We start from the raw sequence: 57,299 nt of genomic DNA on the forward strand, positions 1-57,299 counted from the left end.
ATAAACCGGCACCTTGGACAATTGCAGCAGCCGGGCCGCCGTTCGCCCCAAAGGTGTTTCCGCCCCGACCCCGTGGCTATGACTTCCTACGATCAGCAAATCGACAGAGAGTTTCTGCACCTGATCGAGAATCACCTGTGACGGATCGCCCTGCAGCACCCGTACCGCGCGTATCCGCTGCAGGTCCTGCTCGCCCTCGTCCCCCAGTTCTTCGCGAAAACTGTCGAGCACCCGCTGCTCGATATTGGCAATGACCGTTTTCAGACCCTGACTGTGAAATTCGTTCAATGCCTGTTCGTCGAGATAGCTCTGCAACACCGATTCGGCAAACAGCCCCATGGGCTCCACCGCGTGCACCACGTACAGATCGGCATTGAACGTTCGCGCCATCGCCAGGGCATGCTGCATCACTAACGGTGCGTACAGACCGAGGTCAGTGGCATACAGCATCGAACGAATCATATGACCTCCTCGCGTGCCAACATGGCGGAGATTTGATTCAGCTTAGCAGTGCCTTGGCGAGTACGACGTGCGACGCAACGTCTTGAACCACGAGGGCTTTAGACCGCCGGTTCGTTGCTGATGCCGTGGGGCACGTGACCGGTCGCCACCACTTCCCGGGCCAGCTCGCAGTGGCCGGCCTGATCGTCGAAAAACACGTCGGCGGCGAAGGCTTCGAGGAACGCCGATTTGGTCAGACCGCCGAGGAACAGCGACTCGTCCAGACGAATGTCCCACTCGCGCAAGGTACGGATCACCCGCTCGTGGGCCGGAGCCGAGCGCGCGGTGACCAGTGCGGTGCGGATCGGGCACTCCTCATCGGAGAACTCGCGCTGCAACAGATTGAGCGCCGCGAGAAAGCCCTTGAACGGCCCGCCGCGCAACGGTTCGCGAGCGGATTCACGCTCCTTGGCCTGGAAGGCTTCGAGGCCACCGGATTGATAGACGCGCTCCGACTCGTCGGAAAACAGCACCGCATCACCGTCGAAGGCGATGCGCAATTCGTCGCTGGCCGCACGGCTGGCGCCCCCGGACAGAATGGTCGCCGCCGCGAAACCGGCATCCAGCGCGGCGCGTACGTCTTCGGCATGGGTGGAGAGAAACAGGTCGCAACCGAAGGCCTTCAGGTACGGATAAGGACTGCGGCCGCCAACGAACGCTGCACGGGAGATCGCCAGGCCGTAGTGACCAATGGAGTTGAAAACGCGCAGGCCGGTGTCGGCGCTGTTGCGCGACACCAGAATCACCTCGACCCGGGCGCGACCGAGGCGACTGTTGAGATTGAGCAGTTTTTCCACCAGCGGAAAGGCATCACCCGGCGCGAGGATTTCGTCTTCGTGTTCGATCTGATATTGCCGATAGGCTTCGACGCCGCTCGACAGGTAGACCTTGTGACTCTCACTGAGGTCGAACAGGGCACGGGACGAGATCGCCAGCACCAGTTTGTCATCGATGTTCTTGGCCATGCCTTTCCCCCAATGCGACCGGTTTAAACGTTGCGCCGGTCGATAAAGCTCAATGTGCGATACAACGATTCGATACGCGGCAACTCGCAGCCTGCCGCTTTTGCCGCCGCCAAAGGACGAGCGTAGATCGCCTCGAGCTCCAGCGGTCGTTTGTGCAGGAAGTCGTGATACATGCTCGGCCAATAGTCGGGCATTTTCTCGGTCATCATGAACAGGTATTCAGCGTAACCGGGCGGCATGTCGTGGCCGCAGACCTTGGCGCCCTGCACTACTTCAGCCATCAGTGCCTGAATCAACGCGCGGCTGTCTGTGTCGGCCATCAACGGCGTGGTGCCGGCGCCGAGCAATACCGAAAGCCCGTTATAGGGAATGTTCCACACCAGTTTCTGCCAGCGCGCCTGATGCAGATTCGGCATCGCCTGGGAATCGAGACCGGCGGCCCTAAACAGACCGGCGCCCTCCTCGACAATTGCCATGCGCGCCGCGTCATCCGCTGCCGGGCCGCTGTGATAGCCAACGTTCACCGCCCCCAGCGCCTGGTGGGTGACCTGGCCCGGCCCTTCGCGGTGGACGCAGATCAGGCACAAGCCGCCCAGCAAGTGCAGTGAATCGGGCAGCAACGCCCGCAAGCTGTCTTCGACGTCGAGGCCGTTTTGCAATACCAGCACTTTCGCGTCGGATTTCGCCGCCTGAATGATCGACGGCGCCAACCCGGCATTGCTGGTGGTCTTGGCGCCGACCAGCAGCCAGTCGCAGGGCGGCATGTCTTCAGCCGACGAATAGGCCTGCACCGGGTTCAGCGTCAACACACCATGCACGGCACTGTCTACCTGCAAGCCGCGCTCGGCGACTGCGGAAAATTCACTGCGCAACAGAAAGTGCACATCGAACCCGGCCCGGGCCAGCATCACCCCATAAAACCCGCCGATGGCACCGGTGCCAATGATCCCCACCACCGGTTTGTTCACTGCTCCCATCACGGCAACTCCTCTGCAATTCGACCCAGCGCCTGCGCCACGGCTGCGTTCAGCTCATCGGCATTCAGGCGCGTGTGCACCGCCCCAAAGAACTCGCCGTCGCGCACCACAAACAGCGCCGGCAAATGAAAGACCTGATAACGCTCGACCAGTCCGCCGTTGTCACCGGCATCGATCCAGCACACGCGATCAGCTGCAAGATCGAGACCCGGCAACACTTCGCGGGCATAGCGGCAACTGGCGCAGCCGACGCTGGTGAAAATCACCAGCGAAACGCCGTTCATCGCCAGCAGCCGCTGGTCGGCGTCGAAATCGGTCAGCTGCGATTCGACCACTATACTGGGGGAAACAATGTCAAATGGCCGACACAGGGAGTCTGTGCTCATGGGACGGTTTATTCCTCATCCGGATGATGTGCCCGTTGAATTGACCTTGCTCACACCGGAGTGTATTTCGCGTCAACGGCTGCACACTATCAGCCTCGGCGGCATCGCTTGCAATTACCATCGTGCCTGGCGCCATGGCACCGCATTGCAGGTGCGCATGCCGACCCTCAACGCCGACATCTGTTATCCGGGCTACGTGGCCTGGTGCCTGCGACGCAAAAAAGGCTATCTGGTGGGCATTGCCTTCACCGACGAACAGACCCTGTTCAGCGCGCGAATGGGTGAGCAGGTGTGTCAGATCGAACGCTATTGCCGACTCAACGACGCCCACGACGACCTCCAGGATATTCAGGCCCTGGCCCTGCAATGGGTCGAACAACACGCCGACGAGTTCTCCCACGACACCGTTCGCAAGGCTTTCGCGCAGCCCGTGCTGGACTGAACAGTGACTTGCCCATTGTCTAGCAGGCGCCTAACGCGATAAGGTTCGGCTCCCCGACGCGCTTAAATCTGCTGTGCTCCGCCGCGCGGGGATCGCTGGCGGCCGGCACCCGTGACCTGACGAGTAAACGATGGCTGATTTACCGATCAACGACCTGAACGTCGCTTCCAACGAGACCCTGATCACTCCCGATCAGCTCAAGCGTGATATCCCTCTGAGCGACGCTGCCTTGCGCACTGTCACCAAGGGTCGCGAAGTCATCCGCAACATTCTCGATGGCATCGACCATCGTCTGTTCGTGGTGATCGGCCCCTGCTCGATCCACGACATCAAGGCTGCCCATGAATATGCCGATCGCCTGAAGGTGCTGGCGGCAGAAGTCTCGGACACCCTGTATCTGGTCATGCGCGTGTATTTCGAAAAGCCACGGACCACCGTCGGCTGGAAAGGCCTGATCAACGACCCGTACCTGGATGACTCGTTCAAGATCCAGGACGGTCTGCACATCGGTCGCCAGCTGCTGCTGGACCTGGCCGAGAAAGGCCTGCCGACCGCGACCGAAGCCCTCGACCCGATCTCCCCGCAGTATCTGCAGGACCTGATCAGCTGGTCGGCCATCGGCGCACGGACCACCGAATCCCAGACCCACCGCGAGATGGCTTCCGGCCTGTCCTCGGCGGTCGGCTTCAAGAACGGCACCGACGGCGGCCTGACCGTGGCGATCAACGCCTTGCAGTCGGTCTCCAGCCCGCACCGTTTCCTGGGCATCAACCAGGAGGGTGGCGTGTCGATCGTCACCACCAAGGGCAACGCCTACGGCCACGTGGTGCTGCGCGGCGGCAACGGCAAGCCGAACTACGATTCGGTCAGCGTCGCCCTGTGCGAGCAGGCGCTGAACAAGGCGAAGATCAAACCGAACATCATGGTCGACTGCAGCCACGCCAACTCCAACAAGGATCCGGCCCTGCAACCGCTGGTGATGGAGAACGTCGCCAACCAGATCCTCGAAGGCAACCAGTCGATCATCGGCCTGATGGTCGAAAGTCACTTGAACTGGGGCTGCCAGGCGATCCCGAAAGACCTCGCCGACCTGCAATATGGCGTGTCGATCACCGACGCCTGCATCGACTGGTCCGCTACCGAAAACACCTTGCGCAGCATGCACGCCAAGCTCAAGGATGTGCTGCCGAAACGTCAGCGCAGCTGACAGCCGTTTCGCAGGCATAAAAAAACGCCGGGCATTGCCCGGCGTTTTTGTGTATGCGGTGAGGTCAGTCAGATCTTGGCGGTGCGCCGCTGATGACGCTCCATGTAGCGCTCCACGTAGGAGCACGAAGGAATGACCGTGTAGCCCATTTCATCGGCGTATTGCAGCGCCCGCTCGGTCAGGGCTGCCGCAATGCCTCGGCCACGCAAAGCGTTGGGCACGAAGGTGCGGTAGATATCCAGGGTCTGTTTCCCCAGATCCATGTAGGTCAGGTAGGCACGATGACCGTCCACATTGGTCTCGAACTGATGACCAGCCTGGTCATGGTGGATGGACAACGCCTCGCTCATCACTACTCCTCGCGGGTCTCGAATTCTGACCCCTACCTTACCGATGTTTTCCCGGCGAAGGAACATCTACGCCACCCCGTGCCTGATGGGCATCGAGAAGAACTGCACCGATCTCGCGCAACCCGAGCACGTATCAAATAGTAGGCACCATTGGCGAAAATGCTCAAGGTACGCTCGTCATCGTGCGGATTGACGGGGCAGTTCCGGTGGACTCAGGGCCGGTTCGGGAGACGATCTTCCCGAGCCGAAAGGCTGAACATCGCCGGATGTTGAGACTTAAGACGAGCCGCCTGTTTTAAAGTCACCTCAACATGGACAAAGATATGCGAGGCGCTGCGCAAATTCGCAACAAAAGTGTGGACGAATCCATATAGACAGACTTTGGCCACTACCTGCAAAACAGCGCACGGCACCGGGAACTTTTTCTCATTAACTCGCTCATCTCGCGGCTTACAGCTGGATATTTTTTATACAGCGCAGTTAAAAGTTGCTCGAAAAAGAATCAACGCCTACAATTTTTTTTGCTTCTTGCCTTACGTCAGTTTACTTACTACAAGTAATGGGTAGTATGTACGCCGGCTATTTCCTCAATCGGAGGAGACAGCCACTTAATTGAAAGTCCTTGAAGGGGAACACGATGAACAACGTTCTGAAATTCTCTGCTCTGGCTCTGGCCGCAGTTCTGGCTACCGGTTGCAGCAGCGCATCGAAAGAAACCGAAGCACGTCTGACCGCTACTGAAGACGCAGCTGCTCGCGCCCAGGCTCGTGCAGACGAAGCTTACCGTAAAGCTGATGAAGCTCTGGCTGCTGCTCAAAAAGCACAACAGACTGCTGACGAAGCTAACGAGCGTGCTCTGCGCATGCTGGAAAAAGCTAGCCGCAAGTAATAGTCCTTCGGGATTGTTATCAAGCCGACCCATTTTTTGGGTCGGCTTTTTTGTGCCCGCCGTTTCTTGGGGCAACAAAAAACCCGCCGCTGCAATAGCCTCGGCGGGTTCTGTCTTGCAGCTTATTGCTGCAGGTCGATCGGTGCGCTGGAGACCATCGGCGCCGAAGTGTTCGGCGTGCCGATTTCGGTTGGCAGGCCATCTTCGGCCGCCACCACGTCACGCACCACATCCCAGTTCATGCGCAGGTTGTTGGTGATGTCTTCACGCTTGAGCATCGCGTTGATCACGGCGGTGTGTTTGTCGACCACCGACGGGTTGCCCTTGTCATCGATCGGCGTGTGCGCCTCCAGGTAGATCTTGCCGCCACTGCGACCGAACTTGTACGCATCATTGAGGATACGTACCGAGGTACCGACCGGCACCATGCTGGCCATTTCCAGCACGTTGTTGTTGAACATGCGGAAGCAGCCGTGACTGGTGCGCATGCCGATGCCGAACTTCTTGTTCGAACCGTGGATCAGGTAACCCGGCGTACCCAGGGTGAACTTGAACGGACCCAGCGGGTTGTCCGGACCGGCCGGCACCACGTTCGGCAGCGGATCACCGTCGGCGGCGTGCTCGGCCTTGATCGAGGCAGGTGGCGTCCAGGTTGGATTCGGTGTCTTGGCGGTGATTGTGGTATGCGCGATCGGCGAGCCCCAGCCTTCACGACCGATACCCAGCGGGAAGGTGTACACCACGTTCCGGCCTTTCGGGTAGTAGTAGAGACGGTATTCGGCGAGGTTGATCACGATGCCTTCACGCGGCCCCGGCGGCAGGATGAAACGCGTCGGCAGGACCACTTCGGTGCCGGCGCCCGGCAGCCACGCATCGACGCCCGGATTGGCCGCGACCATCTCCGAATAACCCAGATCGTAGGTGGTGCCCAGATCGGCAAAAGTGTCTTCGTACTTGGCCTTGATCACCTGCACCTGGCCGATGATGTCCTCACCGGGTGGTGGCAGGGGAAACTCCAGTGCGGCAACGGGACCGGCCACACACAGGGCGGCAAGAGACAGGCAGCGGGTGACGGCAGGAAAACGCGGCAACATCCGGAGAATCCTTCGCAAGATCGACAAGGGTATAAGAGCGCGATTGTACACCGCGCCCAGGGAATTCGGGGAGATGCGCCGATAGACCGCGATATCGACGAAAAAGGACTCAGAGCTCGAAACGCAGCTCAGGCCAGATCGGCGAGGTGCCGCGCTTCTGCGATTCGAGGATTGCCCGGCACAGCGAGCACAGGCGCTGATCCTGGAACACCCGGCGATCCACGCTCGACCAGCGCGGTTGCGCCGGCAGCAGACTGCCGCACAGGGTGCGGTCCGCCGAACCACCGAGCTCCAGTTGACGGGTCACCAGATGCACCCGCACTTCCTGGCAGGCGAACAGATCCATCTGTTCGTCAGGCTCGATCAGTTGGTAGGCGAACAGGGACCAGGCAGGACGCGGCATCGGGGGCTCCAAATAAGGGGGCGCCACATTAGCCGAAAGCCTGCCGCTAGAAAAGCCTCATAGCAGCGGTTTTAGCGTCGGCCAGACATTTTCCAGCAACTTGCCCTGAGCCCCGGCCGCCGGGTGCAGACCGTCGGCCTGCATCAGGTCCGGATGCCCGCCCACGCCGTCGAGGAAAAACGGCACCAGCGGGATTTTCTTCTCCTCGGCGAGTTTGCCGTAGACCTCGGCAAAGGCATCGGTATAGCGCTTGCCGTAGTTGGGTGGCAATTGCATGCCGAGCAATAGCACCTTGGCACCGCTTTGACGGGAGCTGTCGATCATCGACGCAAGATTTTGTTGCAATTGCGTCGGCGGCATTCCGCGCAAGCCATCGTTGCCGCCCAACTCGAGGATCACCAGTTCCGGTTTGTGCTCTGCAAGCAGCGCCGGCAGCCGTGCCTGGCCTCCGGCACTGGTGTCGCCACTGATGGACGCATTGACCACTTTATCGTCAAAACCTTCGGTCTTGAGCCGCTGTTCGAGCAACGACACCCACCCAAGCCGGGTATCCAGTCCGAAACCGGCGCTGATACTATCGCCAACGATCAGGACTGTACCCGCCGCTGCGTTCTGGGCCATGCACATCAAGGCCAGGCCAGCACTCAAAAACCACACACGCATCGGATTCTCCATGGGCGCAAGCATTCTCACCGCGAAGAACCTTAGCAAAGTGGTTCCCAGCGCGGAAGGTGAACTGACCATCCTGCACGAACTCAGCCTGGAACTGAACAAGGGCGACAGCCTGGCCATCGTCGGCGCGTCCGGTTCCGGTAAATCCACCCTGCTCGGCCTGCTCGCCGGCCTTGATCTGCCAAGCAGCGGCGAAGTGACGCTCGCCGGGCAAGGCCTGAGCAATCTCGATGAAGACCAGCGCGCGCGCATTCGCGCCGAGCACGTGGGTTTCGTCTTTCAATCGTTCCAGTTGCTCGACAGCCTCAACGCGCTGGAAAACGTCATGCTGCCGCTGGAGCTCGACGGCCGCAAAGACGCTCGAAGCCGCGCCACCGAACTGCTGCAACGGGTCGGCCTCGGCCAGCGCCTGACTCACTCGCCGCGCCAGCTCTCCGGTGGTGAGCAGCAGCGCGTGGCAATTGCCCGGGCCTTCGCCGCCGAGCCGGACGTGCTGTTTGCTGACGAACCCACCGGTAATCTCGACAGCCACACCGGCGAGCGCATCAGCGACTTGCTGTTCGAATTGAACAAGGAACGCGGCACCACCCTGGTGCTGGTGACCCACGACGAACGCCTGGCCCATCGTTGCCGGCGCCTGATCCGTCTTGAAGCCGGCCTGTTGGTCGCCCCTCTGGAGCCTTGATGGCACGTCTGCCGCTGTTGCGTCTGTTCAGTCTCGCCCTGCGCCAACTGATGCGCGATGCCCGCGCCGGTGAACTGCGGGTGCTGTTTTTCGCCTTGGTGGTGGCGGTGGCGGCGAGTACCGCGATCGGCTATTTCGGCGCCCGCCTCAACGGCGCGATGATGCTGCGCGCCACCGAGTTTCTCGGGGCCGACCTGTCGCTCGAAGGCAGCTCGCCCGCCCGCCCGGAACAAATCAGGAGCGGCACCGAGTTGCGCCTGGATCATGCACAGGTGGTGGAGTTTTCCAGCGTCATCGCCACGGACAACGGTATTCAGCTCTCCAGTATCAAAGCCGTCGACCGCGCCTATCCGCTGCGCGGCGAACTGAAAAGCGCCCCCGCCCCTTACGCGACAGAGGAGGCCGGAGGCGAGCCGCAGCCCGGTGAAGCCTGGGTCGAAGCGCGCCTGCTGACGGCGCTGGACTTGAAGATTGGCGACAGCATCGACGTCGGCATGAAGACGCTGAAACTGACGCGAGTGCTGACCTACGAACCGGATCGCGCCGGTAACTTCTACAGCCTGACCCCACGAGTGCTGATCAACCTCGACGACCTCGCTGCGACCGGCGTGGTGCAACCCGGCAGCCGGGTGAGTTACCGCGAACTGTGGCGCGGAGAGCCGCAGGCGCTGGAAACCTATCGCCAACTGATCAAACCGGGCCTCGCCGCCAACCAGCGGATTCAGGATGCCCGCGATGGCAACCGGCAGATCGGCGGTGCACTGGGCAAGGCCGAACGCTATCTGAACATGGCCAGTCTGGTCGCTGTTCTACTGGCCGGTGTCGCGGTGGCGTTATCGGCCAACCGCTTCGCCAGCCGCCGCTTCGATGCCAGCGCCCTGCTGCGTTGCCTGGGTCTGTCGCGCCGGGAAACCCTGGTGCTGTTCAGTCTGCAACTGACGGTGCTCGGCCTGCTCGCCAGCCTCGGCGGCGCCCTGCTCGGCTGGCTCGCGCAATTGGGATTGTTCGCGTTGCTGCATGATCTGCTGCCGACCGACGTTCCACCGGGTGGCTTGTTGCCGGCACTGGCCGGAATAGGCACCGGGCTGGTGGCGCTGGCCGGTTTCGCCCTGCCACCACTCGCCGCGCTGGGCCGCGTGCCGCCGCTGCGGGTATTGCGTCGGGACATGCTGCCGATTCCATCGAGCACCTGGATGGTCTATGGCGCGGCACTCGGCGCGCTCGGGTTGATCATGTGGCGCCTGAGTCTGGACCTGCTGCTGACGTTCGCCCTGCTCGGCGGCGGTGTGGTCGCCGCGCTGGTGCTCGGCGGCTTGCTGCTGTTGCTGCTGCAAAGCCTGCGTCGCCTGCTCGCACGCGCGTCCCTGCCGTGGCGTCTCGGGCTGGGTCAGTTGTTGCGCCATCCTTTGGCGGCAGCCGGCCAATCACTGGCCTTCGGGCTGATCCTGCTGTCCATGGCGCTGATCGCCTTGCTGCGCGGCGAATTGCTCGACACCTGGCAGAACCAGTTGCCGAAAAACGCACCCAACTATTTCGCCCTGAACATCCTGCCGGCCGACAAACAGGCCTTCACCGATCACCTGATCAATGTCTCGGCCCAGGCCGCGCCGTTGTATCCGGTGGTGCCGGGACGGCTGATCAGCATCAACGGCGAAGCGGTGCAGCAAATCGTCAGCAAGGATTCGGCCGGCGACCGCGCGATCCAGCGCGACCTGAGCCTGACCTGGGCGGCCGATCTGCCGGCGGGCAACAAGATCACCGCCGGTTCGTGGTGGACCGGCCAACCTTCGGACGATGTTCCGGGCGTCTCGGTGGAAGGCAAGGTGGCCGAAAGCCTCAAGCTCAAACTGGGCGATCACATGGTATTCAGCGTCGGCGGGGTCAATCGTGAAGCGAAGGTCACCAGCCTGCGGGAGATCAACTGGGACAACTTCCAGCCGAACTTCTTCATGATCTTCCAGCCCGGCACCCTGAAGGATCTGCCGGCGACTTACCTGACCAGCTTCTATCTGGCGCCCGGTCACGATCAGCAGATTGTCGAGCTGTCGCGAGCATTCCCGGCAGTGACCATCCTGCAGGTCGAAGCCTTGCTCGAACAACTGCGCAGCATCCTCGCCCAGGTCACCCTGGCGGTGGAGTATGTGTTGTTGTTTGTGTTGGCGGCGGGGATGGCGGTGCTATTTTCCGGGTTGCAGGCAACGCTGGACGAACGCATTCGCCAGGGCGCACTGCTGCGTGCGCTGGGTGCCGAGCGCCAGTTGCTGATCAAGGCGCGACGGATCGAGTTCGGCTTGCTCGGCGCGGTCAGTGGATTGCTCGCGGCCATCGGTTCGGAAGTGGTGAGTCTGGTGCTGTATCGCTTCGCCTTCGACCTGCCATGGCATCCCCATCCGTGGTTGCTGCTGTTGCCGTTGATCGGCGCGGCGCTGATCGGTGGCGCCGGGGTGTTCGGCACGCGGCGTGCGCTCAACGCCAGCCCGCTGACAGTGTTGCGCGAGGGTTGATAGACTCCAGCCGTCTTAATCAAAAGAAGTTGCCATGAGCCGTTATCGCCCTCCCCGCACCGCCGGCACCGCACTGATCACCCCCGAGGGTGAAGCGCGGATGCGCGCCGAATTCCATGAGCTGTGGCATGTGCGCCGACCGCAGGTGACGCAGTCGGTCAGCGAAGCGGCGGCTCAGGGTGATCGTTCGGAAAATGCCGAGTACACCTACGGCAAGAAAATGCTGCGCGAGATCGACAGCCGCGTGCGCTTTCTCACCAAACGCCTTGAGGCGTTGAAAGTGGTCAGCGAAAAACCCAGTGATCCGAACAAGGTCTACTTCGGCGCGTGGGTGACCATCGAAGACGAAGACGGAAAACAGTCGCGCTATCGCATCGTCGGCCCGGACGAGCTGGACCTGAAACTCGGCCTGATCAGCATCGACTCACCGCTGGCCCGCGCCTTGATCGGCAAGGCGCTGGATGCCGAAGTTCGGGTACAGACGCCGACCGGCGAACAGTTCGTCTACATCGTGGCGATCGAATATCCCTGACGCTCAGCGCCGGGTGATCAGGCCCTGGCGTGCGACGCGGGTCAATTGGCGAATCATTTCCGGCGCCTCTTCACGGCTCGGGGCCTGAATGACGGCCAGATCGAAACTGTCATCGGCAAAACGCGCCAGCGACTCACCGTCTTCAACGAACTGGATCAGGAAGGCGGCAGGACCGCCGCTGCGACGTGGCCAGCCATCGAGGTAACGCAACAGCGTCGGCTGATGTTTGCCGCCAAGCAGGATTTTCGGATTGCGCTGGGTGATATGTGCCGTGATCGGCGCGGGACGTGCTGGAGGGCGTAGTGCATTCATCGTGTCGTGTCTCTGCCTCAAAAGTCTGCATGGCAGGTGAGAGGCAACACCGAACCAGCGCTTTAGCGGTATTTCGAAGCCCTGTTCCGGCTTCTGACGGCAACTGAAGAATAGTCACCTGGCGCCCCGCAAGTAGCTGTTTAAATCGGCGCATGGGCGGCATCCTAGAGAACGTGACCGGCCAGTGTCAAGAATCAGCCGCAACAAAAAAGGCCCGCAGAATGCGGGCCTTTTGCTTGAGCCAGAGCGGTCAACCGGCGATGGCGCGATCCACCGAGAGCTTGCCGGCACCTTCGATCAGTACTGCCAGACTGCCGCCAAGCAGAGCCAGGGCGAACTCGTAACCGTTGTTGGCCATGAACAGACCGTTGCTGATGTGTACGGTGAAGATCGCCACCAGCGACAGGAAGGTCAGACCCAGCGCCGCCGGGCGAACCAGCAGGCCGATGATCAGCGCCAGACCGGCGAAGAACTCGGTACCGCCGGCCAGGGTGGCCATCAGGTAACCCGGGGTCAGGCCGATGCTTTCCATGTATTGCGCGGTGCCTGCCAGACCGTAGCCACCGAACAGGCCGAAGAGTTTCTGCGAGCCGTGGGCAGCGAAGATCACGCCGACGGCAATGCGCAGAATGGTCAGACCGTAGCCGGCGCGGGTGAACAGAACCTTGTTGATCAGAGAGCTCATGTTGCGTTTCCTTGTTGTCAGAAGTGCTTGTTGGTTGGCCGCTATATTAATCAGTTATTTTCATGTTAAAAGCGCAAAAATTCCGCCATAACAATCAACTTATTTGATCATTTTCGTGAGACAACTTTCTGCCCCCCGGGCTCCAACGACTCCCGCTCCCGGTCGAACGCCAAGTAATACTTGTTCACGCTATTAACATAGCTGACGGCGCCCATTCCCACCTGCTCCATGGCAATGCGCTCGACTTGGAAGAACCACTGGTTTGGATTCAGGCCGCGACGCCGCGCTTCGGCACGCATGCCTTGCACTCGCTCCGGACCAATGTTGTAGGCCGCCAGGGTGAACGCCATGCGCTCGCGTTCGTTGAGCTTGGGGCTGTTGAAGAACTTGCGGCGGATCATCGCCAGGTACTTGGCACCGGCCTGCACATTCGCATCGAGATTCTGGATGTTGTTGACGCCAACCCGCTGTGCCGCCGACGGGGTGATCTGCATCAGCCCGGTCGGCCCGCTGCCGCTGCGCGCATTGGGCTGTAGCGCCGACTCCTTGAAGGCCAGCGCCGCCAGGTTGAGCCAGTCCATGTTTTGCGCTTCGGCGTGCTTCTGCAGGGTCGGACGCAGTTTTTCCAGGCGCTGGCGATCGGCCTTGGCCAACGGATAGTGCACTTGATAGAGACGGCGGTAGATCCGCAGGAATGCCGCATCTTCGTTAGACGGTTTTTTGTAGCCGGTCAGGAAGCGGTCGATGCTGGCCCGCAACATCGAGGCATCACGGCGCACGAACCAGTATTCCTCGCCCGGTTCGCTGATCATCACCTGACGGTCGAAACGCAGCTTGGGCAGGATCTTGCCCCAACGCTCGGCAATCGGTTGTTCGACGATGGTCAGGTGGAAAATCCCGCCCTGAACCATTTCCAGCACATCCTCGACCGCCAGCGTCGGATCGACCCATTCGATCTTGATCGGCGCCAGTTTGTGCAGCGCCAGTTTCTGGTTGAGCTGGCTGACCGCCTCCCCCGCCGCACTGCCGGTGGGCAGCGCCAGGGTTTTGCCGGCCAGTTGTTCAACCTTGGTGTAGCGCTTTTCACCCTTGATGCCGACCAGCACCAGCGGCACGTTGCTGGCAATCGGCTCGCTGCTGGCGACTGCGTGGCCCGGTTGCAACTCGAGCAGTTCGCCCGGCGCCACCAGATCGCCTTCGCCACGCTGCAACGCGCCGAGCAATTGATCCTTGGCTTTGGGGATGATCTTGAGGGTGATTTCCTGGCCATCGCGGGCGTGGCCATTGAGGTATTGCTCGAAGGCGCGCAGCCGGTGGTATTCGATGCCGATCGCCTGGCCCTGGACTTCGCCGGAGCTGTTGCGACTCTGGTTGACCAGCACCCGCAAGACGCGGCTGCTGCGGATTTCGGTGAGGTCGCGAACCTTGGCGGCCGGCACGGCTTGCAGCGGCCCGGGCAGCCGCGCGACCGCCGTCATCGGCAACAGCAGCGAACCACACAGCAGGAGCAAAACCGAGGGACGAACCATCCACTCTCCGGAAAGAATACGGGGCGTTTTCACCGCTGAGCGGTCGTAAAACACCGACGAAAACAGAGCGCCTGGAGCGCTGATAAAGTGCGAGAGACTGGCACAGTGATGGCAATTCTGCCAACCCGGCCTGCTACGCGGCCTCAACAGACAGCCATAAGCCGTTGTAGTTCTTGGCTTTTCTTATAAATCTACAGCTCTGATATGCTTTCCGGCCTTCGGCCCGAGGTAGCACCATGCAACTCATCGATATCGGCGTCAACCTGACCAACCCCAGTTTCGCCGACAAACACCAGGCCGTGCTCGACCGCGCCTACGCGGCCGGGGTCTGCCAACTGGTGCTGACCGGCACCAGTGTCGAAGGCAGCGAACAGGCGCTGGAGCTCTGCCAGCAACTGGATCCGGACGGCCAGCGACTGTTCGCCACCGCCGGCATTCACCCGCATTCGGCCAGCGACTGGAATGCCGACAGCGCACGGCGTCTGCGCAGCCTGCTGCAGGAATCGAACGTAATGGCGGTGGGTGAATGCGGACTGGATTTCAACCGCGATTTCTCGCCGCGCCCACAGCAGGAAAAAGTCCTCGAAGAACATCTGGCCCTGGCTGCCGAACTGCAATTGCCGGTGTTTCTGCATGAGCGTGATGCGAGCCAGCGCCTGCTGGAAATCCTCCGTGACTTCCGCGACCGATTGCCTGCCGCCGTGGTGCATTGCTTCACCGGCGAGCAGAAAGCCTTGTTCAGCTACCTCGATCTGGACCTGCACATCGGCATCACCGGCTGGATCTGTGACGAGCGTCGCGGCACGCATTTGCATCCGCTTGTGAAGGAGATCAAGCGCGGTCGCCTGATGCTGGAAAGCGATGCGCCGTATCTGCTGCCACGCACACTGCGGCCAAAGCCGAAGAACGGGCGCAACGAGCCGGCGTACCTGACCGAAGTGTTACGTGAGGTCGCGTTGCATCGAGGCGAAACCGAAGCAGACCTGGCGGCCCACACCACCGCCTGCGCGCGGGCGTTCTACGGTTTACCTACCCTGCCCTGAAAGAGGCAGATGCATCGGTTGTTGATGCATATCAAGAACCGGGCACCTGGGTAGCGGCACAATAATGGCACCTTGCCAAAACTGTTTCCGCTATCAGAGAAGACCTCCATGGGTGCCTGGCTTAGCAATATCTCGCTGAAATACAAATTCTGGGCGGTCAACGCGGTCGCCTTTGTCACCACCCTGTTGCTGGTGCTGTACGCCGTGCAGCTCGAACAACAGGCCCGCAGCCACGCCGCGCAAACCTCGGCCCAGGCCCAGGCGCAATTGCTAAAGGCCTGGCCGACCGGGCAGGCGCTGCCCAAATCCGATCAGGTACTGACCTTCAAACGCGGTGAAGCGCCGCGCCTCAACGATCAACCGCTGCTGGAGATCACCGACAGCAGCGGCTGGATCGAGATCAGTCACTTGCCATTATTCGGCGAAAATCCGCTGCTCGGCGCCGAGGTCTTCAGCCGCGCCGATGGCCAGCAGGTCGCCGTGATCGCCTACGCCCCCAGCCTCAGCCAGGTGTTCAGCGAGCGTTTCGCCAACTACGCGGTGGCAGTGTTCATCCTGATGCTGGCGATGCTCGGCGCTTCACAGTTGCTGATCCGTTTCCTGCTCAGCCAGCTCAACACTCTCAAGGACGTGATGCTGCACGTGGAGAAAACCGGCGACCTCGCCGCCCGGGTGCCGCTGGCGTGCAAGGATGAAGTCGGGCAGATGGCCAATGCGTTCAATGCGATGCAGGCCGGTTACCAGCGAGTGGTGACCACCGTGGCCAACACCGCGCGGCAACTCGACGTCGGCGCCGCGCGGCTGGCATCAAGCATGAACGAGGTGCGTCACGGCATGCTCGGCCAGCAGAGCGAAACCGATCAGGCCGCCACGGCGATCAACGAAATGACCGCCACCGTCTACCACATCGCCCAGCATGCCGGCGCCACACGCGACCTGTCGCAGACCGCCGATGGCCTGGCCGGCAGCGGCCAGCAAGTGGTGACCCGCGTCCAGCATTCGATTGCCGGTCTGTCCAGCGGCGTGCAGCAGACTGCCGAGATGATCCAGCGCCTGGCCGAGGACAGCCAGAAGATCAACGGCGTGGTCAGCGTGATCCACAGCATCGCCGAACAGACCAATCTGCTCGCACTTAACGCCGCGATCGAAGCGGCGCGTGCCGGGGAAATGGGTCGCGGGTTCGCGGTGGTCGCCGACGAGGTGCGCAACCTCGCCAAGCGCGTGCAGACTTCCACCGATGAAATCACCACCATGGTCTCGGCGTTGCAGGCAGGCACCCGAGATGCGGTGGACTTCATGCAGGAGAGTTCGTACAAGGCCGACGACTGCGTGCAGCAGGCGCAAGAGGCGGGAGAAGCACTGGCGGAAATCACCGGTGCGGTGGCGCAGATGCGTGAGAGCAACACGCAGATTGCGGTGGCGGCGGAGCAGCAGAGCCAGGTGGCCGAAGAGATGAACCGCGCGGTAGTGAGCATTCGTGATGTGACCGAAAACACCGTGCAACAGACCGTGGATTCGGCGACCACCAGTAACGAGTTAGCGACGCTGGCCGGGGAACTCAACAAGGCGATTGGGCAGTTGAAACTTTAAGGGCCTCATCGCGGGCAAGCCCGCTCCCACAGTAGACTCAGCGGCGTTCACAATCCCGTGTGGGAGCGGGCTTGCCCGCGATGGCGTCAGCAGAAACAGCATCAAATAAGACCATTGTCCCTATCACTTCAATAGCCAACCTTGATTCGCCGCCCTCGCTGCCCGGGCCTATTCTTCAACCATGTACCAAACATGGATCGAGGAGCAGCAACATGGGCAAACGTCACCCCAACCTTCCCGCGTGGCAATGGCGCGCGTACCCGAACAACCATCAGCACCCGACCAATCTGGTGCTGCATCTGATTGCCGTGCCGCTGTTCATCGTCGCGTTTCTGTTGATCGTCTCGGGTGTGTTCAGCCTGAGTCTGGCCAGCGTGGCGATCGGCGTGATCGGCATCATCGCGGCGCTGGGTCTGCAGCGCCATGGTCACAGCCTGGAGGCGCAAGCCTCCGAGCCGTTCAGTGATCGCAAGGACGCTGTCTCGCGGCTGCTGGTCGAGCAGTTCCTGACGTTTCCGCGGTTCTTCCTCAGTGGCGGCTGGTTTCGCGCCTGGCGTGAACGCCATCGCCGCCATTGAGTCAGGCGAAGATCGTCACCGTCTGCCGACTCATGGCAATCAGTTCACCCTTCGCGCTCCACAGCTTGGCGGCGACGTGACCATAACCGTCAGCCGCATACTCGATGTCCGCCAGGTATTGGCAAAAATCCAGCGTACTCAAATCCCGTAACGGCTGAGCGAATTCGATGGTCCAGGTCAGGGTGCTGCCCGGTGCCGGTTTCTTCAGGTACGGCAACAGCGCGGGTGGCCAGGCATCGACCAGCGCCAGCAGGTGCGCTTCGTTGACCGGTTCTTCCTTCACATCCCCGCGCAAGCGCACCCAGCCGCCCATCAGCCGCGCTTGAGTGCCGGTGAACGGCATGCCGCCGACACTCCAGCGCATCGCCAGATGACGCATGAACTCGGGGGTTACGCCTTTGATGTACGGCAGTTCCTGACAGTCGTCCCAGTGCTTCATCTCCGGCGCGGGATAGGCTTCAACCGCCACTTCCGACGGACGCGAGGCCCCGAAGCTGCCTTGCACCATCGTCACTACCTGACCGTTCTGCACGGCGCGCCCCAGCACCTGGCTGACTGCCTTGCCTTCGCGCAACACCTCGACTTCAAAGCTCACCGGCACTTCGGGCTCAATCGGGCCGACAAAGGTGATCGCCAGCGAACGCACCGGTCGATCGGCCGACACTTTAGTGCGCATCACTTCAAACTGCAGCGCGGCCACCAAGCCGCCAAAGCTGGCCCGGCCCTGGCCCCACTCCGCCGGAATCGTGACCTCCGGTTGACGACGGACAGCATCGATCAGATCGCAAAAGCGCATGGAAACCTCGGACACGAAAAAGGGAATGACCGGATCTTAACCAGCACGGCAGAGCGGCGCAGCGTCCATTCCGGTCAAAGAGACTGACAGATAAGACAGCGGTGCTGCGCGCCAGCGGGTTTCAGGACCTGAAGCAGGCCGCGCTGAGCTTTTCCAGCACCCGGTCGGCCTTGATTTCGGCCTTGGCCATGGTCGCCTGCCAGGTGGCGACGCAGGGTTGCAGATCCAGCTCCAGCTCGGCGCGGGCCAGCCATTGCCAGCAATCGTGCCAGTCACCGAGTGCGCCTTGTGCGGATTTCAAACGGGACAATGCGGCTTCCGGCAGACGATCCAGTTCCGGGTAGGCCTCGATGCCGTAACGCACGCGCTTGATCAGCAGGCGCAGGCGATGACGGTCGTGGGCCGGGTCGTGCAGCGCCACGTCGAGGTTCTTCCATTGTTTGCCCAGACGTTTTTCAATGCGCTTGTCCAGGCGCTTGAGCAATCCCTGGCGCTGGGACGCGCGCAGGAAACGCGGAAAGGCATCGAGGATCATCAACAGCGACGCCACTTCGGCGCTGGCCGCCAGCGTCGGGTACGCCTCGGCCATTTGCGCCATCCGGCGCTGTGCAGCTTCCGGCTGATCATGTTTGATCAGCCAGGCCGCCAGCACCTCGCGGTCGCGCCACGGCGTGGTCAGTTGCCCGACGCTGGCCGCCGCGCTTTCCAGCTGTTCGACACCGGGCAAGCCGCGCAACGGTCGCAACAGACTGCGCAAGCGCCGTACGGTGGTGCGCAGGTCGTGCAGCGCTTCAGGGTCGGTCCGCGCGGTCAGACGCGCCTGACAGGCCAGCAGCCGCACTTCGAGGCTCAGGACATGAGCCACCAGCTGATCAACCAACGCAGACATCGCTTGCTCCTGAATTCAATGACTTTGCACGAGTGTGCGCCGGCGCAAGCGACCTGCCCTTGCGCTACGTCAGCAGCTTAGCGCCCGGCGCGGGACTCGCGAATGTAGAAACGTGCTTTTTCGGCTTTCTTGGTGCAGCCTTCGAAGCCCTCGAATTGCTGCTGGGTTTTGGCGGCTGTCAGCAAAGACAACGCCTTGGAGTAACTGACCGTACCGGCGAAACCTTCGGCCTTGGCCAGATCCAGTTCATGCCACGCCGCGTCCAGCTGGCTGCCGCAGCTGTCGCGGTAAGCAGTCTTGCCGGCGCAACCGGCCAATGCCAGAGCCATCAACGGCACACAGATCCAGGCTTTCATCACTCACACCTCAAAGATAGGTCAACAGTCGTGCAGGTAAGACGGTGCGCCAGCGAAAAAGTGCCTTGTGTCCCGCATTTGCACCGCTCTGCAAAAGATAACGCCGACGGGTCATGAAGTATCGAAAAAACGACGCCATCGCCGCCCCGAGCGACCCCGACGATTGAAGCCCGGCCCTCGATGGGTGCATTGTGCAACCTTGTCGGGAGGAAGTTTGATGAAAAAGCGTGTCGCACTGGTGCTGGGCTCCGGTGGCGCCCGGGGCTATGCCCATATCGGGGTCATTGAAGAGATCGAACGACGGGGCTATGACATCAGTTGTATTGCCGGCTGTTCCATGGGGGCCGTGGTCGGCGGGATCTACGCCGCCGGCAAGCTCGACGAATACCGCAACTGGATCGAAAGCCTGGATTACCTCGACGTGCTGCGCCTGGTGGACGTCAGCTTCCGCCTCGGTGCGATCCGCGGCGAAAAAGTCTTCGGCCAGATCCGCAAGATCGTCGGCGAGATCAACATCGAAGACCTGCGCATCCCCTATACGGCGGTGGCCGCCGACCTCACCAACCAACAGGAAATCTGGTTTCAGGAAGGCTGTCTGCATCAGGCCATGCGCGCCTCGGCGGCGATTCCCAGCCTGTTCACCCCGGTGATGCAAGGCAACCGGATGCTGGTGGACGGCGGCATTCTCAACCCGTTACCGATCGTGCCGGTGGTATCGAGCCACTGCGACCTGATTATCGCGGTCAATCTCAACTCGACCAACCAGCGCCATTACAAACTGCCGGTGATCCAGCGCCCCGCCGCGTTCCGCACGCGCTTCGACAGCCTGATCAATTCGCTGGGCTCGAAGATGCCGTTCCGCCGCAAACAGGCCGAGCAATTGCTGATGCTGGAACAGGAAGCGCTGCGTGCCGAAGCGGCGGACATCAATCCTTGGGTCGAAGGCGCGGAGCCGGAAGCCCAGCAACCGGCCGCCGCGCCAGAGCGCGATGGCGCACCGAAATCCGCCACCGGATCGTTCATCGTCGATAACGTCGGGCCGGCTTCATTGCTTGATCTGATCAACCAGAGTTTCGAGGTGATGCAGACCTCGCTGGCGCAGTACAAGATCGCCGGGTATCCGCCGGACATCCTGATCAACGTGCCGAAGCGGGTATGCCGGTTCTTCGAGTTCTACAAGGCGCCCGAATTGATCGCGCTGGGCCGGGAGATTGCCCGGGATACGCTGGATCGCTACGAGAGCGAGCAGAACTAAAGACTGCTCTCGCTCAACAACCGATAACCGACACCCGCCTCGGTCACGATAAAGCGTGGCCGGGTCGGATCGTCTGCCAGCTTCTGCCGCAAATGCCCGACCACGATCCGCAGGTAGTGGCTGTCCTCGGTGTGAGTCGGGCCCCAGATGTCCTTGAGCAATTGCTGCTGGGTGATTACCCGCCCCGGATGCCGCGCCAGTTGCGCCAGCACTGCGTATTCCTTGCGGGTCAGGGCAACTTCAACGCCGTCCAGCAGCACCCGGCGATACGCCAGGTCCACGGTCAGCGGGCCGAAATTCAACGCGGCCTGCTGCGCTTCGCCGGCCGGTGCCTGACGCAGCAACGCGCGCACCCGGGCGAGAAACTCTTGAATGCCGAACGGCTTGGTCACGTAGTCATTGGCCCCGCCATCCAGCGCCTGGACTTTCTGCCCCTCGCTGGCACGCACCGACAACACCAACACCGGCGCCGTGGCCCATTCGCGAAACTCGCGCAGTACCTGCTGGCCGTCCATGTCCGGCAGGCCGAGGTCGAGCACCAGCAGATCGGGTTTGTTCAGCGCCGCCTGGGCCAGGCCCTCGGCGCCAGTGCCGGCCTCCAGCACTTTGTAGCCCTGGGAAGCGAGGCTGATGCGCAGGAACTTGCGGATCTGCGGTTCGTCATCGATGACCAAAATGGTCGCGGTCTGGCTCATGAGTTCACATCAACACGAAAGAGTGGCAAGAGAGTAGCGCAGCGCGGATCAGGCTTCACCGTCCATCCCCGGTTGCGTCTGCAACGGCAGGTGCAGGGTGATGCAGGTGCCGCGCCCGTCGATACCGTCGCCGACACTGATCCGCCCGCCATGGGCGCCGACCATGCCCTGACAGATCGCCAGCCCCAGCCCCGTGCCCTGCCCGCCGCGATCACCCCGGGCGGCGGTGTAGAACATGTCGAAAATCTTCGCTCGCTCATCGACCGGAATCCCCGGTCCTTCATCGCTGACCGAGAAAAACACTTCGCTGTCATCCACCCCGGCGCGCAGTTGCAAACGACCGTGGGATGGCGAGAAGCGTGCGGCGTTTTCCAGCACGTTGACCAGCGCCTGCTCGATCAGCGCGGCATGCACGTAAAGCAGCGGCAACTCGGCCGGTACATCGGTGCTCACTTGCAACGACGACAACACCGCCCGCAGACGATTGAGCGCACTGCCGACGATGTCCGCCGGCGACACCCAGTCCCGCGCCAGCTTCAGGGCGCCGTGGCCGAGACGGGTCATGTCCAGCAGGTTCTGGATGTAGCGGTCGAGACGTTCGGCTTCATCGCGGGTGCCTTCGAGCAGCTCGCGGCGATCCTCCAGCGGGATCGCTTCGCCGAGGGCCAGCAGGCTGTCGATGCTGCCGCGCATCGAGGTCAGCGGCGTGCGCAGATCGTGGGACACCGAGGCCAGCAAGGCGCTGCGCAATTGTTCGGTTTCACCGTGCAGACGCGCGGCTTCCAGGTCATCGGCGAGTTGCGCCCGGGCCAATGCTTGAGCCAGGGGCTGACTCAACGCGGTCAGCAAACGACGACGTTGGCCGCTCAGGGTCTGGCCCTCTTTGGCACACACACCGAGCAGCGCCAGCGGTCCGTCCTCCACCGACAGTGGCCACCACCACCAGCGCCCGAACGGCAACGTACCGGTGCCCATGCCCGCCGGTTGATCGTGTTGCCAGGCCCAGTCGGCGGCGGCGCGCTCGGATTCAGTGAATTGCAGCGGCCCGCCGGTTTCGACTTTCCAACCGCCCTGCCCGTCGCGATTGAGCAGGCACAGTTGCAGATCGCTCCAGCCATTGAGGTGTTGGGCTGCGGCGCTGACCACGGCCTGACGGTCGGTGGCGGCGGTGAGTTTGCGCGACAGGTCGAGCAGTTCGGTGGTTTCTTCCTGGGTATCGCGCAGCGCCTGCAATTGCCGCCGCTGACGCGCTGCGAGGTTACCGGTGAGCGCCGCCATCAGCAGGAAGAACAGCAAGGTCAGCACGTCTTCTTCGCGCTGGATGCTGAAGGAGAAATTCGGCGGAATGAACAGAAAGTCATAGGTCAGAAACGACAGCGCCGCACAGGCCAGCGCCGGGCCGAGACTGCTGCGCACCGCCACCAGAAGCACCGCCGCAAGAAACACCAGCGAGATATTCGGCAACGGCAGCACGCTGGAGACCGCCCACGCCAGTGCACTGGCCAACAGCGTCGCGACCAGCGCCAGCGCGTAGTCGAACCACACCAGCGTCGGCGCGACACGCGGGCGCGGTTGATGCTGTTCCTGATCACTGTCCAGCACGTTGATTTCCAGACCATGGGCCTGACGCAGCAAACGCGCCGCCAGCCCACCACCGAACAGACGCCTGCGCAGGCGCGGCCGCGACTGACCAACCAGCACCAGACTCGCCCGCCGTTCCGCCGCATGCTGGATCAGGGTTTTCGCCACCTCGCCGGCCCGCAGCAGCACCACTTCGCCGCCGAGGCGTTCCGCCAGTTGCTGGGCGCTTTGCAGGCGCAGGCGCGATTGCTCGTCACGCACACTGCCGTTGTCGACGTGCACCAGACTCCACGGCAAATGCCGACGCTGGGCCACCCGACTGGCGTGACGCACCAGCCGTTCAGCCTGGGCATCGCCATCGACGCCGACCAGCAAGCGCCCGCGCACCGCTGGCGCGGCCTGGCCAAGCTGACGATAGCCCTGAGCGAGATCGTTATCGACTTGCGCGGCAGCGGTCTGCATCGCCAGTTCGCGCAGCGCGGTGAGGTTGGTCTGGGTAAAAAATGCATCGATCGCGGCGCGTGCCTGCTCCGGCACGTAGACCTTGCCTTCGCGCAGGCGCTCGAGCAGTTCGCGGGGCGGCAGGTCGATCAGCAGCAGTTCGTAGGCCTCTTGCAGCACCCAGTCCGGCAGGGTTTCGCGCACCTGCACGCCGGTGATGCCGCGCACCTGATCGTTGAGACTTTCCAGGTGCTGGACGTTGACCGTGGTGTACACGTCGATGCCGGCGGCGAGCAGTTCCTGAATGTCCTGCCAGCGTTTGGCGTGACGACTGCCGGGGGCGTTGCTGTGAGCCAGCTCGTCGACCAGCACCAGTTTCGGCTTGGCCGCGAGCAGGCCATCGAGGTCCATTTCTTCGAGCGTCACACCGCGGTATTCCGAGCGCACCAGCGGCAGTTGCGGCAAGCCGCCAAGCAGCGCTTCGGTTTCGGCGCGGCCGTGGGTTTCGACCACCCCGGCGATGACTTTCACGCCCTGGCGCAATTGGCTGTGGGCCGCCTGCAACATCGCGTAGGTCTTGCCCACGCCCGGCGCGGCGCCGAGGAAAACCTTGAGCCGGCCGCGTCCGTCGCGGGGCAAGTCTGCTAACAGCGCGTCGGCACGGCCGGAGTCACTCATGCTTGAAGCTCTCTTCCTGATGTTTGTGTATTGCCTGGACTGCCGTCATCGCTGGCAAGCCAGCTCCCACATGGGGAATGCGTGCTCCTGTGGGAGCTGGCTTGCCAGCGATTGGCCGCGCCACCGACTCAGAGCTTTTCCAGCGCCATGTTCAGCGCCAGCACATTCACCACCGGCGGGCCCACCAGCGGCTGTTCGATGTGCGCGTCCAGCAGTTGCTGCAAGGTCGCCACCGGCACATTGCGCGCGGCCGCGACACGCGCCAGTTGATAGGCAATCGCCGCCGGTGGCAAGTGCGGATCGAGACCGCTGCCGGAGGTGGTCAACAGCGCCAGCGGCACCGGGCCCTGACCGGGCACCTGCAGCTTGTTGGCGTCATCGATCACTCGAGTGGCCAACGCCGGATTGCTTGGCGACAGGTTGCTCGCGCTGCTCGACACGGTGGCAAAGGCACCGGCCGATGGACGCGGATGGAACCAGGCATCGCCGACAAAATCCTGAGCGATCAGCGAGGAGCCACGCACCTTGCCTTCGGCGTCGCGCACCAGACTGCCGTTGGCCTGCTCGGGGAAGGCAACCTGGGCAACGCCGGTCACCACCAGTGGATAGGCAACGCCGGTGACCAGGGTCATCAGCACCAGCAGGCTCAGGGCCGGACGTAACATTGTGGACATTTCAAAATCCTCGAATTCATTGGGCAAACTTTGGTGGGGTGTCAGGAAGATCCCTCTCCCTCACCCCAGCCCTCTCCCCCAAAGGGGCGAGGGGGAAAGGGAGCCGATCTTTGTGCTTTTCAAATCCTGAGTTCGGCTCGATATCTCAGGTCGATGTAGCTCTTACAAATATCTCGGTCAGTCCCCTCTCCCTCCGGGAGAGGGTTAGGCGGGCGGCGTTCCGATGAGGGCTGGATCTCAAGCCGTGTAGAGATCCAGCAAACACCGCTCACTCAAACCAGATGCAACGCCGTCAACAGCATGTCGATCGCCTTGATCCCCACGAACGGCACCAGAATCCCGCCCAGACCATAGATCAGCAAATTGCGCCGCAGCAGCGCCGCCGCACTCGCCGCCTGCACCCGCACACCGCGCAGGGCCAAGGGAATCAGCACAACGATGATCAGGGCGTTGAACACAATGGCCGACAGAATCGCGCTCTGCGGACTGCTCAAGTGCATGATGTTCAGCACGCCCAATTGCGGGTAGATCGCGGCAAACAGCGCCGGCAGGATCGCGAAGTACTTGGCCACGTCGTTGGCGATGGAAAAAGTCGTCAGCGCGCCGCGAGTCACCAGCAATTCCTTGCCGATCTGCACCACGTCCAGCAGCTTGGTCGGGTCGCTGTCGAGGTCGACCATGTTGGCCGCCTCACGCGCGGCTTGTGTGCCGTCGTTCATCGCCATGCCGACGTCAGCCTGGGCCAGCGCCGGTGCGTCGTTGGCGCCATCGCCGCACATCGCGACCAGCCGACCGTCGTTCTGCTCGTGACGGATGCGCGCCAGTTTCTTCTCAGGTGTCGCTTCGGCCAGCACGTCGTCGACGCCTGCTTCAGCAGCAATCGCGGCAGCAGTCAGCGGGTTGTCGCCGGTGACCATCACCGTGCGGATCCCCAGCTTGCGCAGCTCGGCGAAACGCTCGCGGATACCCGGCTTGACCACGTCTTTCAGGTGGATCGCCCCGAGCAGTTTGCCGTCGGCGCAGACCAGCAACGGGGTACCGCCGCTCTGGGCGATCTTGTCGATTTCCCGGGATAGCGCCGGGGCCAGATCCTTGCGTTGTTGACCGAGGAAGGCCAGCAGCGAATCCACCGCGCCCTTGCGGAATACACGGCCCTGGTAGTCGACACCGGACAAACGGGTTTCCGCACTGAACGGCACGGCAGTCAGGGTCTCCGGCGCCGGTTCCGGCTGCGGATTGGAGCCGCGCAGGTACTCGACGATGGACTTGCCTTCGGCAGTTTCGTCGGCCAGCGAGGCGAATAGCGCGCCTTCGGCCAGCTCACGGGCATTCACACCCGGCGCCGCATACACCGCGCTGCAACGACGGTTGCCGAAAGTGATGGTGCCGGTCTTGTCCAGCAGCAACACATGCACGTCACCCGCCGCTTCCACCGCACGACCGGATTTGGCGATCACGTTAAGGCGCACCAGACGATCCATCCCGGCGATACCGATCGCCGACAGCAGACCGCCGATGGTGGTCGGAATCAGCGTGACCAATAACGCCACCAGGAACACCAGCGGCAGGCTGCCGTTGGCGAAGTGGGCGAACGGTTGCAGGGTCACGACCACCAGCAGAAAGATCAGGGTCAGGCCGATCAGCAGGATGTCCAGCGCCACTTCGTTCGGGGTCTTCTGGCGTTTGGCGCCTTCGACCAGCGCGATCATGCGGTCGAGGGTCGATTCACCTGGATTGGCGGTGATCTTCACCAGCAGCCAGTCGGACACCAGCCGGGTGTTGCCGGTGACGGCGGAGCGGTCGCCACCGGACTCGCGGATCACCGGAGCCGATTCACCGGTGATCGCGGCTTCGTTAACAGCCGCGATGCCTTCGATAACCTCGCCGTCACCCGGGATCATTTCCCCGGCTTCGACGCGCACCACATCACCCTTGCGCAGGCTAGTGGCTGGCACGACCTGGAAGCTGCCGTTGGCCAGTTTGCGTCGGGCGCTCAGGCCTTCGCTGCCAGCCTTGAGGCTGTCGGCGCGGGCCTTCCCGCGACCTTCGGCGAGCGCTTCGGCGAAGTTGGCGAACAGCACGGTGAACCACAGCCACAGGGCGATTTGCGCAGCAACGAAGGTCGGCACGCTGCTGTCGGGAATGAAGCACAGCACGGTGGTCAGGATCGCCGTCAGTTCGACCACCAGCATCACCGGCGAGCGCTGCAACTGCCGCGGGTCGAGCTTGACGAACGCTTGCACCAGCGCCGGACGCCACAGGGCGCTGATCGCGGTTTTCGCTTGTTCCGGCGCCTTGACGGCGGCGGGCTTGATTGCGGGCATATTCATCATTGACTCCTTAGAAGCCCATGCTCAGATGTTCGGCGATTGGGCCCAGTGCGAGGGTCGGCAAAAAGGTCAGGCCGCCCACCAGCAAAATGGTCACGGTCAACAGGGTCACGAACAGCGGGCCGTGGGTCGGAAAGCTGTTCTGGCCGATCGGTGCGGTTTTCTTCATCGCCAGGCTGCCGGCCAGGGCCAGTACCGGGAGGATGTAACCGAAGCGGCCGATCAGCATGCCCAAGCCGAGCATCAGGTTGTGGAACGCAGTGTTGGCGCCGAAGCCGCCGAATGCCGAACCATTGTTGGCACTGGCCGAGGTGTAGGCGTAGAGCAACTGACTGAAACCGTGCGGGCCGGGGTTGCTCACCGCCGCCACCGGGCCCGGCAGGCTCGCGGCAATCGCGCCCAGCACCAGCACGCCGACCGGCATGACCAGCAGGGTGACGACCAGCAGTTGCACTTCACGGGCCTGGAGTTTCTTGCCGAGGTATTCCGGGGTGCGGCCGATCATCAGGCCGGCGAGGAACACCGCGATCAGCACGTTCAGCAACATGCCGTAGAGCCCCGCGCCGACGCCGCCGAAGATCACTTCGCCGACCATCATGTTCACCAGCGCGACCATCCCGGTGAGCGGGTTGAGGCTGTCATGCATGCCGTTGACCGAACCGTTCGACGCCGCGGTGGTGGTCACCGACCAAAGAACAGTGGCAGTGGTGCCGAAGCGCGCTTCCTTGCCTTCCAGCGGCGCGGTCTGCTCGACGGCGACGTTGTTCAAGGCAGGGTTCGGTTGATACTCGGCCCACAGCGAAGTGGCGCCGCCGATGATGAACAGCGCGAGCATGCAGCCGATGATGGCGCGGCTCTGACGCAGATCCTTCACGTAGTGGCCGAAGGTGAACACCAGCGCCACCGGGATCAGGATGATCGACGCAACTTCGAACAGGTTGCTCCAGGCGGTCGGGTTCTCGAACGGATGCGCCGAGTTGACGCCGAAGAAACCACCGCCGTTGGTGCCCAGTTGCTTGATCGCAATCTGGCTGGCGGCCGGGCCGAGCGGGATCACCTGATCAACGCCCTGCATCGTCACAGCATTCACGTATTGCGCGAAGGTTTGCGGCACGCCCTGCCACACCAGGTACAGCGCCAGCAGCAGGCACAGCGGTAGCAAGCCGTAGAGGGTGGCGCGGGTCATGTCTACCCAGAAGTTGCCGAGGGTTTTGGTGGACTTGCGCCCGATGCCACGGCACAGCGCAACCAGTACAGCGAGGCCGGTGGCGGCGCTGACGAAGTTCTGCACGGTGAGGCCGACCATCTGGCTCAGGTAGCTGAGCGACGCTTCGCCGCTGTAGGCCTGCCAGTTGGTGTTGGTCATGAAACTGACGGCGGTGTTGAACGCCAGGGTCCACTCCTGGCCCGGCAGGTTTTGCGGGTTCAGCGGCAGGTGATCCTGGAACAGCAGGATCGCGAACAGCAGCAGAAAACCGGCGAGGTTGAACGCCAGCAGCGCCAGCGTGTACTTCTGCCAGCTCTGTTCGTCCTGCGGATTGACCCCGGCGATGCGGTAACAGCCACGTTCGACCGGGCCGAGAATCGGCGTCAGCCAGGTACGCTGGCCCTCCATCACCTTGTAGTAGAAGCGCCCGAGGAACGGCGCCGGCAGCAAGACCACCGCGAAGAATGCGAGGATCAGCCAATAGTCATAACTGTGCATAGCCGCTCCTAAGTCCGATCCGCGCGCAACAGCGCAACCAACAGATAAATGAACAGCCCCACTGCCAGCAGCAGTGACACCCCGTCCAGAACGCTCATGGAAGATCTCCGTGTTACGGCGTATTGCCGCGTGTGGAGGCATTGTCGGAAAGGAGGCTGTAAAGGAACGAGAGCGAGGGTGTGGGCGGGGCATAAAGAAAGCGTAAAGAGTGGGTTTACGCGGGCGTTACAGCAAAGTTTTGCGTCGTGTGGACGGGCCTCTTCCCGGGCAAGCCCACTCCCACAACTTGAAATGCGCGCGCCCAGACACCGCTGATACCTGTGGGAGCGGGCTTGCCCGCGAAGACGGCAGCGCAGACAACATCGCACCCAACTGGCGCACAATTTTGTGGGCATTGCGCCGCGAACATCCCCGATACGACAGCTTTCATCCCATTACGACCCACCAATACAAAATGGCACGCCCACTGCACACGCCCTTCCCCGAGCTTTCCAAACCGTTCAGGGAGCAAACGCATGAACACACAACTCAAACCCACGCTGGGCACCTTGCACCTGTGGGGCATCGCGGTGGGGCTGGTGATTTCCGGGGAGTACTTCGGCTGGAGTTACGGCTGGGGCGTCGCGGGAACCCTGGGTTTCCTGGTGACTTCGTTCATGGTCGCGACCATGTACACCTGTTTCATCTTCAGCTTCACCGAATTGACCACGGCGATCCCCCACGCGGGCGGGCCGTTCGCCTACAGTCGCCGCGCCTTCGGTGAAAAAGGCGGATTGATCGCCGGGCTGGCGACGCTGATCGAATTCGTCTTTGCTCCGCCTGCAATCGCCTTGGCGATTGGCGCGTACCTGAACGTGCAGTTTCCGGCCCTCGATCCGAAACACGCGGCGGTCGGCGCGTACATCGTGTTCATGGGTCTGAACATTCTCGGGGTGAAACTGGCCGCGACCTTCGAACTGATCGTCTGCGTCCTGGCCGTCGCTGAGTTGCTGGTGTTCATGGGTGTGGTCGCCCCGGCGTTCAGCTTCAGCAACTTCGCGCTGAATGGCTGGGCCGGCTCGGACATTTTCGGCGCCCCGGCGATTGCCGGGATGTTCGCGGCGATTCCGTTTGCGATCTGGTTCTTCCTCGCCATCGAAGGCGCAGCCATGGCGGCCGAAGAAGCCAAGGACCCGAAACGCACGATTCCCAAGGCCTACATCAGCGGCATTCTGACGTTGGTGTTGCTGGCGATGGGCGTGATGTTCTTTGCCGGCGGCGTCGGCGACTGGCGCACCCTGTCGAACATCAACGACCCGCTGCCTCAGGCAATGAAAGCCGTGGTCGGCGACAACTCCGGCTGGCTGCACATGCTGGTGTGGATTGGTCTGTTCGGGCTGGTGGCGAGTTTCCACGGGATCATTCTTGGCTACTCGCGGCAGTTCTTCGCCCTCGCCCGCGCCGGTTATCTGCCCGCCTCGCTGGCGAAACTGTCGCGCTTCCAGACCCCGCACCGGGCGATCATCGCCGGCGGCGTGATCGGTATCGCAGCGATCTACAGCGACGGCCTGATCAACCTCGGCGGCATGACCCTCACTGCCGCGATGATCACCATGGCCGTGTTCGGCGCAATCGTGATGTACATCATGAGCATGCTCAGCCTGTTCAAACTGCGTAAGTCCGAACCGAATCTGGAACGCACCTTCCGCGCGCCGTGCTACCCGCTGATTCCCCTGATTGCATTGGTGCTGGCGGTGGTGTGTCTGGTGGCGATGGCCTGGTTCAATGCGCTGATCGGGCTGATCTTCCTCGGCTTCATGGCGGTCGGTTTCGGCTACTTCCTGTTGACCGGCCAATTGCGCGCCAATGCCCCGGCAGATGCCATGCTCACCGGACTGTAAACCGCCAGGGGCATAACCGGCCTAGAATGGAACCACTGCGAATGCACTTCGCTCAAAGTGGTATGCAGCGTTGCACGGCGAAACCCTCGCCCGTCGACCTGCCTTTAAGGAGAGCCGTTATGCCCTGGTATGCCTGGTTGATTCTGGTCGTTGCAATCGGCTCGATCGTCGGCGGTCTGATGATGTTGCGAGACACCGCCAACAAGGTCGAACTGACCGAAGAACAACGCAAGCGCGTCGCTGAACGCAACGCCGAAGCGGACATCAAGGACGCGCAGGACCGCTGAACGAAAACCCCGCCTGAATCGGCGGGGTTTGTTTTTGTGGCGATTACTTTTCCCACTCGGCCTTGGCAATGTGCAAGCCATGCAGGCCTTTGTACGCCGCACGTTCAGGCTGGCTCCAGCCTTCGAGCAGCGCATCGTCCAGACGATAGATCTCCACCCCGAGCGGGCGGCATACCGTCAGCGGATCCTGCGCGTCCGGCCCCCACATCGCCAGTGACAGATCACCACCGGGACAAGTCGACAACGCGCACAGCAAGTCGATTTCGGCGAAGAACTCAAGATAATCGCCCTTCTGCGCCGGGCAGGCCTTCATGAAATACAGGTCATCGTGATTCAGACCGGTGCACTGGAAGATGTTCAGCACGTCATGCACATCGAACTCGGTCAGGCCATGGGGCAACACGGCGCGGGTCAGGTTGGAATGGCAGTGATGATGGAAATCCTCGCCGGTGAGCATTTTGTTCACATAAGGATCGCAGCGCGTGCCGAGCAAATCGTGCAGGCGCCCGCCGTGCTCGTCGATGCCATAGTCGGCCAAGCTGTCATCGGTGATGGTCACCAGAGGTCGCAGGAAAGGCAGGTTCGACCACAACCGATCGTGGGTGCTGACATGCGCGCCCTGCAATTGCCGGGTGCGCGCCGCCCACATCCGTTCACGTGGATCGTGTGCGTTCCACACATTGAAATCGCCCACCTGGGGCCCGACCGGTGTGGTGACGCGAAACACATGCCCCGCCGGCACGTGCCAGGCGCGGCCGGTGCGGATCGGCACCTCGAATTGCTCGATCAGCGTGCGCCCGTCCTTGCGGTCGCGAATCCGTTCATAGAAAGGTGTATCGACCTGCAACGCCGAGCCTTTGCTGACCTGATAGGCGGCCGGGTAGTCTTTGTACATGATTCTCCTGCTCCTCAAGTGATGGCAACTTTGCAAGCTGCAACCACTATCCGTGCCAACCGCTGATGGCTGTTACGAACATGTCGGAGTCACCGGACTATTTTTTAGAAGTAGAAGTACAGTCACCATTCAATTTGCATTGGTTAAGATGGCGCTCTTGTTGCGGAGAGTTTAAATGCGTTACTCGCAGGATCATAAAGCCCAGACCCATCAGCGCATTATCAAGGAAGCGTCCGAGCGGTTTCGCAAGGACGGCATTGGTGCGACCGGACTGCAGCCATTGATGAAGGCGCTGGGCCTGACCCATGGCGGCTTTTATTCGCATTTCAAATCGAAAGACGACCTCGTGGAGAAAGCCCTGCAGGCAGCCGGTGATCAGGTCGCGGGGCTGTGTGCCGAACTCTTCGCTCAAGAAAAACCGCTGGAAGCCTTCATCGACACTTACCTGTCCGAGTGGCACCAGACCACGCCGCATGAAGGCTGCCCGCTGCTGACCATTTCATCGGAGCTGGGGTTGCGCGGCCAACCGAGCCCGACCAGCGACGAAGTACTCAAGGCTCGCCTGGACCAGATCGAAGGCACCCTTGAAGGCGAGAACGCCGCCGAGCGCAGCATCGTCATCATGGCGACGCTGGCCGGGGCGCTCCTGCTGTCACGCAGTGTCGCGAATCCTGAATTTGCGCAGCAGATCCTAGATGTCACCCGCGAACACCTCAAACACTCGGAAGACTAAGCCTGCCAGCGCTTGAACAGCACGCTGGCATTGACCCCGCCGAAGCCGAACCCGTTGGACAGCGCATACTCGATCGGCATCGACCGCGCCTGACCGTGGACGATGTCCACGCCTTCGCTGGCCGGATCGGGATTTTCCAGGTTGAGGGTCGGCGGAACGATTTGATCGCGGATCGCCAACAGCGTGAAGATTGCTTCCAGACCTCCCGCCGCACCGAGCAGATGCCCCGTCGCGGATTTGGTCGAGGTGACGGCGATTGCGTTTTGCGCACCAAACACCGACTTGATTGCGGCCAACTCACCGAGGTCGCCCACCGGCGTCGAAGTCGCATGCGCGTTCAGATGCTGCACCTGATCCGGCGTGATACCGGCCTGGGCCAGCGCCAGTGTCATCGCCCGGCGAGCGCCGCTGCCATCTTCCGGCCCGGCGGTCAGGTGATAGGCATCGGCGCTGGTGCCATAGCCGACCAGTTCGACCAACGGCTGCGCGCCGCGCGCCAGTGCGTGCTCCAGCGACTCGATCACCAGCAGCCCGGCGCCCTCCCCCATCACGAAACCGTCACGTCCACTGTCGAACGGACGCGATGCGCGTTCGGGCTTATCGTTGTAGCCACTGGATAAAGCACGCGCGGCCGCAAATCCGGCAAGACTGACGCGATCGATACAGGCTTCCGCACCGCCGCACACCGCGATGTCGGCCTCACCGGCACGAATCAGCCGGGCCGCATCACCGATCGCCTGCACGCCGGCGGCACACGCGGTGACCGGCGCGCCGAGCGGGCCCTTGAGACCGTGCTGGATCGAGACATGCCCTGCGGCGAGATTGACCAGAAACGAGGGAATGGTGAACGGCGACAACCGTCGCGGACCACGGCTGTCGGTCGTGCGTACCGCATCGGCGATAGCGCCGAAGCCGCCGACACCGGAGCCAATGATGGTGGCCGTACGCTCCTGAGCGTGGGATTCGGTCGGGTGCCAGCCGGCCTGTTCAAGCGCCTGCCGCGCAGCCTCCATCGCGAACAGAATGAATCGGTCCATTTTTTTCTGCTCTTTGGGCGGCGTGGCCCGATCCGGATCGAAACCCGCTTCGGCGTCTTCCTCCATCGTCGGCACCACGCCGCCGACCCGGGTCGGCAGATCGGCAATGACCGCCTCCGGCAGGTTTCGCAATCCCGAACGCCCCGCCAGCAAGCGCTGCCAGACAACTTCGACGCCGCTTCCCAAGGGCGATACCAGGCCCATACCCGTGACAACTACTCGACGCTGATCCATATCGGGTTGACCTCTCTCGACTTGATTTACTTGTATCGGCTGGCGGCAGAGCTATGGGACAGATTGGGCGCCATCACATGACGCGCGGCGACGAAGGCTTGCCATTCCCCGGCATCGGGCAGCGAAGGAATCGTGACCAATTCGCCCTGATCCAGGCCGGACAGCGCGGCATCGACCATCTCGCCCGCCTCCATGACCATTTCCGCCGGAATATTGGTGGCATCCAGACCCGAACGCTCCCAGATTTCGGTGCGCGTCACTCCAGGCAGAACCGCTTGCACCTTGACACCTGTGCCTTCGAGTTCCGCATTCAGCGTTTGGGAGAGGCTCAATACATAAGCCTTGCTGGCACTGTAGGTGGCATTGAAACGCTCAGGAAACAGGGCGACCACCGATGCAATGTTGATGATCGTGCCGCGCCCGGCGCTGGTGAAGGCAGCGGCGGCGGCCGAAGCCAGTCGGGTCAGGGTCGTGACATTCAGCTGGATCAGCTTCTCCAGTTCATCGGGATCGGCGTTGGCCAGCAATCCGTTGGATGCTACGCCAGCATTGTTGACCAGTAGCGTGATGCTGGAATCGCTGCGCAAACGCTGCTCAAGCTTGATCACATCATCCTTTTTCGTCAGGTCGGCCTTGAGCACTTCAACCTGAACGCCATGTGCGTCCCGCAGCTTGATGGCAGCGGACTCCAAGCGCTCCTGATCACGAGCCACCAGCAGCAGATCGAAACCACGTGCCGCCAACCGCTCGGCATACACCGCACCGATGCCGGAAGAAGCGCCAGTGACCAGCGCCGTGCCTTGGGATTTCGGGGAATTCATGACGATACTCCTGGGATGCGTGAGGAATGAACGACCGCTAAAAAGCAGAACGCTTCAGTGGCGACTGAAATTATTATAGGCATAATCTCAAGGCAATATGACAGCCATAATTTTCTATTTCCCGACGGAAAGGCTGTCGCCCTCCTGTGTTGTGCTCCACCTGGAAGCAAAAAGGGCCGGTCAATGACCGGCCCCTTGGCGTTGAACAATCAGCTTAGTTCACTTCCAGCTTGTCGCGGTTGCGATCCAGAATCGCCTTGCCGATCCCCTTCACTTCCAGCAGCTCATCCACAGACGCAAATGGACCATTTGTTTCGCGATACGCAACAATGGCATTGGCCTTCGCCTCACCCACGCCTGCCAGCTCCTTTTGCAGCGTCGCCGCATCTGCCCCGTTGAGATCGACTTTCCCACCTTTGGAAACGGATGCAGCATCCATCACCTGTAAGGTTTTCGGTGGTTCAGCTGTGACCAAAGGCGCCGCAACCGCCGCGATCGAGGCGCTGGTGAGCAAGGCAAAAACCAGGGAGTAAAAGTAACTGCTACGCATAAGTGACGCTCCATCATCATTTGAGAAAGCAGCTTTTCCGAAGCTGCTCCCCAAACTTAGATCACGATCGCCACCTGTCAAAAACGTGTCCGTTACAGGATGTGAAACAATCAGGGTTCGAGACGGCGTTGCTGGTAGATCCAGTCAACGATTTCGCCGTCAGGGGTGTAACCGCTCACGGTTTCACGCAATAGCTGGCGAACGCGGGAGTAGTCGTCTTTCTCGACGGCAATCAGCAGCTCATGCAATCGCGCCTTCAGCACATCCCAAGACAGATGATCTTCGTTGGCCGTCATGATCATCGGATGCGAGGTAGCGGCGACATTATCGCCGATCAGCAACTCTTCGTAGAGCTTCTCGCCCGGGCGCAAACCGGTGAACTCTATAGAAATGTCACCGTGTGGATTACGCTCGGAACGGATACTCAAGCCTGACAAATGAATCATTTTTTCTGCCAGTTCGACGATTTTCACCGGTTCGCCCATATCCAGCACGAACACATCGCCGCCCTGCCCCATTGATCCCGCCTGGATAACCAGTTGCGCCGCCTCGGGGATGGTCATGAAATAGCGGGTGATTTTCGGATGGGTGACGGTCAGTGGGCCACCGGTTCTGATCTGGCTGTGAAACAGTGGAATCACTGAACCTGAAGAACCCAGCACGTTACCGAAACGAACCATGGTGAAACGGGTTTTATTCACCCGGGACACATTGGCTTTGTCGCCGAACAGAACCGGAGCCAACTCGCGGCTCAGGGCTTGAAGCGTCAATTCCGCGAGGCGCTTGGTGCTGCCCATGATGTTTGTTGGACGGACAGCTTTATCCGTGGAAATCAGCACAAAATTTGAAACACCGGACTGCAAGGCAGCCTGAGCGGTATTAAGCGTGCCAATTACATTGTTCAGCACACCTTCAGCAATGTTGTGCTCCACCATCGGCACATGCTTGTAGGCCGCAGCATGGTAAACCGTCTCGACCTTCCAGGTTTTCATGACGTCCAGCAATTTATCCTGGTGGCGAATTGATCCGAGGATCGGCAGCAACCTGACCGGCACCGATTGACGAGAAGCACGCTGTTCCAGTTCCGACAAGATGTTGTAAAGATTGAACTCACTGTGTTCGAACAAAATCAGGGTCGTTGGCCGAAGCGCGAAGATCTGCCGACAAAGTTCCGAACCAATCGACCCTCCCGCCCCAGTGACCATGACAGTTTTGCCGTTGATGCACCGGGCTAGCAGATCGGGTTGCGCAGGCACGGAATCGCGGCCCAGCAAGTCGGCAATATCAACTTCCTGAATATCCTCAACTTTGACTCGACCGCTGGCAAGATCGGTGAAGTTGGGCACGCTTCGCACATGCAGTGGAAAACCTTCAAGAAGATTCAAGATCTCCCGGCGTCGCGCCCGGGTGGACGACGGCAGGGCCAAAAGGATTTCCTGAGCCCCGGTGACGTCAATCATTTGTTGAATGTGTTTGGGCTTATACACTTGCAGCCCGGAAATCGAACGGTCGGATATACCGGAATCGTCATCGATAAATGCCACCGGACGCATGACTCGTCCCATGCGTAGCGCTGCAACCAGCTGATTACCAGCGACTCCGGCACCGTAAATGGCCACTTTGGTCAGCCCATCGTCACGGTTGGTGAAAGGCACATGCTGCGCGGCAGTGAACCAGTCGCCCATGAAATATTGCCTTAGGCACAGCCGCAGGCCACCGATGATGACCATGCTTAACCACCAATAGTTGAAGATGATCGAACGCGGTACTACGGACTCATGATTGCTGTACCAGAAAACGACCACGGCCAGTATCAATGAAGAAAGACTGACAGCCTTTACGATTGCAATAAGCGCATCGTTACCGAAGTAGCGCATGACAGCACGGTACATGCCAAAGCGTATAAAAAACGGGATCGCAATAACTGGCGCGCATGCGAACAGCCATATATGAGCAGCGATCGGGTTATACATATCATCGACGCCCAAACGCACGATGAAAGAGAGCCATAAAGCGACCCAAACCAACACCACGTCGGTAATCACCTGCAGCAAACGCTTTTGCTTGCGAGGCAGACCCAGTAAGACCGTCCGCACCTTATCCATTCACGCACTGGAGCACGTAGCTCCCTCCTTCAGCAGTCGAGGTTGGCATTCTACTCCCAATACCTGAAGGATCAGATGGATAGTTGATCCAACAGTTGCGTCGATGACACTGCGCCCGCCAAGTCCAACCGATTCTTCGCGAGCAATTTACCCAGCGCATGGCTACAATCCCCCAACTACCGAAAATGTAAAGTGCTCTCAGAATTGCGAACCCCTTCGCGGTCAATCCATTGCATCGACCGAGGCACTGGCAAGGAGAGCAGGAGACGGAAATCCCATTACTCGTGAAGGTCTTCCCATCCAGCGAACATCATTTTCCAATTTTCAGTGCTTAATGAGAAATCATGTCCGAAAATCTTGTAGCTCACACAACCGCCGTGGATGCCGAGCGTCGCAGCATTATCAAAAACCAGCAACCTACCGTTATTTGGCTTACTGGGCTTAGCGGAGCGGGTAAATCATCCATTGCCAACGCATTGGAGCTGGCGCTGTGCAATGAAGGCCGACACACCTATCTGCTCGACGGCGACAACGTCCGGTTGGGTCTTTGCCATGACCTCGGATTCAGCGACAAGGATCGCATCGAAAACATACGTCGCATCTCCGAAGTCTCCAAGCTTTTCATCGATGCCGGATTAATCGTTATCACCGCTTTCATATCTCCGTTCAAACGTGACCGCGCCTTGGCTCGAGAAGTCATCGGTGCGGAAAATTTCATCGAGGTGTTCATTGATACCCCACTCAATGAGTGCGAGCGCCGGGATCCAAAGGGTCTGTACAAAAAAGCTCGCCAGGGATTGATCGCCAACTTCACCGGCATCGACTCGGCCTATGAGCCGCCGGATAACCCGCAAATCAAAATCAACACTCTGGAAGATGATCTTCCGACTGCAGCCCGGCGCATCATCGACTTTATCAACAAGCAATCGAACCAATGAAAACCCTAGTCATTATTGGCGCAGGCTTCAGTGGAACGGTTGCCGCCATCGAGTTTCTGCGTTCCGCCCCCGAAGACACTCGACTGATCATCATCAATAGATCTGGCGCAGTTGCGCGGGGCTTGGCGTATGGCACCAGCAGTTCAAAACACCTGCTGAATGTCCCGGCAGGCAATATGAGCGCGCTCGTCGATGATCCAGACTCGTTTCTGAACTACTGCCAGGCTCTCATTCCCGATACGACCTCCAGTTCTTTTGTATCCAGAAAGCTGTATGGCGATTATCTTGCTTCGCTACTGGAAAGTGCCGAAAGAGATACCAAAAGCCATATTGCGGTGGAACGTATCTGCGCAGAAGTCGTGTCACTCAAACCCCACGAGCAAGGTGCTCAGATAAAACTGTCTGGGGGCAAGACTGTCTTGGCCGATCAGGTCATTTTGGCATTCGGCCACTTCCCGCCGCGTACGCCGGCAGCACTGACGAGCCTGCTCGAATCGCCGCACTACGTCGCCAATCCGTGGGCTGGATCAGTGACCGACTCGGACAAGCAAAGTGAATCGATTCTACTGATCGGAAGCGGTCTGACTGCACTTGACGTGGTCTCAAGTCTTGGAAAAGTCAGCGATGCAGGTCAGATATACCTGCTCTCGCGCCGCGGACTAATGCCACTGTCACACCGGGCACACAAGAACGGGCAGCAGCCACCGACGTCTTGGCGCGATGAAATGCTCAATGCTGAACCGACGGTCTTGAGTTACTTGCGAACCCTCAAGGCGCAAGTTGAAGCGGGGAAAGCGCTCGGACTCAACTGGCGCGATGTTATAGCTGCTATTCGCCCGATTACCTCTCGACTGTGGATGCGCCTGCAGACGAAGGAGCGCAGACGGTTTCTTCGCCACCTGCAACCCTATTGGGATGTTCACCGCCATCGCGTAGCACCGCAAACCCATGAGTTTTTTGCGGACGCAGTCAACCGCAAAAAAATCATTCCCATCGCCGGGCGTATCCGCTCGATTGAGACAGGCGATGGAAAAACGCTGATCACCTTACAGCGACGCGGTCGTCATGATGTAGAGAAACTGCAGATTGATCGCATCATCAATTGCACAGGACCGAACTCCAATCCGAACCTGATTGATGAATCGCTGATCCAGCAATTGATCAGCGACGGGCTGATAACTGTCGACGATCTTGGCTTGGGCTTGCGCGTCGATGAGCATCTCTGCGTACAAAGCAAAAACGGCAACCCATCCCCGTGGCTTAGTTATGTCGGGCCGATGCTCAAAGCCGAACTGTGGGAAGCCACCGCAGTTCCCGAACTGCGCGTGCACGCGAGCGCACTGGCCAGACGGATATCCGGTAAATTGAAACAACCTTGAGCCTGCCACGCCCCCAGGGAACGCCAGCACATTGACGCCCAAACGTTACGTGCGCGTACCCTGGATCGAGTCCCTCTCTAAGCCGGCTGCTTTAGGTTGATCTCTAAGAAACTCCATCAGGATCCAAACGGACAATGAACTCTGTACTCGTGCTCGGCGACTCTCACGCTTTGGTTTTCAGCTCCGAACAAATGAGAGGCTTGTTTCCCGAACATTCCTTCGAGGTCATATCCGTCGGCGGAGCTACGGTATCCGGATTGAAGAATCCGAATGCCGTCACTCAAGCCATGCCGCAATATCTCGCCGCACTGCAAGCCACCACCGCAAACACAGTCATCGTAATGCTGGGTGAGGTCGATACAGGGTTTGTAATTTGGTACCGGGCACAAAAACATGGCAGCTCGGTCGAGCAAATGTTGGCGCAAGCCGTTGGCAATTACCAAAACCTGCTGCGGGATATAGCGAAGAAATTTCAAGTGATCTGCATCAGCACTCCTCTTCCGACTATCCGTGACGACATGCAGTGGGGAGATGTTGCCAACTTGCGAAAAGAAGTAACCGCTTCCCTGTCCCAACGGACGCAACTGACTAAAGAGTTCAACTCGCTCATGGAAAATTTTTGCCTTAAAACAGGCATAAGCCACCTGAACTTTGATGAGCTTTCCACTGATGAGTTGGGTCAGCTTAAAGAAACCCTACGCAACCCGGACCCCAACGACCATCACTATGATCAGACAGCGCACGCGAAGATGATAGAACCCCTTCTAAAGCCTGTGCTGCTGCACAGCAAAACCGACAAACAACTTGCTGCTGAACCAGAAACTGCCATCGCGCCCCCTGCTGAAAACACCTCATTAATTGGTAATCTAGTGAGAATATTTCTTCGCAGGAAATAAAAAACCCGTTGATCACTCAACGGGTTTGTTCGATTAGCTGACAGCAGCCGCGGATCGGCGCACGCCTCTCACGCAATTCTTGAGGATGGGCTCTCTTCCAGCCATTGTACAAACCGCTCGAGCCCCAGCTCGAAGCTGACGGCAGGCGTCCATCCTAACGAACGCTTGGCTCGCTCGATGCACAAAACACTCACAGGCACGTCAAACCCTCGGGCGGCCATGTACTGCCGATTCGCCTCACGCCCCGTAATCTTTTCAATCGCATCCAGCAACTCATTCAAACTGTGCCCATGACCAGAGCCAATATTGAACACGTGTTCATCGGCAGAGCACTCAATAGACGCCAGCAAGGCTTGTACAACATCAGCGACATGAATGTAGTCACGAACCACCGACCCATCGCCCCAGATTTCAATGGGTTCACCGCGCAGGACTTTACCCAGAAAAACTGCGACAGCACCTTGGCTGGAATGGGTTCGCTGCCCTTCTCCATACGGATTGGCCAATCGCAAGACGGTGTAATCAAGGCCATGCAGGCGATGAAAAAGTGCCAGATATTTCTCGATTGCCAATTTCGCAATCCCGTACGAACACGCAGGATCAGTAGGATGCGTTTCGGGAATCGGCACCTGCAGGGGATCACCGTAAACGGTTCCTCCCGATGACACGAAAACGATCTTCTTGATACCGGCCTCGACGGCGAGGTTCAACAAGCGAACGGTTCCCACGAGATTACTCTCAATATCAAACACTGGATCTGCGTTCGATGATTTAGGCAACGTCGTCGACACAAGGTGGTAACAGACATCACAGTCTCTTAATGCTTCGGTTATATCGGCCTCACTGGTGAAATCGCCTTCATACAACTCGAAACGTGTATCCGCTGTGTGCGATTCACCAAGCGCCACAACGTTAGGCCGATCAAAGCAGCGCACAGCATGCCCCTGCTCCAGCAATGCCTCTATCAGGTGGGTACCGATGAAGCCGCGACCGCCCAATACCAACGTCCGCAATCCTGAGGAAGTCGAGGTGTTCTCGGATGTGTTCAATGTAGTCTCCAATGCTTTAGAGGCTTGATTTGCTTGGGGATGAGCAGTCGGCCAAGCACTGCGCAGATCAGCCCGTTCAAAGCGCTGCAAATAAAAAATGTAGCAGTGACAGCCCAGGCAGAACAAAGCAACTCGTTGGTGAGGTTGCGCATGAAGGGCCTGGGCCTGACCGCCCTTGGCCCAAGCCCCCGCATGCTGGCCTCAATTCTCCCAACGTCGTCTGAAAATCTGACGGCGAACCGGTACAGACTCGCAACCAGCCTGGTCACTCCTTTCGGGCTTTGATATCGCGCTCGAATAAACGAACGTACTGCGCCGCGACCGCATCGATTCGATAGCGATTGGAAACCTCTTTCACCCGCCCGAACGCCTCGCGGTACTTTGCGTTGTCGCTAGCAAAACCGGCGATCACTTTTGCAGTCTGCTCGATCGGTACTTCCCAATCTTCAAGGGCGATCACCTCACCGGCGATCTGATCTCCAATTGTCAGCATGTTTCGGATGTCGCCGACTTCGGACGCGATGTAGGGCTTACCCGCGAAGAGACAGTCAACGATCGTTAGAGGAAAACTCTCGGACTTGAATTTGGTCAGCATAATGCCCATGTCGGCCGCCGCGTAATGTCCGACCGAGTCCTTGCTGAATCCGGTCAGGCAGACAAAGTCAGGTACGCCAACGCGGCAATATTCGTCATACACAGGCCCGTTACCGACCAGTAACAAACGTATGTCCACTCCCGAAATCGCGCGCGCCAGGGTTACGGCCTCAATGGCTTCGTCCCAGCCTTTGTCAGGTATTGCCCGACTGACGCAGCAAAGTACGAAAGCGTCCTGCGCAATGCCCAACTGCTCACGCTTGACTGGCACGACGGTAGGAGGCTGAAGGCCATTAGGCACTTTGATGAAACGCCCGGAGTCTTCCTCATATAGCGAGAAATTCACGAACGGACCAATATTCTTCTCAGCTGTATAAACCCAGGTAGTCACCTCTCGATTTGCCGCTTTGAGCTGCTCCTCAGTCACCGCGAAAGCGTCGCCGTGCTCAATCATGCCGTGCAACGATGCAACATGAGAGCCTAACTGCGAAAACACTCCAGGCAGGCTTATCGGATACTTCTGAATATGCCATTGGTGACTATTCAAGGCTTCGATACCAAACTCGCTGATTAGCGACTTGACCTCATCAAGATCATTTGTTTCGACCAGCGGTACATCCGCGCGCAACATACGGCGAACCCCGTCCTCGCGCGCCGTCAGGCCGGCACTCAGCAGGATCACCGAGTATCCTTGACGCTTGAATTCGTTCGCCAGGCGTATTGGCAGAATTTCCGCGCCACCCGGGTAGAAACCAATGGTTGACACCATAATGTTCGGAGTTCGGTTGGCACGCGCCGCAAAAATAGCATCGCGACCATACCAGGCGTAGAACTCCTCTTGAGAGTTGTTGACGTTGATGTCGTAAAGTCGCCGACTACTTTCCTCACAAAGCTCGAGCACCGAAAGCGGTACGTTGTACAACGCCTGTACGGTGCGGCTGGCGATACCGAGTTCTCGATAAAAGACCTCTCGCTTATAGGTCTGCTGGGCAGCGCTGCCAACGTAACGACGGAAAAAGTTGGTACCGTCTACCGAATAGGCAACCTTGCCACCGCGAATTAGATGAAGGTAGAAGACCCAGTCGCCAGCCACTCGCATGGACAACCACTCTTCATCATCGAGCAAAGGCAGATCTACAGGACGTTTGAATACAACACCGCTGGCATTAGGAATCGTATTTTTGATCCCCAATGCGTAGCGCACTTCACTGTGAGCAGTATCTACATACGATTCCGCCCACTTCTCTGCGCACTCCAGGTCACTCACGTACTTATGGAATTCGCCTTCCTGAACGACTTCATCGCTGGTGACAAACTCGCAGCGAGCGTAGGCGAGCATGACTGCTTCATCATCAAAACAACGCACAAGTGCCTGAAGAAAATTTTCATCGCAGTAATCGTCGCTCTCGGCAACCCACACGAGATCGCCGGTCGCCGCTTTGATACCTTTGGACCATTGTCTGAAAACACCACCGGAATTGGTGTCATTGAACAATGTGGTCGTTACGTCTGGGAACTTTTGCGCATACTCGTTCAATACCGAGCGGCTTTCGTCAGACGAACAGTCATCCATCAAGATGACTTCAAAATTCCGGTAGGTTTGGCCATAGATACTGTCCAGACGCTTACGCAGAAAACGCTCGTGGTTATAATTCGGCACAATCACCGAAACTTTAGGCATTAACGTCTTCGACTTGATTGCCAGCAAGCCGCGACTTGTCTCATTGACGCGACCAAAACCTGCAACTCTGTCAGGTTCCAGAAACAGCCCGTGACTCCAGTCGTTCCAGGCATTGACGAACACCAGCTGCCGATCCTTCGAGTGCCTGGTCTTGGCGCTGGTGATCGCAGCATCCAGCCAGCGACGGTACTCGCGAGCACAAAAGCGCGTGTACACCAGCGGCGATTTTGCAGCGTATGCAGACTCATCCCTGGCCAGAGTAATACCGTTGAAAACAGGGAACGAGTGCGATTGGGCATTTTCCGCTCGCGTGATGCCATTCGCCACTATGACCGAATAGGGAACAGCGGCAATCCCGTTCTTCTGTTGTGGCGAAAAAGTGCCGATTTCACCCTTGAGAGGCTCCACAGGCAGGTCCAGAACGGCATCGCATAGCTGAGACAGTTTTCCGTTCCAGATGCCATCGTCTACCTGTGCCGATTGAGCAATCAGGTAGGCCTTGATGTCTAGCTGGGAAAGTCGATCGCGTAAATCGCTGAGCGCCTCGAAATTGTTGGGTGTCGAGCATTCGACAACAACCACCGGACGCCCTTCGACACGCAGATATCGCCGATCACGAACAGCTTCTCGCAGACGAGCAGGCAAGTTTTCTTCTTGCGCTGAAATTCGGACGCAAAATTGGAAGTCAATGTTCTTGTGATCGAGAAATACGTCCACAGGCTGTTGTGGACAATCAGCACCAGCATGACTATCCCATTGGAAACAAAAGCCGTAAAGCCCGTGACTTTTGGCCAAACGGACTTGTTTTTCCAACACCTCGCTGTCGAGTGGATCATAAAATCCGAGATAGTCATTCGGCAGCAACTGAGCCCCACCCTTGGAAGAAGAACGCGCGTCGCGCAACTTGTCCCAATGCGGCAAAACATATAGAGCAAAAAGTTTAATGCTGCTCCCGGAAAAACCGAAACGGACGTCATCTTCATAACGAATGACCGCGCCAGGCACCGTAATCCGCTGCTCCGAAGCACCCGAAACAACGTAGTGCCAGAACGGATTTATATTAGCTGCCTGGATATCCTTATACGTCTCAAGATAGCCAACAGTATCAAAATCATCGGAAGGGTTTTTTCCTTCATACCAGCCGAAACCGCAATAATGGCGAATCGGATCCAGGTTGAGTTTCTTCAGCTCTGGATACATCGCCAGATAATAATCGGCATCAAACATTCCAGAATTTCTAATGGCTTCAGCTTGTGCCGCAATGATTTCCGGAGAGACCTGTTGGAAAACAATAGGCCTGGCCTCTGCCTCTACACGTTTTTTCCGCGTCCAGGTACGGACATGGCCAGCGATAGAGCGCCCTTCCAACCGCCCGTTGCTCAGATAGTGAACCAGCGGATTTACAGCAGCAGCGGCAACATCCGGATAGTCTCGGAGGTATTTTTCGTTACTGAAAAAAGCGGAAGGGTTGCGCCCCTCCTTCCACCCATCATTAAGATAGTGCACGAGTGGATCGACGCCCTGATCTTTAACGTCAGGATTCTGTGTAAGGTAGTAGCTGTTATCAAACAGCTCACTGGCGCCCAACAGACTGATAGCGGACTCATCAACCCGCGCGCGACGCTCTCTCAGGACCTGGATTGCCTTGCCCAGTGACGTATTGCTCAACCGGCGCAATGTCCGACGAGCCAGCACACCGCTTCTGCGCAGTGGCAACGTTACCCGCCATGAGCGAGACTCATAGGCTTTCTGCAGCTCTTGTCGGGCGGCAGCCACTTCAGCATCTTTTTGCAGCTGAATCCTGGCAATCTCTTCCTCACCCACAACAAGCTGAGTCTTCAGGTTGTCGATCTGGCGGGTGAGCTTGTCGATTTCGGCCTCACGTTTTTCCGCAACAAGACGAAATTCGGTGATCTGCGTTGCACTTTCAGCAGCGTAAGCATCCAGCGAAGCGATTTTCGCCTCAAGCGTGGCCACAGTCTGACCCAGGGCAACAATACGTGCGCTGCGTTCGCCGAGGGATTGGTGGCGCCCTCTGATTAGCTTGATCGCTCGCAAAGCAAGCATCAATTCATCATGCGTAAACGTTTCCTTGGCTTTCGGCGGCTCGGTGTCGTAACCCAATACCGCAAAATCCTCGGCGTACAAAGTCCGGATCAAACTGGCACTGCGCTCTGTCACGAACTCGGGAAGATAGGGAATCAGACTTTCATTTGCGCGACGGTCGGCGAAGGGGTCGGGAATAAATTCACCCAAATGCTCGGCCAACGCTTTGCTAAGCCGAGGAGCCTCTTCAATTTTGGTCAGTACGCTGTAGCTGATCAGATCAGGGCGCAGCAACATGACCTGAGGCGTCCAATGCTGGTCCCAGTAGGTTGGCGCTTCCTGACTGGCAAGATGCTCAAGAAAGCCCTCAAATGCCAAGGCAATATCATTAGCGTCTCTGAGCGGCTGGTGATAAAAATCACGCTGAAGATAGGGCCCAACCTGCTGTGGTTCCTGCAACAGCAATTTCGACTGCCACGCCGAAAAAATTCGCTTGTAAGGGTTTCTCACCACAGCGAAGCGAAAATACGAGTCCGACGTCAGGGCTTCACGCAGCTCGGCGGGAGCAAGCCCTGTAACATGCGGCGCAACCCTGTGCATCTCGTGGACGATTTGATCCGGGTTGCTTTCAGCACTATCAGTGATCTCGCTAAGCGCCTTCGAGCAGCCTACCAGCGATGCAAACCACCATTTAAGGGACGTACATGCAACTTTCGGGGTGCTTACGTAAAAGAGCTTGTGCTGCTCCGAACGATAGCCACTCCAGCGGAGATAGTTAAATACTGCGGCTTCGTCACTTGGTGGCCAATCACTGATATTTAGCATTTACGTCATAAACCTTATGAATATGCTGCAGCGCAGCATCAAACTTCCAAGTCCATTATTCCATTACACAAGTCAACAACACCGCGTTTGACTCGTAACTTCGAATCGGGCGGACGGCTGGTTCCTTCAGCCGCCGGCCGATCATCAAATCGTAGCTTTTCCACCGACTTGCGCATGAGGTGCGCTCGTCATCAAATCCACATAACCAAAGGAATTGAGCTTGTCCTCGGATACAACTCTAAACATGATTGCATCCATAATCCTGTGAGCGCAGTTCGGTTCCTGATTTGACCAGACTCCGCCACCCACAAAATAAACACCCGGCAGTAAATTCATCTGGAAAGAGAATTTGACGTTAAAGTCGCTACCCGCAGCGACAGGCTCGAAATAGGTTCCATCCTCAGGGAAGCGCTGGCCGGTTACGACGGCACCCGAAACATTTCGTATATGAATGCCCCAGTAGGTCGCGTCAAGACTGTCGGTGAAATGACCGGCCACCTGGACCTGGTAGGGACTTCCCGCCTTTAACACGTTCACTTGATGTCCGTCGGCATCAAGGATGGAGAATGAGGTGATTTCCGCCCCTTGAGTCGGATAGACCGCAGTAGTCTCAGGCACCAGCCCGGAATCGAACGAGTCACTCGATAACTGCGTGGGGGAGACGGGACGCTTCTCGACCGTTTTCTGGAGATCGACATTTTCTCCAGTCTTGTCCGCTACCAAATAAGCCTCAACCAGCCGTTTGTACTCTGCCTGAGGAGCATAAATCAGCTTTTGGTATGCTCTGACCGCTTGCGGGGCTGCACCGTACATCAGCCTGACACCGTGGTCGAGCAACAGGGTTCTGTCGCACAACTCGATGATGCTCGATGCCGAGTGCGAAACAAACAATATGGACGTACCCCTGCTTTTCAGCTCTTCCATTCGCGCAAAGCACTTGCGCTGAAATTTTTCGTCGCCGACCGCGAGCGCCTCATCAACAATAAAGATATCCGGATCAATCATCGCTTGAACGGCAAACGCCAATCGCACGACCATACCGCTTGAATAACTTTTTACTGGCTGTTCGATAAACTCGCCGATATCCGCAAAGGCCGCAATTTCGTCGAACCGCTGATCGATCTCTTCCCGGGCAAGCCCAAGCACAGCAGCATTCATGTAAACGTTGTCACGCCCGGTAAACTCGGGATCGAATCCCGATCCAAGCTCAAGCAAGGCAGCAATGCGTCCGTGGGTCTGAACGGTGCCGGTCGTGGGGTTCAAGGTGCCACAAATCATCTGCAGCAGGGTGGACTTGCCACTGCCATTGCAACCGATGATCCCGACCGTTTCCCCCCTCTTCACTTCGAAGGAAACGTCGCGCAAAGCCCAGAACTCTCGGTAAAACCGACTTGGCTGCATGCGCGCCGTTGCCTGGAGACGAGGCACGATAAACTGCTTCAGCCGGTCACGCGGCTGATCATAAATTTCGTAGCACTTGCTCAGGTTCTCAACCTTAATCGCGACTTCAGAGGACATCAGCAAATCCTTTACGTGTTTTCTGGAACCAGGCAAAGCCTAGCCAGGCAATGCAGGTAGTGGCGATCCAATAGATTCCCAATATCTCGAAATTCGGCAGTTTCCCCCAGAACAAGACATCGCGTGTCATCTCGATCGCGGGGGTCAGCGGATTGAGGTAGAGCAAATGACGGTATGCCTCGGGAAGCGCGGTCGCAGGATAGAAGATAGGACTCAGGAACATTAGAACCGTCGTCAAGATACCGATGAATTGGGACACGTCGCGCAGATAAACTCCCAGCGACGCCAAGGCCCAACTGACCCCCATGATAAACATTACAAAAGGGATCACGATCAGTGGCAGGTACAACACAGTCGCATGCGGCATGCCGAAAAATATTGCATAGGCGATGAACCAGACGCCAAGGCTGATGGCCGCGTGAAACAACGCAGATCCCAAAACCACCACTGGCAGGATTTCAAGAGGATAAACCACCTTCTTGACGAAGTTGACCTTGCCGAGAATCAAACCCGGTGCCCGATTAATGCATTCGGAAAACAGATTGAAAATGATCAAGCCCGCAAACAAGATGAGAGCAAACTCAGTCTTCGAATCACTGTCCACACTCCAGCGGGCACGAAGCACTGCACTGAATACGAATGTGTAAACCGCAAGCATCAACAGCGGGTTAAAAAATGACCAGAGCAACCCCATCGCCGAGCCGCGGTACCTGCCCAGCACCTCCCGTATTGTCGACGCTTTAATCAGAGCGATATTGCGCCAGAGGCTGGCGAACATTTCCAATGGGTTGGCAGAAAACTGGCGCATCAATCAAAACCTCAGCAAAAAAAATGCAGGTCGGCACGCATCACGAGCCGCGAGCGTTGGGATCATACCCAAGGAGGAAAAGCCAAAGCTTCTGTGAAAAAAACCGCGTTCCTCTGCGCAAGGCTTGAGGCAGGTCGGCGCATTGTCGAACATTTTCAGGGAGTTCCATTCATGAGAGGAAGCATTTCCTTTACAAAACCACGCAGATCTCGATGGGTCGCAAAAATCAGGACGGGTGATTTCCAGCGTACGAGGAGCCTCGTTGAAAAGAGAGCGTGGCAAAACGGGCGCTTCCTTCAAAACTGCATGACTGCACAACCGCAGCAAGTGAAGCCACGGCCACACATAAGTGAAGCATCCACCCCAGCCAACAGATGGCACCGATGACATGGCTGTGTCTCATGCCGAAGCGAGGCATGACTGGCACGCCCCGGAAGTGGGAATCACGCGATTGATCTGCGACACGGCGGTCAATATTTTGTCGGATGATATCATTCAATACGACGGAGAAACACGGGTTTTCCCTTGGAGCGCGTCCGTCAGACGCGAGCGCGGAGCCCATGGAAACGCAGAACATCTGCTAGACTTCCTGCCGCCTGCAGCTCACTTCATCGGAAAAAAAACCGCGCCCGGCATGACCCGAATAAGGGCCAGAACCCCATCGGCAGCGCGCTGGAAAACTTTAATTTCTTTCGTTTTCAGCGATCAATAAGTGAAACAAACCGCCTGAACAGGCGGCTTTTTTCAAGACAACTAAATTCAATGGAGCGATAAGATCAACGATAATTTTCGCAAGACTTCACCGCACGATTCTTGGCGAGAAAATATGCCTCATGAAGCTGCTTGTGACGAGCGACTCTCACATCCGACTGGGCAGGCGTCCTGAACAGCGAAGTAGTTTTTGGAACATAACTAAACTTGTTTTTATAACCATAACGGAGCCAAAGATTCCAGTCCTCAAGATTGCTCATATCAATCTCAAAACCGCCTCGAGACAAATACAACTCACGCATAAATAAAATTGATTGAATCGGTATGTAGTTATGATCAAGCAACGTCTCGTAATCGAACTCCTGCCTAAAGGAATCATGCGTTTCATGAGTGAGTTCCACATACCGACCACTGCTCTCAGTGACAGTACCCACCTCCATCGCCAGCGAATAAGCTGCAACAGCCTCTTGATCTTTTAATAGAGCGGCAACCAGCACTTCTACGTGATCAGAAAAAAGCAGGTCGTCATCGTCGAGAAACATGCAGTATTTGCCCGTGGCCATTTCCAGGCCGTAGTTACCCGTCACCGAGCGCCCTACCTTGTCCAGGCCGAAAAATCGAACGCTGCGTCCCGCCGAGATCGGCGTATTGTCCACAAGCGGCTTCATCGTTACCCCACCATCTTCCACCACAATCAACTCGATATTGCGGTAGGTTTGATTGAGTACCGACATGATCGACTGTCGTAGAAACTCGTCACGCTTCTGGTAAGTACGCGTGACGATCGTCACTAACGGCTGCTCGACGAGAGGCTCACCCACGCGCCAGAACGCCCCGTCCCTGATCATTTCATAATCAAATCCCCTGAAAGGAAAACTGACACCACTTTGTCGACCTTTTCCCCCAAGAAAATGTGGCGCTTTTCTTATCATGCGCAGGACACTGCCCATTACATCGCGCCGAGACCCCGGATACACCTCCGGCCTGAGGATCAATAAAAACTGCAGTGCAAGCCCGCCCACCTTATCGATCCAGTTGCCGTAACGCAGGCGCAGATAAGCATTGGCCAAAGTGCTACCAACGTATTGAATCGGCTTTACCTGATTTTCATGTTCATAGGTGTAGTGGTAAACCACGGCGCCAGGGCAGTATTTCAGCCGATAACCGTATGACCTGAAACGGTAGGATAATTCGACATCCTCTCCATACATGAATATCTGACTTTCATAACCCCCAACCTGCACATAAGCGGCTCGCCTGATCAGGATGCAGGCATGTGACGACCAGTTCGTTTCGAGGGTTACCGGATCGTAGTATTTTGGATGCTCGAAAGGAGCCTGCCTCATTTCCCACGATGCAACATCGTCCTGCCCTGACGCCAAAGCAGAGGTCACAACTTGTTCTAAGGCTTCCACCGAAAAATGAATATCGATGTTACTCACTAGAAAATAATCGGCAGTACCTATGGAGATTGCTCGATCATGCCCGGCGCCAAAGCCTATATTGTCGCCACGAATAATATTAAAACCGCCAAACAGGTTACCGTAACCGTTCTTCCAACGTTCAAGCTCTTCGACGGTATTATCCGAAGAACCGTTGTCTACGAAATAGAGATTCAGCTTCTCACAAGGATAACTTTGCGCTTTCAAAGAATCGAAGAAGCCGTCGACCCACTTGGAGCTATTGTAAGTAACGATAGATATATCTATCGCCGGACGTTCAACACAATCAGAAGAGGGCAATACATGGGAAAAGCGACGCTGCGCCAACGCCTGGAGGGCATTGACATTATTCTTGGAATCGATAAGTGAAAATAGCCACAATCGAACTTTTCGTGAAAACAGCCCTACTCGGACCCGCACACTCGCTAGAAAAGGAAATTTCTGATAAAGCGGCCGAAGAACCGCTTTTGGGTTCAAAAGTAATTCACGCGGGCTAGACAGGCAGCGGGTAATAAATGATTTCTTCGAAGACCTCATACCGAACAATTTATCCTATAAAAATATTTTTCAATTTTTTGAGAACTTAGACTTTACACCGTTTGACCGCAAGCCTGCCTGTAACTTTTACAACCTGATCGCTGAACAGCTTACCCTCAGCAACCGATACGATATTCGAACAAACGGCAAATCTGCAGCTATAGTCGATAAACTTTCAGATCGGGCTCATTGCTGGCCTTGCTGAACTTCCATCACGCCGGCGTTATATTTTTTGGCAGCAAACACCAGCGGCAGGTAAGCAATCAGCAGGGCTACGACCCCCGGAATTAACCCGATTGCCGCCATAATCGCGAACGGCGTCAGCCATAACAGGTTAATCGCCAAGACACCGAAAACCACAGTCTTGTGGCTACCATATTGTCGAGAAGCATATTGATAGGCATGACTGCGATGCGCTTCGTAGACTTTATCGCCACGAAGCAATCGCCGTAGAAGTGTCCAGGTAGCATCAACGATGAACACCCCCAGCAGTATGAGCCAGCACCACAGTAAGTCGGGGGCCTTTGCGCAAGCGATTATTGCCAACAAACCGATGGTCAACCCGAGGAAGCCACTGCCGGCATCGCCCATGAAAATTCGGGCTGGAGGAAAATTCCAGCAAAGAAAACCCGAGACAGCAGCCACCAGCAGCAATGGAATCCAGGCCAGAATCTGATATCCGCTCAGCCAATACACAAGACAGGCTGCCAGGCAGACAGAGATAGCCTCGACGCTTGCCAGCCCATCAATGCCGTCCATAAAGTTATACAGATTGAGCAACCAGACCAGATAGATCGAAAAAAACACGCCGGTAAACCACTTCCAGTCGAGCAGCCAACCGAATAGCGATATCTGCGCTCCAGAACCGAGCCAATACAACGCCCAGCCTGCAGCCAAAAAATGCCCCAAGAGCCGCCATTTGGCCGCAATGTGTCCGTGGTCATCCGCAAAACCCAACACCGCAATCAAGGCTCCCGCTCCCGATAAGCCGAGCATCGTCGGCAAGTCGATCAGCAGCAAGTAGTAAGACACGGGCAGCATCAGCAGGAAAGACACGACTATTGCCACCCCGCCGCCTCGCGGCGTTGGCAGGGTGTGAGAGCTTCGAGCGTTTGGGATATCGATCAAACTGTTGGCCAGGGCATACCGACGCAAGGCATACGTCAGCAGTAGCGAAATGAAGAACACTGAAAGTAACAACACGCAAAAAATCATTTTATTTGAGTATCCAGATAGTGTCTGACCGTCTGCAGTATTGCGCGATCCACACTCACGGGAGGCGACCATCCGAGAACAGACTGCGTCCTGGCAATATCAACCTCGAGAGAATCGAAGAGTCGCTGGGCGATCAGATTTTTCCCGAGCAGCGTGAGCAAAGCTTTCAACGCCCACACCGGAACCGGTATCAACAATGCGGGGCGGCCAAGCGCTCTGTTTATAATTTGCAGCAACCGAGTGGTGGAAACGCTCACACCATCACTGACCAGAAAAGTATTATCTGGTGCGGCTGGATGATCGATACAAACGACAATCAAATCCACCAGGTTGCTTAGCGAAACCAGGCTTCTGCTGTTCTCGACACTTCCCAAAGGCAGTGGCACGCCCTTGTTCAGCCAGTCCATCATGCTTAAAAAATTGGCGCGCACCCCTGGACCATAGACCAGCGGCGGCCGGATGATCACCACCTCCATCCCCGTTTGCTGGCCGATTTCACGCAACCGCTGTTCCGCTTCGTGTTTGGAGCGCCCATAAGGATCATGAGGAGCAGGATCATCATCAAACTTGAAGGGTGATCCACCGACAGTACGCTCACCATTCACCTTTATCGAACTGATAAAAATGAAACGCGTAACACCTGCGGCAGCCGCCTTGAGGGCCAATGCCACAGTACCTTCCACATTGACTTTGCGAAACTCAGTCAATGCATCCTGCGCATCTTCGTTCATTACATGGACGCGCGCTGCACAATGAACCACCACCTGAATGCCTTTGAGGTCCGGCACCTGTGAGCGCTCTCCGAGCGGACAGTGCAATACCCGACAAAGCCCCGCCAACCGCGAGACACTGCGAACCGCAGCGACGGGTGTGAACTTGCGATCCAGGAGCAATCTGAGGATGACGGCCTCACCAACAAAACCAGAGGCCCCCGTCACCAATACATTCGGTGAATTCATCTAACCTTTTTCCCTACGATCGCCGTTGCCCAGCAAATCAGGAAAAAGAATACCTTGTCACGTAAACGTCGCCGACAGTTCCAGGCGCTCAAAGAGAGTTTCATCAACTGCAAGCGCCCCAAACGGAACCAGGACCGAACGAAAGGATCCTGATGCTTATCAACTAGTGCAGCAATCAGTTGCACTTGAGAAAACCACCATCCGTCGTGAATGGTTTTATAGCGTACCGCTAGGGAATTGATTCCGATATTCGCGCCAACTTGATTGCTTTCATGCTGGCGGTACTGCATTGAAGGAACAGGATCCGTGAACCAGCGAAAACCATTGCTTCGGGCAAACGCATAACAGTACCAATCATGCAGACTGACGTCCTGCAATTGTTGCCACTGGGCAACCACTGCCGCCTTGAGATTGGCCGCAAGTCGATGACTGAAGACATAAGTGCAACCAGGCCCCGCCGCTTCGAACAGATAGTCCCAAGCAACCTGAGGCTGCGCCTTATCGATCAAATGAGTCTTACCGCAACCCCAAAATGCGACGACATTACTAGAATAACCATCCGCCTTCAGCTCACCGAGTTTCTCATGCGCTCGCCGCAGCTTGTTGCCACTCCAGATATCATCCTGATCAGCAAATGCAATTAAATCGAATCCATCAAAGTCCACGTCGCGAATCAGTCTGAAAAAGTTCCGCGAAGCACCACCGAAGCTGCCTGCAGGCGGCAACGCCACGACATTCGAATGAACAGCGGCGTATTCAGCGCACCAGGCTTCAGTTCCGTCCGTTGACGGATCAATGCTGATAAACACTTTCACATCAACCGCGGACTGCTCAAGAATCGAGGTTATCTGTTCTTCGATCCATTGCATTCCGTTGAAGGCAGCCAGTAAAACTGCAACCTTGGGATGTTTAACTGGCATACCTGTCCTGTCAAAAGCTGTTCGAGCGTTGCCGCCGAAAAGGTCAAAAAACACCTTTAGTGAGAAGACGCATCCAGCAGTTTCTGCAAGTACTGACCATAACCGGTCTTCTTGAGCGCATCAGCCTGGCGCCCCAGTTGCTCGGCGGTGATCCAGCTGTTGTGATAAGCGATTTCTTCCAGACAGGCGACCTTCAGACCTTGGCGCTGTTCGATCGTATGCACGAAGTGACTGGCCTCAAGCAGCGAATCGTGAGTACCGGTATCCAGCCAAGCGAATCCGCGGCCGAGCATCTCGACGTTGAGCGACTTACGCTCTAGGTAAGCACGGTTCACGTCGGTAATTTCCAGCTCGCCACGTTCAGAGGGCTTGATGCTCTTCGCAATCCCGACAACGTCGTTATCGTAAAAGTACAGGCCGGTAACCGCGTAGTTGGACTTCGGTTTCAGCGGCTTCTCTTCAATGCTCAGCGCTCGACCGGTAGCATCAAACTCAACTACGCCGAAACGCTCGGGATCGGAAACGTGGTAGCCGAAAACTGTCGCGCCACTCTTTTGTTCGGTTGCAGAGCGCAAGTTGTCCGAGAAATGTTGTCCGTAGAAGATGTTGTCACCCAGGATCAGGCAGCAAGGATCTTCGCCAATAAACTCTTCACCGATAATGAACGCCTGAGCTAGACCGTCCGGACTAGGCTGCTCGGCGTAAGTCAATTCGATACCGTACTGGCTACCGTCACCCAGCAGCTTGCGGAAGCACGGCAAATCATCCGGCGTGGAGATGATCAGGATCTCGCGCATACCTGCCAGCATCAGTACCGACAACGGATAAAAAATCATCGGCTTGTCGTAGATCGGCAGCATCTGCTTCGATACGCCGAGAGTCAACGGATGCAGGCGCGTTCCCGAGCCACCGGCGAGGATGATGCCTTTACGATTTGTCGTGTTCATTTGTTCAGAACTTCCCTAAGCATTCGGGTAACACCACTTTGCCAATCCGGCAAGTGTAGAGAAAAATTGTCGCGCAGTTTTTGAGTATCCAGCCGAGAGTTCAGAGGACGTCGCGCCGGTGTCGGATAATCAACGGTGCTGATCGGATTGACGGCTGTAACCGCAAGCTCTTCACCATTCGCCTTGGCCCACTGAATGACATGGCTGGCATAACCGTGCCAAGACACTTGGCCGGCGGCTGCAAGATGATAAATGCCCACCAGCTCTGGGCGCTGCTGGATCTTGGCGATGGCCAGAGCAGTCACGTCAGCAATTAGATCAGCGCCCGTTGGAGCACCGATCTGATCGGCGATCACGCTCAGCGTTTCTCGATCCTTGGCAAGGCGCAGCATGGTTTTGGCGAAGTTGTTGCCGCGCGCGCCGTAGACCCAACTGGTCCGCAGAATCAGATACTTGCAGCCTGAGGACGTTATCGCCTGTTCGCCAGCCAGCTTGCTTGAACCGTAATAATTAACCGGTGCAACAGCGTCAGTCTCCTGCCAAGGCCGCACACCTTCACCACTGAAGACATAGTCAGTCGAGTAGTGAATCAGCCATGCGCCCAACGACGCTGCCTCTTTGGCCATGACACCACTCGCCTGAGCGTTCACACGATCCGCCAGCTCGGTCTCCGATTCTGCCTGGTCTACTGCCGTGTAGGCTGCAGCGTTGACGATTACGTCCGGCTTCACCTGACGGATCGTCGCACGCAGCACATCCAGATCGCAAAGGTCGCCACTCAGACCGTCCACCGGGTGACGGTCCAGGGCGATCAACTCGCCCAGAGGCGCCAGGGAGCGTTGAAGCTCCCAGCCGACTTGGCCGTTTTTCCCAAGCAGGAGAATTTTCATGCCTTGCCCGAGCGATCCGCGTAATTCTGATCAATCCATTGCTGATAGGCACCGCTCTTCACGTGCGCTACCCACTCAGTGTTGTTCAGATACCACTCAACGGTTTTACGGATACCGGTGTCGAAGGTTTCTTCCGGTGTCCAGCCTAGCTCGCGCTGAATTTTGCTGGCATCGATAGCGTAACGCTGATCATGACCAGGACGATCCTGCACATAGGTGATCAGGCCCGCGTGCGGACGGTGCGCCGAGTCCGGGCGCAACTCATCAAGCAGTGCACACAGGGTGTGAACGACTTCGATGTTTTGCTTTTCGTTATGACCACCGATGTTGTAAGTCTCACCGATGACACCTTCGGTCACGACTTTGTACAAGGCACGGGCGTGATCTTCGACATACAACCAATCACGAACCTGATTGCCTTTGCCATAGACAGGCAACGGCTTACCTTCCAGCGCGTTGAGAATGATCAACGGGATCAACTTCTCAGGAAAGTGGCAAGGTCCATAGTTATTCGAGCAGTTGGTGACCAGAGTCGGCAGGCCGTATGTACGGGCCCAGGCACGAACCAGGTGATCGGAGCTGGCTTTGCTGGCCGAGTACGGCGAGCTTGGCTGATACGGGGTGGTTTCCCTAAAGAGATCTTCCGGACCTTCCAGGT

General features: G+C 58.3%; 53 protein-coding genes (2 of these 53 cut by a window edge). 17 read left to right on the top strand and 36 right to left on the bottom strand.

All coding sequences use genetic code 11. The features are described from left to right. The 4 genes from PDR5_RS20165 to PDR5_RS20180 all read right to left on the bottom strand — a co-directional run. Positions 1-462: the 5' portion of a universal stress protein gene (locus PDR5_RS20165; protein ID WP_007955683.1), read on the bottom strand. The gene continues 42 nt to the left of window position 1, outside the view; the window shows 462 of its 504 coding nt (coding positions 1-462); the start codon lies at positions 460-462; its stop codon lies beyond the left edge, outside the window. A gap of 98 nt (positions 463-560) precedes the next feature. After that, positions 561-1,466, bottom strand: coding sequence for a 5'-nucleotidase (locus tag PDR5_RS20170; RefSeq protein ID WP_039770472.1), 906 nt, complete (start codon positions 1,464-1,466; stop codon positions 561-563). A 23-nt stretch (positions 1,467-1,489) separates the two neighbouring features. Further along, the gene (locus PDR5_RS20175; protein WP_172829500.1) at positions 1,490-2,446 is read right to left on the bottom strand and encodes a putative 2-dehydropantoate 2-reductase; all 957 of its coding nucleotides are present in this window, start codon (positions 2,444-2,446) and stop codon (positions 1,490-1,492) included. Continuing rightward, the gene (locus PDR5_RS20180) at positions 2,443-2,829 is read right to left on the bottom strand and encodes a thioredoxin family protein (protein WP_064598343.1); all 387 of its coding nucleotides are present in this window, start codon (positions 2,827-2,829) and stop codon (positions 2,443-2,445) included. Before PDR5_RS20180 ends, PDR5_RS20175 begins: the two co-directional genes overlap by 4 nt. Here PDR5_RS20180 and PDR5_RS20185 point away from each other — a divergent pair. After that, positions 2,828-3,271, top strand: a complete 444-nt coding sequence (locus PDR5_RS20185) for a PilZ domain-containing protein (protein WP_011335308.1) — start codon at positions 2,828-2,830, stop codon at positions 3,269-3,271. The genes PDR5_RS20180 and PDR5_RS20185 overlap by 2 nt on opposite strands. A gap of 130 nt (positions 3,272-3,401) precedes the next feature. Continuing rightward, positions 3,402-4,478: a 3-deoxy-7-phosphoheptulonate synthase gene (locus tag PDR5_RS20190; protein WP_064598346.1), complete on the top strand. Its 1,077-nt coding sequence runs from the start codon at positions 3,402-3,404 to the stop codon at positions 4,476-4,478. A 68-nt stretch (positions 4,479-4,546) separates the two neighbouring features. On the opposite strand, the gene PDR5_RS20195 is transcribed toward PDR5_RS20190, so the two are convergent. Further along, on the bottom strand, positions 4,547-4,828 hold the full coding sequence (locus PDR5_RS20195; RefSeq protein WP_007955658.1) for a GNAT family N-acetyltransferase: 282 nt from the start codon (positions 4,826-4,828) through the stop codon (positions 4,547-4,549). A gap of 637 nt (positions 4,829-5,465) precedes the next feature. Here PDR5_RS20195 and oprI point away from each other — a divergent pair. Then, the gene (oprI, locus tag PDR5_RS20200; RefSeq protein WP_011335311.1) at positions 5,466-5,717 is read left to right on the top strand and encodes an outer membrane lipoprotei OprI; all 252 of its coding nucleotides are present in this window, start codon (positions 5,466-5,468) and stop codon (positions 5,715-5,717) included. Positions 5,718-5,839: 122 nt separating this feature from the next. Here oprI and PDR5_RS20205 read toward each other — a convergent pair whose 3' ends face one another. From PDR5_RS20205 to PDR5_RS20215, 3 genes are all read right to left on the bottom strand, one after another. Further along, positions 5,840-6,811 (bottom strand): L,D-transpeptidase family protein, encoded by a 972-nt coding sequence (locus PDR5_RS20205; protein ID WP_011335312.1) that lies wholly within the window; start codon positions 6,809-6,811, stop codon positions 5,840-5,842. 109 nt (positions 6,812-6,920) lie between these two features. Next, entirely contained in the window at positions 6,921-7,214 is a 294-nt protein-coding gene (locus PDR5_RS20210) for a hypothetical protein (protein ID WP_064598351.1), read from the bottom strand. Between the two features lie 57 nt (positions 7,215-7,271). After that, positions 7,272-7,877, bottom strand: coding sequence for an arylesterase (locus tag PDR5_RS20215; protein ID WP_007955652.1), 606 nt, complete (start codon positions 7,875-7,877; stop codon positions 7,272-7,274). 10 nt (positions 7,878-7,887) lie between these two features. Between PDR5_RS20215 and PDR5_RS20220 the strand changes: the two genes are divergently transcribed. The 3 genes from PDR5_RS20220 to greB are packed head-to-tail and all read left to right on the top strand — an operon-like array spanning position 7,888 to position 11,607. Further along, positions 7,888-8,571, top strand: coding sequence for an ABC transporter ATP-binding protein (locus tag PDR5_RS20220; protein WP_007955651.1), 684 nt, complete (start codon positions 7,888-7,890; stop codon positions 8,569-8,571). Beyond that, positions 8,571-11,075, top strand: coding sequence for an ABC transporter permease (locus tag PDR5_RS20225; protein WP_064598353.1), 2,505 nt, complete (start codon positions 8,571-8,573; stop codon positions 11,073-11,075). Before PDR5_RS20220 ends, PDR5_RS20225 begins: the two co-directional genes overlap by 1 nt. Before the next feature lie 34 nt (positions 11,076-11,109). Continuing rightward, positions 11,110-11,607, top strand: a complete 498-nt coding sequence (greB, locus tag PDR5_RS20230; protein WP_039770483.1) for a transcription elongation factor GreB — start codon at positions 11,110-11,112, stop codon at positions 11,605-11,607. Between the two features lie 3 nt (positions 11,608-11,610). Here greB and PDR5_RS20235 read toward each other — a convergent pair whose 3' ends face one another. The 3 genes from PDR5_RS20235 to PDR5_RS20245 form a co-directional block, all read right to left on the bottom strand. Next, positions 11,611-11,919, bottom strand: coding sequence for a hypothetical protein (locus PDR5_RS20235; RefSeq protein WP_011335317.1), 309 nt, complete (start codon positions 11,917-11,919; stop codon positions 11,611-11,613). 250 nt (positions 11,920-12,169) lie between these two features. After that, positions 12,170-12,604 (bottom strand): DoxX family protein, encoded by a 435-nt coding sequence (locus PDR5_RS20240; RefSeq protein WP_007950955.1) that lies wholly within the window; start codon positions 12,602-12,604, stop codon positions 12,170-12,172. Positions 12,605-12,711: 107 nt separating this feature from the next. Next, complete coding sequence (locus PDR5_RS20245; RefSeq protein WP_064598358.1) at positions 12,712-14,133, bottom strand: transglycosylase SLT domain-containing protein; 1,422 nt, start codon at positions 14,131-14,133, stop codon at positions 12,712-12,714. A gap of 236 nt (positions 14,134-14,369) precedes the next feature. On the opposite strand from PDR5_RS20245, the gene PDR5_RS20250 reads away from it, so the two are divergent. From PDR5_RS20250 to PDR5_RS20260, 3 genes are all read left to right on the top strand, one after another. Continuing rightward, a complete protein-coding gene (locus tag PDR5_RS20250) occupies positions 14,370-15,176 on the top strand; it encodes a TatD family hydrolase (RefSeq protein WP_064598360.1) in 807 nt (268 codons plus the stop codon). Between the two features lie 108 nt (positions 15,177-15,284). Continuing rightward, the gene (locus tag PDR5_RS20255) at positions 15,285-16,766 is read left to right on the top strand and encodes a methyl-accepting chemotaxis protein (protein WP_064598362.1); all 1,482 of its coding nucleotides are present in this window, start codon (positions 15,285-15,287) and stop codon (positions 16,764-16,766) included. 212 nt (positions 16,767-16,978) lie between these two features. Beyond that, entirely contained in the window at positions 16,979-17,344 is a 366-nt protein-coding gene (locus PDR5_RS20260; protein WP_007950951.1) for an Mpo1-like protein, read from the top strand. 1 nt (position 17,345) lies between these two features. Here PDR5_RS20260 and PDR5_RS20265 read toward each other — a convergent pair whose 3' ends face one another. The 3 genes from PDR5_RS20265 to PDR5_RS20275 all read right to left on the bottom strand — a co-directional run bounded on the left by PDR5_RS20265 (position 17,346) and on the right by PDR5_RS20275 (position 19,385). Next, on the bottom strand, positions 17,346-18,140 hold the full coding sequence (locus PDR5_RS20265) for an acyl-CoA thioesterase (protein WP_064598363.1): 795 nt from the start codon (positions 18,138-18,140) through the stop codon (positions 17,346-17,348). Positions 18,141-18,261: 121 nt separating this feature from the next. After that, positions 18,262-19,029 carry a CHAD domain-containing protein gene (locus tag PDR5_RS20270; RefSeq protein ID WP_064598365.1) on the bottom strand — a complete coding sequence of 256 codons (768 nt, stop codon included), beginning with the start codon at positions 19,027-19,029 and terminating at the stop codon, positions 18,262-18,264. Positions 19,030-19,106: 77 nt separating this feature from the next. Beyond that, positions 19,107-19,385, bottom strand: a complete 279-nt coding sequence (locus PDR5_RS20275; RefSeq protein ID WP_007950948.1) for a hypothetical protein — start codon at positions 19,383-19,385, stop codon at positions 19,107-19,109. A gap of 217 nt (positions 19,386-19,602) precedes the next feature. Between PDR5_RS20275 and PDR5_RS20280 the strand changes: the two genes are divergently transcribed. Further along, positions 19,603-20,640 (top strand): patatin-like phospholipase family protein, encoded by a 1,038-nt coding sequence (locus tag PDR5_RS20280; protein ID WP_064598367.1) that lies wholly within the window; start codon positions 19,603-19,605, stop codon positions 20,638-20,640. On the opposite strand, the gene PDR5_RS20285 is transcribed toward PDR5_RS20280, so the two are convergent. The 6 genes from PDR5_RS20285 to kdpF form a co-directional block, all read right to left on the bottom strand. Continuing rightward, positions 20,637-21,335, bottom strand: a complete 699-nt coding sequence (locus PDR5_RS20285; RefSeq protein WP_039770498.1) for a response regulator — start codon at positions 21,333-21,335, stop codon at positions 20,637-20,639. The genes PDR5_RS20280 and PDR5_RS20285 overlap by 4 nt on opposite strands. Before the next feature lie 48 nt (positions 21,336-21,383). Then, a complete protein-coding gene (locus PDR5_RS20290) occupies positions 21,384-24,035 on the bottom strand; it encodes a sensor histidine kinase (RefSeq protein WP_064598368.1) in 2,652 nt (883 codons plus the stop codon). Between the two features lie 128 nt (positions 24,036-24,163). Next, positions 24,164-24,709, bottom strand: coding sequence for a potassium-transporting ATPase subunit KdpC (gene kdpC, locus PDR5_RS20295; RefSeq protein WP_064598370.1), 546 nt, complete (start codon positions 24,707-24,709; stop codon positions 24,164-24,166). 272 nt (positions 24,710-24,981) lie between these two features. After that, positions 24,982-27,039 carry a potassium-transporting ATPase subunit KdpB gene (gene kdpB, locus PDR5_RS20300; protein ID WP_064598372.1) on the bottom strand — a complete coding sequence of 686 codons (2,058 nt, stop codon included), beginning with the start codon at positions 27,037-27,039 and terminating at the stop codon, positions 24,982-24,984. A gap of 10 nt (positions 27,040-27,049) precedes the next feature. Further along, the gene (gene kdpA, locus PDR5_RS20305) at positions 27,050-28,744 is read right to left on the bottom strand and encodes a potassium-transporting ATPase subunit KdpA (protein ID WP_064598374.1); all 1,695 of its coding nucleotides are present in this window, start codon (positions 28,742-28,744) and stop codon (positions 27,050-27,052) included. Positions 28,745-28,752: 8 nt separating this feature from the next. After that, on the bottom strand, positions 28,753-28,842 hold the full coding sequence (gene kdpF, locus PDR5_RS20310) for a K(+)-transporting ATPase subunit F (RefSeq protein ID WP_007950940.1): 90 nt from the start codon (positions 28,840-28,842) through the stop codon (positions 28,753-28,755). Between the two features lie 417 nt (positions 28,843-29,259). Between kdpF and eat the strand changes: the two genes are divergently transcribed. After that, positions 29,260-30,624: an ethanolamine permease gene (eat, locus tag PDR5_RS20315; protein ID WP_064598376.1), complete on the top strand. Its 1,365-nt coding sequence runs from the start codon at positions 29,260-29,262 to the stop codon at positions 30,622-30,624. A gap of 119 nt (positions 30,625-30,743) precedes the next feature. Next, positions 30,744-30,911: a DUF2897 family protein gene (locus PDR5_RS20320; protein ID WP_064598378.1), complete on the top strand. Its 168-nt coding sequence runs from the start codon at positions 30,744-30,746 to the stop codon at positions 30,909-30,911. Between the two features lie 43 nt (positions 30,912-30,954). Here the strand turns inward: PDR5_RS20320 and PDR5_RS20325 are convergent, their stop codons facing one another. After that, positions 30,955-31,806 (bottom strand): urea carboxylase-associated family protein, encoded by an 852-nt coding sequence (locus tag PDR5_RS20325; protein ID WP_064598380.1) that lies wholly within the window; start codon positions 31,804-31,806, stop codon positions 30,955-30,957. 175 nt (positions 31,807-31,981) lie between these two features. Between PDR5_RS20325 and PDR5_RS20330 the strand changes: the two genes are divergently transcribed. Then, positions 31,982-32,539: a TetR/AcrR family transcriptional regulator gene (locus PDR5_RS20330; RefSeq protein ID WP_039770515.1), complete on the top strand. Its 558-nt coding sequence runs from the start codon at positions 31,982-31,984 to the stop codon at positions 32,537-32,539. On the opposite strand, the gene fabF is transcribed toward PDR5_RS20330, so the two are convergent. The 4 genes from fabF to PDR5_RS20350 form a co-directional block, all read right to left on the bottom strand. Continuing rightward, on the bottom strand, positions 32,536-33,810 hold the full coding sequence (gene fabF, locus PDR5_RS20335) for a beta-ketoacyl-ACP synthase II (protein WP_064598382.1): 1,275 nt from the start codon (positions 33,808-33,810) through the stop codon (positions 32,536-32,538). The genes PDR5_RS20330 and fabF overlap by 4 nt on opposite strands. Before the next feature lie 26 nt (positions 33,811-33,836). Continuing rightward, positions 33,837-34,631 carry an SDR family NAD(P)-dependent oxidoreductase gene (locus PDR5_RS20340; RefSeq protein WP_064598384.1) on the bottom strand — a complete coding sequence of 265 codons (795 nt, stop codon included), beginning with the start codon at positions 34,629-34,631 and terminating at the stop codon, positions 33,837-33,839. A gap of 214 nt (positions 34,632-34,845) precedes the next feature. Further along, complete coding sequence (locus PDR5_RS20345; protein ID WP_064598386.1) at positions 34,846-35,181, bottom strand: ComEA family DNA-binding protein; 336 nt, start codon at positions 35,179-35,181, stop codon at positions 34,846-34,848. Positions 35,182-35,291: 110 nt separating this feature from the next. Further along, positions 35,292-37,286, bottom strand: coding sequence for a polysaccharide biosynthesis protein (locus tag PDR5_RS20350; protein ID WP_064598387.1), 1,995 nt, complete (start codon positions 37,284-37,286; stop codon positions 35,292-35,294). Between the two features lie 344 nt (positions 37,287-37,630). On the opposite strand from PDR5_RS20350, the gene cysC reads away from it, so the two are divergent. The 3 genes from cysC (at position 37,631) to PDR5_RS20365 (ending at position 40,499) form a co-directional block, all read left to right on the top strand. Then, positions 37,631-38,224: an adenylyl-sulfate kinase gene (gene cysC / locus PDR5_RS20355; RefSeq protein WP_064598389.1), complete on the top strand. Its 594-nt coding sequence runs from the start codon at positions 37,631-37,633 to the stop codon at positions 38,222-38,224. Then, positions 38,221-39,603, top strand: coding sequence for an FAD/NAD(P)-binding protein (locus PDR5_RS20360; protein ID WP_064598395.1), 1,383 nt, complete (start codon positions 38,221-38,223; stop codon positions 39,601-39,603). Before cysC ends, PDR5_RS20360 begins: the two co-directional genes overlap by 4 nt. A 134-nt stretch (positions 39,604-39,737) precedes the next feature. After that, on the top strand, positions 39,738-40,499 hold the full coding sequence (locus PDR5_RS20365) for an SGNH/GDSL hydrolase family protein (protein WP_082934434.1): 762 nt from the start codon (positions 39,738-39,740) through the stop codon (positions 40,497-40,499). A 68-nt stretch (positions 40,500-40,567) separates the two neighbouring features. Here PDR5_RS20365 and PDR5_RS20370 read toward each other — a convergent pair whose 3' ends face one another. The 4 genes from PDR5_RS20370 to PDR5_RS20390 all read right to left on the bottom strand — a co-directional run bounded on the left by PDR5_RS20370 (position 40,568) and on the right by PDR5_RS20390 (position 49,020). Beyond that, entirely contained in the window at positions 40,568-41,548 is a 981-nt protein-coding gene (locus PDR5_RS20370; protein WP_082934435.1) for an NAD-dependent epimerase/dehydratase family protein, read from the bottom strand. 265 nt (positions 41,549-41,813) lie between these two features. Beyond that, a complete protein-coding gene (locus PDR5_RS20380; protein ID WP_064598399.1) occupies positions 41,814-46,694 on the bottom strand; it encodes a glycoside hydrolase family 99-like domain-containing protein in 4,881 nt (1,626 codons plus the stop codon). 144 nt (positions 46,695-46,838) lie between these two features. Beyond that, positions 46,839-48,212: an ABC transporter ATP-binding protein gene (locus tag PDR5_RS20385; RefSeq protein ID WP_064598402.1), complete on the bottom strand. Its 1,374-nt coding sequence runs from the start codon at positions 48,210-48,212 to the stop codon at positions 46,839-46,841. After that, positions 48,202-49,020 (bottom strand): ABC transporter permease, encoded by an 819-nt coding sequence (locus tag PDR5_RS20390; protein WP_064598404.1) that lies wholly within the window; start codon positions 49,018-49,020, stop codon positions 48,202-48,204. The genes PDR5_RS20385 and PDR5_RS20390 overlap by 11 nt, the downstream gene beginning before the upstream one ends. A 388-nt stretch (positions 49,021-49,408) precedes the next feature. Between PDR5_RS20390 and PDR5_RS29730 the strand changes: the two genes are divergently transcribed. Continuing rightward, the gene (locus tag PDR5_RS29730) at positions 49,409-49,732 is read left to right on the top strand and encodes a hypothetical protein (protein ID WP_156669349.1); all 324 of its coding nucleotides are present in this window, start codon (positions 49,409-49,411) and stop codon (positions 49,730-49,732) included. Between the two features lie 64 nt (positions 49,733-49,796). Here the strand turns inward: PDR5_RS29730 and PDR5_RS20395 are convergent, their stop codons facing one another. From PDR5_RS20395 to rfbB, 7 genes are all read right to left on the bottom strand, one after another. Beyond that, complete coding sequence (locus tag PDR5_RS20395; protein ID WP_082934436.1) at positions 49,797-51,710, bottom strand: glycosyltransferase family 2 protein; 1,914 nt, start codon at positions 51,708-51,710, stop codon at positions 49,797-49,799. Between the two features lie 186 nt (positions 51,711-51,896). Continuing rightward, a complete protein-coding gene (locus tag PDR5_RS20405) occupies positions 51,897-52,925 on the bottom strand; it encodes an MraY family glycosyltransferase (protein WP_064598411.1) in 1,029 nt (342 codons plus the stop codon). Then, complete coding sequence (locus PDR5_RS20410) at positions 52,922-53,884, bottom strand: UDP-glucose 4-epimerase family protein (protein WP_064598413.1); 963 nt, start codon at positions 53,882-53,884, stop codon at positions 52,922-52,924. Before PDR5_RS20410 ends, PDR5_RS20405 begins: the two co-directional genes overlap by 4 nt. Continuing rightward, entirely contained in the window at positions 53,881-54,804 is a 924-nt protein-coding gene (locus tag PDR5_RS20415; protein ID WP_064598414.1) for a glycosyltransferase, read from the bottom strand. Before PDR5_RS20415 ends, PDR5_RS20410 begins: the two co-directional genes overlap by 4 nt. A gap of 56 nt (positions 54,805-54,860) precedes the next feature. After that, positions 54,861-55,751, bottom strand: a complete 891-nt coding sequence (gene rfbA / locus PDR5_RS20420; RefSeq protein ID WP_064598416.1) for a glucose-1-phosphate thymidylyltransferase RfbA — start codon at positions 55,749-55,751, stop codon at positions 54,861-54,863. Then, positions 55,748-56,641 carry a dTDP-4-dehydrorhamnose reductase gene (gene rfbD / locus PDR5_RS20425; RefSeq protein WP_064598418.1) on the bottom strand — a complete coding sequence of 298 codons (894 nt, stop codon included), beginning with the start codon at positions 56,639-56,641 and terminating at the stop codon, positions 55,748-55,750. The genes rfbA and rfbD overlap by 4 nt, the downstream gene beginning before the upstream one ends. Next, positions 56,638-57,299, bottom strand: the 3' portion of a protein-coding gene (gene rfbB, locus PDR5_RS20430) for a dTDP-glucose 4,6-dehydratase (RefSeq protein WP_064598420.1). 415 nt of this gene lie beyond the right edge of the window; only the last 662 of its 1,077 coding nucleotides appear in the window; the start codon falls outside the window, past its right edge; the stop codon is at positions 56,638-56,640. Before rfbB ends, rfbD begins: the two co-directional genes overlap by 4 nt.

It is taken from the genome of Pseudomonas sp. DR 5-09 (assembly GCF_001655595.1).
GTDB classification, from domain to species: Bacteria; Pseudomonadota; Gammaproteobacteria; order Pseudomonadales; family Pseudomonadaceae; genus Aquipseudomonas; species Aquipseudomonas pharyngis.

Bases quoted from the DNA above. Each gene is read 5' to 3' on its own strand.
- eat (WP_064598376.1), top strand. From the start codon at position 29,260: ATGAACACACAACTCAAACCCACGCTGGGCACCTTGCACCTGTGGGGC.
- PDR5_RS20240 (WP_007950955.1), bottom strand. From the start codon at position 12,604: ATGAGCTCTCTGATCAACAAGGTTCTGTTCACCCGCGCCGGCTACGGT.
- PDR5_RS20360 (WP_064598395.1), top strand. From the start codon at position 38,221: ATGAAAACCCTAGTCATTATTGGCGCAGGCTTCAGTGGAACGGTTGCC.
- PDR5_RS20205 (WP_011335312.1), bottom strand. From the start codon at position 6,811: ATGTTGCCGCGTTTTCCTGCCGTCACCCGCTGCCTGTCTCTTGCCGCC.
- PDR5_RS20255 (WP_064598362.1), top strand. From the start codon at position 15,285: ATGGGTGCCTGGCTTAGCAATATCTCGCTGAAATACAAATTCTGGGCG.
- PDR5_RS20260 (WP_007950951.1), top strand. From the start codon at position 16,979: ATGGGCAAACGTCACCCCAACCTTCCCGCGTGGCAATGGCGCGCGTAC.
- PDR5_RS20225 (WP_064598353.1), top strand. From the start codon at position 8,571: ATGGCACGTCTGCCGCTGTTGCGTCTGTTCAGTCTCGCCCTGCGCCAA.
- oprI (WP_011335311.1), top strand. From the start codon at position 5,466: ATGAACAACGTTCTGAAATTCTCTGCTCTGGCTCTGGCCGCAGTTCTG.
- PDR5_RS20195 (WP_007955658.1), bottom strand. From the start codon at position 4,828: ATGAGCGAGGCGTTGTCCATCCACCATGACCAGGCTGGTCATCAGTTC.
- PDR5_RS20290 (WP_064598368.1), bottom strand. From the start codon at position 24,035: ATGAGTGACTCCGGCCGTGCCGACGCGCTGTTAGCAGACTTGCCCCGC.
- PDR5_RS20330 (WP_039770515.1), top strand. From the start codon at position 31,982: ATGCGTTACTCGCAGGATCATAAAGCCCAGACCCATCAGCGCATTATC.
- PDR5_RS20185 (WP_011335308.1), top strand. From the start codon at position 2,828: ATGGGACGGTTTATTCCTCATCCGGATGATGTGCCCGTTGAATTGACC.
- PDR5_RS20395 (WP_082934436.1), bottom strand. From the start codon at position 51,710: ATGAGGTCTTCGAAGAAATCATTTATTACCCGCTGCCTGTCTAGCCCG.
- PDR5_RS20220 (WP_007955651.1), top strand. From the start codon at position 7,888: ATGGGCGCAAGCATTCTCACCGCGAAGAACCTTAGCAAAGTGGTTCCC.
- PDR5_RS20325 (WP_064598380.1), bottom strand. From the start codon at position 31,806: ATGTACAAAGACTACCCGGCCGCCTATCAGGTCAGCAAAGGCTCGGCG.
- PDR5_RS20190 (WP_064598346.1), top strand. From the start codon at position 3,402: ATGGCTGATTTACCGATCAACGACCTGAACGTCGCTTCCAACGAGACC.
- rfbD (WP_064598418.1), bottom strand. From the start codon at position 56,641: ATGAAAATTCTCCTGCTTGGGAAAAACGGCCAAGTCGGCTGGGAGCTT.
- PDR5_RS20170 (WP_039770472.1), bottom strand. From the start codon at position 1,466: ATGGCCAAGAACATCGATGACAAACTGGTGCTGGCGATCTCGTCCCGT.
- greB (WP_039770483.1), top strand. From the start codon at position 11,110: ATGAGCCGTTATCGCCCTCCCCGCACCGCCGGCACCGCACTGATCACC.
- PDR5_RS20250 (WP_064598360.1), top strand. From the start codon at position 14,370: ATGCAACTCATCGATATCGGCGTCAACCTGACCAACCCCAGTTTCGCC.
- PDR5_RS20235 (WP_011335317.1), bottom strand. From the start codon at position 11,919: ATGAATGCACTACGCCCTCCAGCACGTCCCGCGCCGATCACGGCACAT.
- PDR5_RS20215 (WP_007955652.1), bottom strand. From the start codon at position 7,877: ATGCGTGTGTGGTTTTTGAGTGCTGGCCTGGCCTTGATGTGCATGGCC.
- PDR5_RS20265 (WP_064598363.1), bottom strand. From the start codon at position 18,140: ATGCGCTTTTGCGATCTGATCGATGCTGTCCGTCGTCAACCGGAGGTC.
- PDR5_RS20380 (WP_064598399.1), bottom strand. From the start codon at position 46,694: ATGCTAAATATCAGTGATTGGCCACCAAGTGACGAAGCCGCAGTATTT.
- PDR5_RS20390 (WP_064598404.1), bottom strand. From the start codon at position 49,020: ATGCGCCAGTTTTCTGCCAACCCATTGGAAATGTTCGCCAGCCTCTGG.
- fabF (WP_064598382.1), bottom strand. From the start codon at position 33,810: ATGGATCAGCGTCGAGTAGTTGTCACGGGTATGGGCCTGGTATCGCCC.
- PDR5_RS20285 (WP_039770498.1), bottom strand. From the start codon at position 21,335: ATGAGCCAGACCGCGACCATTTTGGTCATCGATGACGAACCGCAGATC.
- cysC (WP_064598389.1), top strand. From the start codon at position 37,631: ATGTCCGAAAATCTTGTAGCTCACACAACCGCCGTGGATGCCGAGCGT.
- PDR5_RS20410 (WP_064598413.1), bottom strand. From the start codon at position 53,884: ATGAATTCACCGAATGTATTGGTGACGGGGGCCTCTGGTTTTGTTGGT.
- PDR5_RS20180 (WP_064598343.1), bottom strand. From the start codon at position 2,829: ATGAGCACAGACTCCCTGTGTCGGCCATTTGACATTGTTTCCCCCAGT.
- PDR5_RS20275 (WP_007950948.1), bottom strand. From the start codon at position 19,385: ATGAAAGCCTGGATCTGTGTGCCGTTGATGGCTCTGGCATTGGCCGGT.
- PDR5_RS20245 (WP_064598358.1), bottom strand. From the start codon at position 14,133: ATGGTTCGTCCCTCGGTTTTGCTCCTGCTGTGTGGTTCGCTGCTGTTG.
- PDR5_RS20280 (WP_064598367.1), top strand. From the start codon at position 19,603: ATGAAAAAGCGTGTCGCACTGGTGCTGGGCTCCGGTGGCGCCCGGGGC.
- PDR5_RS20350 (WP_064598387.1), bottom strand. From the start codon at position 37,286: ATGGATAAGGTGCGGACGGTCTTACTGGGTCTGCCTCGCAAGCAAAAG.
- PDR5_RS20385 (WP_064598402.1), bottom strand. From the start codon at position 48,212: ATGTCCTCTGAAGTCGCGATTAAGGTTGAGAACCTGAGCAAGTGCTAC.
- PDR5_RS20345 (WP_064598386.1), bottom strand. From the start codon at position 35,181: ATGCGTAGCAGTTACTTTTACTCCCTGGTTTTTGCCTTGCTCACCAGC.
- PDR5_RS20415 (WP_064598414.1), bottom strand. From the start codon at position 54,804: ATGCCAGTTAAACATCCCAAGGTTGCAGTTTTACTGGCTGCCTTCAAC.
- PDR5_RS20405 (WP_064598411.1), bottom strand. From the start codon at position 52,925: ATGATTTTTTGCGTGTTGTTACTTTCAGTGTTCTTCATTTCGCTACTG.
- kdpC (WP_064598370.1), bottom strand. From the start codon at position 24,709: ATGTCCACAATGTTACGTCCGGCCCTGAGCCTGCTGGTGCTGATGACC.
- PDR5_RS29730 (WP_156669349.1), top strand. From the start codon at position 49,409: ATGGCTGTGTCTCATGCCGAAGCGAGGCATGACTGGCACGCCCCGGAA.
- kdpF (WP_007950940.1), bottom strand. From the start codon at position 28,842: ATGAGCGTTCTGGACGGGGTGTCACTGCTGCTGGCAGTGGGGCTGTTC.
- PDR5_RS20270 (WP_064598365.1), bottom strand. From the start codon at position 19,029: ATGTCTGCGTTGGTTGATCAGCTGGTGGCTCATGTCCTGAGCCTCGAA.
- kdpA (WP_064598374.1), bottom strand. From the start codon at position 28,744: ATGCACAGTTATGACTATTGGCTGATCCTCGCATTCTTCGCGGTGGTC.
- rfbA (WP_064598416.1), bottom strand. From the start codon at position 55,751: ATGAACACGACAAATCGTAAAGGCATCATCCTCGCCGGTGGCTCGGGA.
- PDR5_RS20320 (WP_064598378.1), top strand. From the start codon at position 30,744: ATGCCCTGGTATGCCTGGTTGATTCTGGTCGTTGCAATCGGCTCGATC.
- PDR5_RS20210 (WP_064598351.1), bottom strand. From the start codon at position 7,214: ATGCCGCGTCCTGCCTGGTCCCTGTTCGCCTACCAACTGATCGAGCCT.
- kdpB (WP_064598372.1), bottom strand. From the start codon at position 27,039: ATGAATATGCCCGCAATCAAGCCCGCCGCCGTCAAGGCGCCGGAACAA.
- PDR5_RS20340 (WP_064598384.1), bottom strand. From the start codon at position 34,631: ATGAATTCCCCGAAATCCCAAGGCACGGCGCTGGTCACTGGCGCTTCT.
- PDR5_RS20365 (WP_082934434.1), top strand. From the start codon at position 39,738: ATGAACTCTGTACTCGTGCTCGGCGACTCTCACGCTTTGGTTTTCAGC.